Consider the following 57254-nt stretch of genomic DNA (forward strand, 5'->3'; position numbering starts at 1 on the left):
GAGCGGTATGCGGGGAAACCTGCACGTACCGTTCTCAGGGGGCAGCGGCGCAGTAATGCGCCGCTGCTACCCGACATCCGGGTTTTAGATCCCTGACTCCTTATCCTCAAATTCATGGATCACACGAAGCAACTGCAGCACCGCCCAGGTTTTCACGGCAGCAGTAAGGAAAGAAAGAAGACAGAGCGACAACATCCCACAATAAGAAAGCGAGGGCGCTGGGGGATGGCCGGTGCGTCAGCACCGGCATTTTCCGGCACGCAGTGCTGCCCGCCGTTTAGCGCGCCAGAAGCAGGCAGAGTTGCCCCTGCCTGGCAGAACCTGTTAGCGATTAATCAGAGCTGTCCCCGCTCAGCAAGGGATACCACCTCATTACCCGCCACAATCAGGTGATCGAGAACCCGAACGCTTACACCTTCAAGAACCTTTCTCAGGTGGGACGTGATTGTGATATCCGCCCTGGACGGCTCAATTGAAAATGACGGATGGTTGTGACCGAGTATGACGGCAGCGGCATTGTGCTCAAGGGCACGGCGCACAATCTCACGCGGGTGGATCTCGACGTTTGCGATAGAGCCATAGAAAATCTCTTCGAAAGCCAGCATCTGGTGCTGGTTATTGAGAAACGCGACGGCAAACACCTCGCGCTCGCGCCCGGCAAGCTTTGCCCGGAAAAACGCACTGGATACGTCCGAGGATACAAATGAGGTGCCTGTAGGATAGCGGTAATCGATCGCCAGTTCGGCCTCCGCCAGGATCTGGCTGTCGGTTGCCATGACATAATTACCCTGCGCATCGCATACGTGAAGGCGGCTGAAAAAGCGCACGTTATCGCTCACAGTTTGTAGTGATGATTCTTCAGAATTTGCAGTCGTGTTGCTGGTATTCGGAAGTGACATATGAATTCTCCGGTTTAGTTTTAAATGAGGGTTATGCCTGCCCGGTTCACGGGGAGACCGGAAATTAGTCAATGGCGCGGAAAATCGCGCTCGCTTCCTCATGCGCACCGGCATAAGCCTTCAGCGCCTCAGCACGCTGGTTAAGAAGATCGATAAGAGGATCGCTGCCGTTCTTCGCCCACAAATGCCAGGCGACGTGATTCAGCGTGTAGAGCATGGCAGTGATCCCTGCCGCTTCAGCGCTCATTTCGCCACGGTAGAAGTTAGACGGGATCGCCACCTGCCTTCTGCCCTCCCATGACGGCACAACAAAACACCCGCCGTTATCCGTCGTGAAATACTCAAAGTAATTCCCCTGATGAGCCGGGCAGTAATCTCGAAACCAGTTTGTGAGTATCGCCTTCGCCTCACGAACGTATGCGCCAAAATAAGCGCCGAAAAATGCCGGGCGCTTCATGATGCTCACCTGTGCTGCCCCGACAGGACTTTCTGATGATGATTCTTCAGATTCTGAAGCCGTGAAGTTGATGTTCTGCTGTGACATGTTGTTTCTCCCGTGTGGTTGCATGTGATGTTTCTCCGAGTTCCTCGCCGTGTGGGCAGAACAGGCGCGCGGGCATCAGGCAGAACGCAGGGGGAAACGGCAAAGCCGCAGCCCGGAGGGAACGGGTGCCGCCGGTTAGCTTGCGACCCTTGCGTGAGGCCGCCTGCGTGGCAGGTTTCTGCACGGCGAAGGGGCGCGAGAAAGAAACACAACGGAGATGATGAACAGGGCACAGCCCCGGGCGGCAGTCTTAAGCCGATCCGGTCCTTAGCGGCCGCATCTTTCACGGCCAGTGAACGCGCTGGCGGCGAGCCAGCTGCAGGGGTGGCATTTGCTATCAGACCCCAGCCGGAAGGCCCGGAACGCGTCTTTGCGGTCCGGCGAAGCTTGCCGGCTGGCCGGTTAGCGCAGTAGGGCTGACGATCCGGCTACGCCGGAGAGCCGAAGGTAGGCATCAGGGGTTGTATGTCAGAAAAGCGCCAGTGATGGCAACGGCCTGAACCTGGCTGCCAGATTTTTGAGAGGAGCTGGATAACTCCCCGTCAACATAGATGCACTGTCGCCTCAACGCTCATTCAGGATCGAACTAAAATCATCAGAAGAAGTTTTGATCGTTTGTTGGGGAAGTTTATAAGCATTCAGTTCTTTGCTGATTCTGAATACTTTTATGGCGCAGAAAACCATCCAGCACCAGACAGCCATAGCCGCGATTGATACAGCCAGAACCAGATAAAAACGATGGATATCAGGAGATGAGAAACTGTCCATGACACTGGTAACCAAAACCCCTGCAAGGTAAACAAACATGAGAGGTAATATCCACATCGTCTGTTTACGCAGGTGTATCTCACTTTCATCGAGATCATACAACCCGGGCCAGCGTAACACCGTCTTCAGTGAGGAGAGATACGGGGCAGGCTTACCTGAATAAAAGGCGATGAGTTTAACGGATAAGTTTCTGTCTCTGTGAAGCCCAAAGGACTGAAGACGAAACTGTTGCTCGGCGACTTCAAGGGGGTCTGAGAGCTGATCCCTGGACTGCCTGAGCCATTTTATCGCCTTCACTTGTTCTGCAGGCGCGCGGGAAAAGAAGTCACGACGTTTAAACAACACATATATTTTTGCTAATGCAGGGAGAAGCAGAGTCATGATGCCCGAGATAAGAGGTAGGCTTAGCAGGTCTTTCCACTCTGAGAAGCTCATTTATTCATCCTTGAGAATATGAAAAATATGACGTCATCTTTTATCGAAGCTTATCACAATGCCTCCCGGACCTGCTCCGCGTCTTAGCCCAATCCTTATTTCCGAAGCACGCCCTGTCACGTACTTAAGTTCATCAGTTTAATGACCCAACGCACAATAACCCGGCATTACCCGCTATCCTTTCAGGAGGAGGAAAGATCATGTGCGGACGATTTGTGCAGTACCATAGCCGGGAGTTTTACTTTGACGCGCTTGGGGTAGCCGACAGCGCGTACGTTCACGATCCGGAACACATCGGGCGATACAACATCGCGCCCGGTACTAATGTGCTGCTGCTCAGTCAGCGCGACGACGAGCTCAAACTTGACCCGGTTTACTGGGGCTATGGCCCGGAATGGTGGGACAAGCAGCCGCTTATCAACGCGCGCGGTGAAACCGCCGCATCGAGCCGGATGTTCAAGCCGCTCTGGAACCACGGTCGCGCCGTGGTGTTTGCCGATGGCTGGTTTGAATGGGTGCGACGTGAAGTCGCATAAGTGATTGTTCGGAATATATATTATTACCGAACCTGCCGTCCCATCGGCAGTACCCTACGAGGTAGGGCGGACTGGTAACAGGCCGTCCAAAAGCCCTCGGACAATGTAGCCTTTACCATTTGGTAAGTGCCAGAATCGTGAGAAAACGGCATGCCTGCGAGCATCAACGCGGGTCGGAGCTAGGGTGAGTGGCATGCTTAGCATATGCGAACCTCGTTTACTATCGTCAACCATGAAGGGCCCAAAGATGCTGACAGGGCTCGATTGCGGTCGGAGCGGATGTCCCATTCTCATCCGCCATGGGCAAAGTGACCGCCGGTAGCGTAAGAGGAACCTAAACCATTCTTGTCATTTATGCGGAACATGGTAAGCCCAAATAGCTCCTTATTAAGGAAGCTTCACCGCAAGGTGAAGTGATAGCTATGTGGGTAGAGGATCGGGGAAAAAGCGAATGCCTGTTTGTAATGAACAGGATACGGATTGAAAGATTACCCGGCGCGAAAGCGGGCAGACTTCCCCGTGGTCTTACGTCACGAGATAACCTGATTAACGACGTGCGAGGAAAAGCAGCCAAAGTGCATCTGATCCGTTATGCCGACGACTTTATTATTACCGGTGACAGCCGGGACACGATTAATAAAGTCATACCTCTCGTCGAAGCATTCCTTGCAGAACGTGGGCTGGAGCTTTCTAAAGCAAAGACCCGGGTTACCCATGTCTCTGAAGGTTTCGATTTTCTCGGCCAGAACATAAGACGTTATCCTAACGGAAAACTTCTCATTAAACCGTCCAGAAAAAGCATTAACACATTGATCTCGAAGGTCAAAGCAATTGCTAATCAAATGATAGCTCAACCTGTTGCGTCATTGATCACGAGGCTAAACCCTGTGATTAGGGGATGGGCCAACTACCATCGTCATGTTGTTTCCAAGCGGGTATTCACTTATGTGGATCACCTGATCTTTGAAATTATCTGGAGGTGGGCCAAGGCCAGACATCCCCGTAAAGGACTCAGATGGATTAAAAAGAAATACTTCGCTCAGGTGAAATCCCGAGACTGGGTTTTCAGCGGTCTATATCGGGATACTGTCACGGGACAAATTATGACTTTGAGATTAATTAACGCTCAAAGCATCAAAATTGTCCGTCACAGACTTGTTGCCTCAGCACTTAATCCCTATGACACGAATTGGGCAGATTATGCCCGAGCCAGATCTTCGGGACTGACTGCACCTGCTGCATCATTTCATAGTGGTGTTTGATAAGGCTTGAGCCGTGTGAGCTGGAAACTCTCACGCACGGTTCTTAGAGGGGGTGTCGGAGGTAACTTCGGCACCCTACTCGACGCGCGGGATCGGGAGAAAAAACAGCCCTATTACATCTACCACAAGAACCATGAGCCACTGTTCTTCGCGGCGATCGGCAAAGCGCCCTATGATGACCCGCACGGGCACGAAGGCTTCCTGATTGTCACGGCCCCCAGCAATAAGGGCATGGTAGATATTCACGATCGCAGGCCACTGGTACTCGAAGCCGGTGCTATCAAAGAGTGGCTGAGTGCAGATACTTCAGCAAAACGGGCGGAAGAGATTGCAAATAAGGAAGCTGTGCCAGAAAACGATTTTAAATGGCACCCTGTATCAAGCAAAGTGGGCAGCCCTAAGAACCAGAGTAAAGAACTCTTAGAGAAAATTTAAAGTGCCATTGTCTCAAATGTTGATATGATAACTTTCATATCATTCTTAACTTATTGATCTGACTAATGAAAATTACGATATGAAATTTATTTTTATTTCTTGATAAGTTTGAAACTGAACATTTACAAACCAGCATCCGCCATCAAAAAACAAAAGGGACTTCCAATGAGAAATAGCCATACAACCAGTTTTATAGAGTATTATCTCAATCTAAAATCCGAACCCTATTTCGCCATTATGCTGAAAGGTGCATGGGGAACCGGAAAAACCTGGTTCATTGAAAATGTTATTAAAGACTACTCTGATAAGAACATCAAGTTCAAATATATAAAAGTTAGTCTTTATGGAATGACCAGCATTAAACAGATAGAGGAAGAATTTTTCAGGCAACTGCATCCCGTTCTTTCAAGTAAAGCTTATATTTTAGGCGCAAATATTCTCAAGGGTGCATTAAAAGCAACAGTCAAAGTTGATCTTGACCATAATGGAAGCAATGAAACAACATTTAATGCACAGATACCCGACATAAACATTAAAGATTTCGCCAGGACACCTGAGGATTTTGTACTGATATTTGACGATATTGAAAGGTCATCTATCAGTCTTAAGGATTTATTTGGATATATAAATCATTTTGTTGAGGTTAATGGTTATAAGGCAATTTTAATTGCAAATGAAGAAGAAATCCTAAAGTCCAACAATGTTCCGTCCAAAGAGGATTATATAAGATTTAAAGAAAAACTGATTGGAAAAACTTTTGACATAGAATCAGATTTTGAAAGCGCTTGTAATGAGTTCATGAAAGAAATTACTCATATGACAATCAGGGATACCATAAAAGATGATTTAAAGTCTATATCTAACATCTACTGCGATGCGGGTTACAACAACTTAAGACATGTACGCCAATTTTTCCTTGATTTTGACAGGGCGTGCTTAAACCTGGATACAAAACATATTGAAAATGCTGAATTTCTGAAAACATTCTGCCATCAGTTGATGATATTTTCCATTGAATACCGGGCAGGATCTCTCACTAGAGATGATTTCACTGAAATCGGTAAAGATACTTTCCAATTCTTAACTAACCCAGAAAAGCCAAAATCAGAATACCAGAAAATCAAGAGCAAACATTCCACTCTTTCCTTGTCAGAAACATTACTTACAGGAGAACAGTGGAGAGACATTATTTGCGATGGAAAAATAGGGCGTGAAACATTAGCCGAAGCCTTAAACTCATCAAAGTTCTTCCTGTCACTAAATTCGGCTCCCTGGGAATTCTTATGGAATTGGTACACGCTTGACGAGGATACTCTTTTTGAAAAGCACGCTGAGACAAAAAAATACCTTGCTGAAACAAAATTTAGTCATCTCGGTGAAATCCTTATGATTTCCAGCATACTTTTCAATCTTATCGATAAAAATATTACAAATGATGACATTGATGAAATTGAAAAAATCAGTTATGCTAAAATTATTGAATATTATAATGGCATGTCTTCATACGAAGTAATTAAGACCAAAAATGACATAATATATAATGACTTTAGCAGTTACAGGGGTCTTGGCTATCTAAATACTGAGGGCAAGAATTTCAAGAATCTTATTTCGACTGTTAAAAGCATTCAGCAATCTCGTGCCGCTGAAGCTTTGCCAGACCTTGCAAATGAATTTATTAACCAGATTAGAAAAGGCGACACATCTCTGCTTTCTGAACTCAGCGCTACAAACAGTAATGAATTGAACATTTATCAAAAGGAGTTCTTAAGCTATATCAAACCTGAAACATTCATGGAATGCTACATTAACATGAATCCTAATATGAGGTTGAAGATTAATTCAAGGATGAAAGCTCGCTATGGAAACGAACTTTTTCGGAGTTCATTAACGTCTGAAAAGGAATGGCTGGAAAGTCTGAACACACTTGCTGAGAACTTTATTACTAATTCTGAAAGTAAATTCGATAAGTATCACATTGATATTTTCAGACAATATATCGTTGGTTATTCACTTGAACTATTCACTAGTGATGACACCCCATCAGACCCTAGCCATTAGGCCCGAAACGCCTCCCCTGGCGGTTCGGCGGAACTTACCGGCCTGCCGGTTAGTGAAGAGGGGCTGACGAACCGGCAAAGCCGGGGAGCCTAAGGGGGACATCCTGATTTAAAAATCTATGGGAGCTTTTCCTTTAATTCATCAAGTATACGAAGCAGCTGCAGCACAACATTGCCATCTACAGCAGCATTAAGGGAAGAGAGAAGACAGAGTAGCAGCACTTTGGAATGAGACAGTGTGGGCGTTAGGGGATGGCCGGTGCGTCAGCACCGGCATTCTCCGGCACGCAGTGCCGCCCGCCGTTAAGCGCGCCCAGAAGCACTCTGGCCGTACAAGAAATGCCCGACCGTTTATCAGTTAACCGGAAGCCGGTTCGGCACCACCAGTTTGTCAGCACTCAGCTCCTCAGGTGTCGCCCCTTTTGCCGTGACGCTGATATCCATAAACAGAAGCCAGAGCGGATCGTTCCAGTACCAGGACGGCTCCAGACTTTTGCACGATTCAAACTGCGGCAGCCACTTCAGAACCATGCGAAGCAAATCGCTCTCATAAAAGTCATGATCCCGCTGCTGTGCATACCACTCCGCTACCGTCAGCGGCGTGTGGAACTGCAAACAAATACGTGCCTGTGCCAGTCGTTGCTGGTAGCGACGTTGCTTTGCCTCCCATACCCGATTTCCTGGTTTTTTCTGCCGGTCTATACGGCAGGTAATGCGCTTATCAATACGTTCACTCTGTCTGATGGCTGTCCGCGGAAACAGACGAAACCCCGTGTCCTGCGAGAGCGGCGACAGACAGCGCTCGCCGCGAGAGGTAAGCGGATCTATAAAACCCGGGACATGGTCCGGGCTGATATTTTTGATTATATCGAAGTGTTCTACAACAGGACCCGACGCCACAGCCACCTGGGAGGGTCAGTTCAGAGGTCTTCGAAAAGGCCTCATCGTGAGGACAGCGAATGTCTACGGGAGCGGGGTCACTCCATAAATGACTCTGAGGTGTCTGATAACCCGTGGCGATTCAACATGACACTTGACCTACCTTCTGGTAGGCAATTAAAATGCAATCAATAATAACTGATACAAACATAATGCCCTTCATATATTGTATTGAGAGTACAATGATTGAACTTTCCCAGAAAGCTAATGAAATTTCTGCACTTACCAGACGTCTACTCACCACAGGCGGGTATAAAAGTTTTAGCTATGCTGATATCGCCGATGTCATACAGATTCGCAAGGCCAGCATTCATCACCATTTTCCCAGTAAGGCCGATCTTATCCGCACTGTTGTCATTCAATATCGTGAAGAGGCACTTGCAGGAATGTCAGCCCTTGACCAGCAGCTTAATGATCCAGTGGCTGAGATTAAAGCATATGTCGATTACTGGTCCCGGTGCATTAAAGATGGTTCATCTCCTTTCTGTATCTGCATGATGCTTGCAGTTGAGTTGCCCAGCTTACCAGATGAAGTGGCTACTGAAGTTAAAGGGCATTTTCAGGATCTCTCTGATTGGCTGACATCTCTACTACAGAAGGGACAAAATAAAGGTATTTTCCGATTAACAGATACGCCGTCTGTGGAAGCAAAATCTTTTATGGCAACGGTACACGGCGCTATGCTGGCTGCACGAGCTTTTAATAATGCAGCTCTATTTCAACAGATCACGCAACCTGTTTTAAGTCGTCTACTTGCTACAGATTTACGATAAAAAAATTGAGGTTGGGGGGCTATTATCCTGCCACTATTACATTCCCATTAATTATTCAGCTGAACCAAGAGGTAACATAATGAAAAAAATTGGAATTCTGGGAGGCATGTCTGCGGCCTCAACACTGATTTATTATCGAAAGATGTGTGAGCTGATGCGTGATCGTCTGGGCGGTTTGCACTCCCCTGAACTGTTGATTCGTTCTCTAAATTTCGCAAATATCGAACATTTACAGGCCAGTGGGAAATGGGACGACGCCGGGGCCATTCTGAATACGGAAGCGAGAGCGCTGGAGCTTGCAGGTGCCGATTTTATAGTTCTGGCAACAAACACTATGCACAAGCTTGCAGACCAAATGATGAGCGGTGTAACCATCCCGTTACTGCACATTGCTGATGCGACAGCTGCTCAAATTGTAAAAGCGGGTCTTAAGGCACCTGGTTTGATGGCGACCGCTTTCACGATGGAACAATCCTTTTACCTTGATCGTCTCAGGGCAGCATCCCTCCAGCCTGTCATCCCTGGGGCTGTAGATCGGGCAGAAGTTCATCGCATAATTTATGATGAACTGTGCGCAGATAAAGTAACTCCTGTCAGTCGCTCTGTTTATGAAGACATAGCACAGCGTTTAACAGAAGCAGGGGCAGATTGCGTGATTTTAGGTTGTACTGAAGTTGGGATGTTGCTTAGCCAGGATAACGTCCATGTGCCGGTTTTTGATACCACACTGATCCACTGTGAAGCTGCAATCGATATGGCGTTGCGTGCTTAACGGCGCTTGCCGCAGGTTCATTTATTAATAATGAGCAGTAGTGCTTTGAATCTATCTGTGTTAAATATCCTTCCGTTTTATACTGGTTAAGTCAGTTAAAAGCGCCAAAGCAGCATCGGTAAAAAAGCTTGAGGAATGGTTAAAAACCCGCTGACCCGCCAGTTTTATTCCTTAAGGGCGCAGTGGAGATGGGCTGTCAAGCAACAGTATCCGTTTGTCGCCCGCTCGCAGCATATCAGGCGGATAAGCGGTAGCAATCGAGCGTCATAAACTTTGCTATAGCGGGCTGACCGATGCTGACTTCTTTAGCTGCAGTTCATAAAGATTCGAACGCGATACACAGAGTACTTGCGCTATTCGAATCAGGGAGAAACTTCCGGTGGCAGCAATGGCATGCGTAATATCAATATTTTTACCTGGGCTGTCTCAAGCGTGTCCCAAAGAATTTCGGCTCCCATCGTTTTACGTCCCAGCATTTGTTCAAGCTTTTTGAATTTTTCTCCAGCGCTTTGACCTGGTAAATGTTGATAATATTGCCGCCTGCGGCATGAACCCTGAACATGGAAAAAGCCAGGAAAATACCCCATAATAACGGGTGGAAATTTAAAACACTAATTGAATAATAATCCCACTAACATTTGAGGGGTACATTCCCTATGGTACATTAACTTTTATAGTTTTGACTTGAATAATACTATGGGAAGCATCCACGAGTTCAATTCTTATCAAATGCTCACCTCTTTTCAATGGGCCAAAGTAGATAGGAGAGTAATCTGCATGAATCCAACTCCAGCCACTGCCATCAACCATTACATGCAGGTGACCGATAGTGGGTTTTAATTTTGTCGCATCCTCGCCGTTGATTTCAGTATACAAAGGGAGGATTTGTAGATTTTCAACATCGAATTGAATATAAACATAGCCATCTTTAAGAAAATCTGCACGAGGTGCATAGAGATTTAGTTTGGGTTTTGGGCTAGCGGCAGCTAAAGTTTTAGTTGCAACATCAGCCCCATCAGAATTAGCAAAAGAAATGCCAGTTGAAAACACGCTAAGTAATCCGAAGAAAAACGAAACTACAAATTTATTAGAATTCATTTATTACCTCAATAGATTTTGTCAATTACTTTTCTGATGTTGTGTCGCGAGCAAGTCTTAATCCACTAAACATCCATCTTGACGACGGAGAAAAAAAATTCCGATATGTTGCTCTGGTGTGATCATTAGGCGTTGCGAAGGAACCACCACGAAGGACCATTTGACCAACCATAAACTTGCCATTATATTCACCCACAGCTCCTTCAGGAGTTCGAAAACCCGGATACGCACTGTATGCACTTCTGGTCCATTGCCAGGCCTCATGATAAAGACCTTGTAATCTACTCTCGTGAGTTGCGGCGTGTTCCCATTCCGCCTCACTTGGGAGCCGTGCTCCAGCCGATTCAGCATAAGCTGCTGCTTCAAAGTAGCTGATATGAACTACCGGAGAGTGGGGATCCAATGGAATACGTCCATATAAGCTAAAAGTTGACCATTTATTATGACTTTCTTTTCTCCAGTACAATGGAGCTGTCCACTTTTCTCCTTTGACTTTAGACCATCCATCAGATAACCAAAACGACGGGTTTTGATAGCCTCCATCTTCAATGAATTTTTGCCATTCAATATTGGTAATAAGTCGGTCGGCTATTTCAAAGGGTTGCAGATATACAGTGTGCTCAGGTTTTTCATTATCAAAACAGAAACTATTTTCATCATATCCAATTCGGGAAATACCTTCTTCAAAAAATAACCAATTGATATCTTCTTGTGGGGCGTAGCAACCCCTTGGCTGACTAAAGTATACTGGTTCCATAATTGAATGAGAAAATAGATTCAGTATGTCCATCAAAATCAGTTCTTGATGTTGCTCTTCATGAGCTAATCCTAATTGAAGAACAGGTAGCATGTCTGCCCTGAAGTTATCCAGGAGAGAATTCATTGCTTCATCTACATGCGCTCGGTAGCGCATCACATCAGGTAATGAGGGGCGCGTCATCAGCCCACGGTGAAGCTTATTCTGACGTGGTCCTAACGCTTCATAGTAAGAATTAAATAAATAATTATATTCTGCTGAATACTCACTATATGTGGGTAAATATGGTTTTAAAAGGAAATTCTCATAAAACCACGTAGTATGAGCAAGGTGCCACTTAGCCGGGCTTGCGTCTGGCATTGATTGTACGACCAGATCTTCAGCACTTAGCGATTCCACCAGAGAAATACTCTTTCCTCGGTTATTCTGATATAGCAACTTAAGGTCAGGCTCATCAATGTTTTTGACGGTGCCATTAAAGAAATGAATCATAGAATCACCTAAACTATTGAGCGAAGCGCCTCAGGAATGTATAAACTCTAAAATCAAGATAATAAACTAATGCATCATTACATTTGATGTATTTCTTTTGTTTTTTATAGTTAAAGAAATGGCAGAAATCAGAAAGTAAAATACACCAAAAGCAGCATAGGGCACGACGGTTGTCACATCTAAGGACATACCGCTGCTTGCCTGCTTGAACATGAACACACCTGCTAGAGCTGATTGTGCTCCACTTAAAATCATGGACCATTGTCCATTAGAGGTTTTCCACCGACGTACCGAGGCTGAAAGTTGAAGGATGCCTGAAAATATTGCCCAGATTCCAAAAACTTTAATTGTCATACTCATGCCTACTGACAGAGACCATATTATAGCGGCCGTCACTATAATGCTGACAATTAAATTAAATTTTTGTGGAGGGTTCTCACCTAATCCTCCAGATCTTTGAGCATCTATATAATTTGCGAGCGCATCCCATGCCGGATATAAAACAAGCAAAAGAGCACCAACGACAGGAATATTTCTGCCTATAAGAACTGCCAATGCAATCCATAACATCGAACCCGCCGCACGTATATAATAGTATTTGTTAAGCCATTTATTTTCGTTATGACTTTTAACCTGCATGTCGCTGCCCATTATGCATCTCCTACACTTTTAGTTTAACCATATGATTTAAATTTTAAATAACTTAAGGATATAGCTGTAACTCAAGGGTAGACAACCTACCTATTGATAGGCAATCAAAACCATTACTTTGTATTTTCGTCAATGCATTCTCAGAATTGATTAACATCAATAAATTTGAAAACCATCTTATTGAATTAATAAGTTAACAGGTCTCTTTCAAGTCTTGCTTTTTTAATGAGGTGACCTTTCTCTTTTTTGACCCCTGAGAAACTGAGAAGGGCACCTTATAGCTGATGTACTCAAACGCAATCCACAATAAATAGTAAATAACTGGAACTGGCATTGCACATACAGGAGGCTGAGAAAATTCCTTCAGATTACCCTTGCACTCTACGTTATTCTGCGAATCTATTTTTTTAGAGCAAACACTTTGTATTAGTTCTACCTGCATGTCATTACAAAAAATTGAATCAATTGATTCATACACTTTACATGCCGATTCATTAAAACTCACTGAATTTACATATTTTTTTATAGATCTAATGCTTCTGTCACCTACATTAGAATGGATTTTTTGGCTAACCAATAATTGCGCCAGAATTACGTCAGTATCAATCCTTTTTTCTAAAGAGTTAACTTTGAGCGATTTTGAGCCATTTACACTTGCATTAGAATTAATGAACGCTTCATTTTTTAAATTTAATACTTCATCAAAACCTATCTGATGTGAAGTCGATGATTTCTTAAGATCCACCCAGGAGTTTGTGGCAAATGTGATTGAAAACTGATGTACATTATGTATGCCAGTCATTCTCATCTCCCATTAAGTTAATTAACTTTAAGGGTGTTAAACCTTAAAAATCCCAGGGTAAGTTAATGAAGTGTTTAGATAATCCTTCTCACTAACTTTTACGTCCAAATACTTCACCAGACCACTGCAAGTCAATCTACCAGTAGGTAGGTTGACTGTCAAACTCTTATCTTAACCAAATGAGCTCTGTTTAGCTGCAAGTACACAACTGTTGCAGGTGAAGATGCTTATAACATTTGTGTTAGTAAACCACGCAAAAGGACGGTGACAGTAACGAGCAACCGGGCAGTTCCGCATGACGATTACTCAGGGTGACCGTAATTTTTTGCTCAAGGTTATTCCTCAGCCAGCTAATGAGGAGGGCACGATACGAACTACAGCTGATTTGCAGAGCAAATCCGGCCAGTCTCTCACTGGCACCGTTGAGGATCTTTAAGTTCCTGCTCCACTCCCGCAGGTAAGCCAGCGTCAGCTCTTTTTTGTTTCCAGAACGTCCTGCAGCATGGCCTAACCGAGGCTCAGATTGTCAACCAGCTTATTCAGGCGAAGGTTTACCTCTCCAAGCTGCCGCATATGTTTCAGTTCTGGTGGAAAAATCCCGCAGTACTTTTTGCACCAGATGTGGAACGTGACATCGGAAACGCCCGGCCTGCAGCAGACTTCCGTTACGGGCATACTCAGTTCTGCTCGCTTCAGAGCAAAGACAATCTGTTCTTATGTGAATCGTGACGTTTTCATCGGCACAACCTTCGTTCATGGGAGTGAATATCATGCCGGAATTCTGTTTCTGAATGGATCAGAGTTCCGGGGCATGGTCTAAACTACCTTTTCGCCACAACCCGTATTTCTACCAGCGCATTTTCTGGAATGAATTCTACTACGCCTATGGCGCTCCATGCCGGATAGGGGGCTTTCACATACTCATCCTTTACTCTGGAAAATACCTCTATGTGCTTTTTTAAATCAATATGAAAACTGGTCATCTCGAGTATATTTTCATAGTCTAAACCCGCAGCATTTAAATAAATGCCCAGCTTATAGAATACATCATGAAATTGTTCTTCAGGATGTTTACTGATTGGTTTGTCCTTACGCGCTGCGGTCACACCTGAAAGATACAATGTGCCATCGGCTTCAATGACGGGAGAAAAGTGCCAGTCAGTGTAATAATGTTGAAATTCTGCAGGGGCTATCGCCTGTTTCATCGTTTTTTCTCAGGTTGATAAATGATTCAATGCCAGCGTACTTAAAATTTTTATAGCTGAAAATAACTTAAGTTCATACAGAGTATTACTCACTTTGTATATGACAAGTGACAGCTAAAGGATGCAATTTCTATCTCACCGAGTATCCGAACCTGTTGCCCGCCTCAATCAGAACTATGCCGGGAGGTTTTATGGCCAAGCCGCATGCTGAGCACGGCGCCGGTGGCAAGGCACGCCGCCATCGCCAGTAGCGAGACAATAAAAGCATGAGAGATATCCGCTCCGCTGTGACAGTCATCCAGCATGCTGTAAAAAATGCCGCCAATAATGGCAGCGCTTAGCGCTGTGCTGAGCTGTAATGTCGAGCTGGTTACGCCGGCGATCATCCCAGAATAGGCTGGCGCAACCTGGCCGGTCACCATTCTCACCAGTGTGGGCATGGCCAGCCCCTGACCAAGCCCGGTAATAAACAGGAGTATGGCGAGCGGTAGCATCCCTGGAGCGTTGCCAGCCAGCGTATTGGCTATCAGCCATGCCATACCCGCTAAGCCCAACACCTCGCATCCCATTCCGATCGCGCTCAGGTAATTTCCGACGAAACCTCTCAGGTAAGGCGTTAATAATGGCCCAATCAGGTAGCCGAGACCAAACGGCAGGAAAAGCCTTCCTGCTGTAAGAGCCGTCAGGTTCAATGCGCTTTGAAGATAAACAGAAAACAACAAAAAGAATGCGGCGATCGAATAAAACAGCAAAACAATGGCCAGCGCCTGTCCTAATCCAGGCGTACTCAACACGGAAGGTTCAAGCAGGGGCGAACCGCCCTTCTGACTCAGGCGGCGCTCATAACGCCATAACAGTGTGCCCAGCAACGGGACAGCCAGGAATAACAATACTGTCCACAAGGGCCATCCCGCCTCACGGCCTTCAATCAGCGGCACAATGAGCGCGCTTAGCGTGAGCGTTGCCAGTAGCATGCCGATGGGATCCAGACGCTGTGTGGATTGCGCCCGCGTCTCCTTAAGTAATCGCAGGCCAAAAAGAATAATCAGCAGCGCTACCGGCAGGTTTACGAGAAAAATTGTTCTCCATCCCAGGTGAAACAGGTCTGCTGAAATCAGTACGCCCCCCAGTACCTGTCCGATAACCGAGGCCAACCCAAACACAGCACCATAGATGCTAAGCGCTAATGGTTTTTCCGCTTCGGGAAAAATGGCCTGTATTGAAGCCAGCGCCTGAGGTGCCATAATCGCGGCCGTGGCGCCTTGTAATATGCGTCCGGTAATCAGAACCCACGGTGACCAGGCTAAACCACACAGCAGCGATGCGGCGGCAAATCCCATAAGGCCGATGAAAAACATCTTTCCCCGGCCATAAATATCACCCAGCCGGCCACCGGTAATTAATGTGACCGCATACACAGCGGCATAGGATGAAATTACCATCTGTTCAGCAGAAGATGAGGTACCCAGCTCGCCCTGTATTGCAGGCAGCGCCACATTGACAATAAAAAAATCGAGCGGCGGCAAAAATGCCCCAACCAGTAAAATGATAAACATCGCCCAGCGACGCGGCTCGCCTTGCATGATGCTATGGCTCGACATAGAACACTCCATAGAAACCCTACCGTCCCCAAAAGGACTTTTGTCATCGCTTAATTACAGGTAACCCGTCAGCGGGTGTATCAGCGCATGCCGCCGGAAGCCAAAATTACCTCACCGGTGACCCACCCTGCGTCGTCTGATGCAAGAAATGAGACAATTGGTGCCACATCTTGCGCCTGTCCGATGCGGCCAAGTGGCGTCTGCTCTTCATTCCATGTCTGGAACGCCGAGTTCATCGCCCCTGCGCTATGGCTACCTTCCGTTTCGATCAGGCCAGGGTTGACCGCGTTAACGCGAATGCCTCGGGGACCGAGCTCTTGTGACAATACGCCCGTGATGGCGTCAACAGCGCCCTTGGCGCCACTGTAAATGGCACTTTCAGCGATAAACACGCGGGTGACGAAAGAACTGATATTGATGATGCTGCTGCCTTTAGCCAGGTACGGCGTGGCAGCGGCCGTCACCAAAAGCGTGCCTAAAACATTAATGTCGAATTGCCGGCGGTAGAGTGCTTCGGTGCTCTCTTCAATTCTGGCGAACTGATAAACGCCCGCGTTATTGACGACAATATCCAGCTGTCCAAAACGTTCGATAGCCGCGTTAATCAGTGCCTCAACGTCGGCTTGTTGAGTAACATCCGCTGCTACTGCTAACGCCTGTCCCCCGGTAACGGTAATGTCAGCCACTACTTTTTCGGCATCGTTTTTTCCTGAAGCGTAATTAACAATCACCCGCGCACCGTCCGCCGCCAGCTGGCGGGCAATCGCGGCGCCAATACCCTTCGATCCGCCGGTAACGATGGCAACTTTATCTTTTAATTTGTTCATAATTTCAGCTTCCTGTTATAACCGTCTGACGCGATTTGAATGAGGAAGCTATGGTGATGCTTACATTGTTGTTTGGGAACTGACATTTTTGTATATTCGATGTTCATTTTTGTACGGTGAGGTGCGAGCATGGAATGGAGTGACGTTCGGATATTTTTGGCGGTAAAGCGTAAAGGCTCTTTCGGGGAAGCGGCCCGCAGCCTTGGCGTGAGTCATCCGACGGTAGGTCGCCGTATAAAAGCGCTGGAGGATGAAGCACAGCAAGCGCTCTTTCGCCGGACCCGTGAAGGGCTGGTGCTAACGGACGCTGGCGATCGCGTGATGACACTGGCCGAAGCGATGGAGGACTCTGCGCTGGCAATGGAACGCCGCCTGGCGGGCAATCATGAACGGCTTGAAGGAATACTGCGAATATCTTCCGCGGAATGGTTTGCAAATTATGTACTGGCGCCGGTGCTGAGCGAACTGACGCGCCGCCACCCGGCGATTATGCCGGAAGTCATTGCCAGTTACCGCTTGATCAATTTGTCGCGCCGTGACGCCGACATCGCGTTTCGCATTGTGCCTTTTACCGAGCCGGATATTGTTCAGCGTCGCCTGATGAGTATGCCCTACGCACTCTATGGCACGCCGGAAAACGCCCAGTTAATGCTAAACGATCCGCGCTCGGTGGGGCTGATTTTGATGAATACCGAGCAATCCCATTTTCCTGACGTATCCTGGTTGCTTGAGCGTTTTCCGCAGTCGAGATGTGCTTTTAAAAGCACGAGCCGGGCGATTCAGGCGCAAATGAGTGCTCGCGGGATGGGCATCGCCGTACTACCTCAACCGTTGGGTGATGCCACTCCAGGGTTGCAGCGCCTCGCAACGCCTGATTTGCCTCCTTCACGAGATATCTGGGTAGGTTACCATCAGGATCTTCGGCACATGGATCGCTTACGTGCCATGTTGGATATCGCAGATGCAATGGTTGGATCACTTGAAATAGTTGCTGATGTGCGGTGACATCGGCAAACAAGGCGCGGGCTTATGGCCTCTTAGTACTGTGAGTTCAACCGATGGATGCAACACACTTATTAAACCGCTCTGTGCCAGGATCGGACATTGCTAACATTATTCTTGCGGACATTCTCTGGACAGCAGCCATTCATCATTTTCAATCAACATTAAGCACTAAAGCGACATCGGTCAGCACAAATCCTCCAGGCTGTACTGCAGGAACATATTGTCCAGTGGCAATCACATGTGTGTTCTCAGATTGCGAGGAGAAATGTTGAAGGTTCTGACAAAAGCTTTCCTCATATGCGCGAGACTTTGAAAGCCACTTTCTTTTGCGATAGAGGATAACGGAAGGTTGGTATTTTCTATTTTACTTCGTGCAAATTCGACTCGTATACTTTCAACGGCACGAGCCGGTGAAAGACCGGTATAGGTAATAAATTCGCGAGATAACTGTCTGGCACTCAGAAATGCCCGTTCAGCCAGAGCTGATACGCTTAGATCTTCTTGTAAATTCAGGCTAATAAACTCAAGAATTTTTTGAAGGCGTGGCGGTGGCGGAGTTATAGCCTGCATCTTCACATACTGTAGCTGACCACGTGTACGCCGATGTGGGATAAGCAGAATGCGGGACACAAGGTGCGTAAGCGTTTTCCCATGTTCAGACTCAACCAGTGCTAACGCAATATCCATACCTGCCGTCGCGCCAGCGGAAGACCATACGTCCCCATCTTCGACCACTATCTCATCAGGCTGAAGCATTATATCCGTGTGTAATCGCTTAAGCTCAGCTGCCCGTGCCCAGTGCGTGGTCGCTTTTTTTTGTGACAGTTTTCCGGAAGCAGCGAGAAGAAATGCCCCCGTACATACCGATACGTAACGTGATGCGATGTCGCGCTTAAAAAGCGCCAGTATTTCTGGGTCTAAGCTGGCAGTATCAACACCACGCCCGCCAGGAACAATCAATACATCAAATACTTTTCCTTCAGCAGAACCGGCATGCAGGGTTGCACCGATTGAGCTTTCTATTACTCCTTCTTTTACACTAATTATTTCAAGCACATATTGGTTTTCCAGCTCAAGATAATTATTTGCAGTCTCGAAAACACTCAGCGGCCCGCTCAAATCGAGAAGGTTAAAGTCAGGAAAAATTAAAAAACCGATGTTACGCAACATGTCCTAAAAGAGCCTTTATATGTCATTTGAGACAGGCATACAGTAAATCATAATCTGATTCGAGACACTAAATAAGGAATTATGATGAGCTATGTACTTGATCCACAACTTGCCGAACAACTGGCAATTTTGCAGCCCGCTTTAGCAGCGCTGCCAGCGGTCATTCCCGGCGATGCTTTCAGCCTCAGAAGCCGGCTGGCAGGATTTTATGAGATTGTAAATCAAGGACTGGCGATACCTCAGGGTCTGACGTTCACTGATGTTGAAATACCGTATGACGGTTTGCAATTAAGCGCGCGCCGTTACTCTCCAGAACGGTCGTTATCGAAAGGAATAGTTTTGTATGTCCATGGTGGTGCTGGTGTGGGAGGGACTGGTGAGTTATACGATAAAATCGTCAGTAACTATGCGTCAGAAAGCGGCATTGATTTCATTTCTCTCGAATATGGCCTGTCACCTGAAACAAATGGGTTAACACAAACGAAGCAGGTTATTGCTGCGTGGAATTGGTTAAAGGATAGCTCAACAGATCTGGATATCGACCCGAAAAAAATCGTGTTAATGGGAGACAGTGGAGGAGGCGGTATCGTTGCTTCCACGGCAATATATGCGCGTGACCATCAAATCTCGCTGGCCGGGTTAGTTTTGATTTACCCTATGATTGATCACAAGACTGCGGCTGTAAGTCCGGCATTAACGCCTTTTTTATCGGTGTCTGTCGATGACGTAACGACTGGCTGGGCTGCGCGGCTGGGTAATGAAGTTGAAAATGATTTACTTCCTTACATCAGTGCCTCTACGGTATCAGATATGACTGGGCTTCCGCCGACATACCTTGATGTTGGCGAACTGGATCTGTTCTGCAATGAAAATATTGAATGGGCCAGCCGTTCAGTTTCAGCAGCGGTTCAGACAGAATTTCATTTATATCCAGGTGTTAATCATGGTTTTGATCTTCTTGCTCCGGCATCGGAGGTTTCCCAGACAGCCATGAGTTTACGGTGTAATGCTATCCGCAGAATGTTAGCGTAGCGGCCAGTCTGTTACATGGGACAGGGCAAAAGCTGAATCTTTGTCCTGTCCCACCATCAGTTGAAGCATGACACCTCTATATTCTGAGCTGAGCCTGTGGAGATGTAAGACTAATTCAGAGACATCATCTCTGAATTGTTCCGTACGACATTGGCGTTTTGGAGTAACAGCGGCGGTGTCAGAAGGGAAGTTATGTTTAATGTGATAAAAATATTCATCTGCCATCAGATAATGTCTGCTTCACGCCCTGAGACATTCGACAAGCTTTTATGGCTTCAGTAAGGTCGAGTGTCGCGATTTGAGAGCCAGCAAATACTTCGCTTCATCGTACTGGGTTCTGGTTTTCCAGCAGCAATAAATCAGTAAGACAAATTTGAACGGCAGCGCCCTTCATCCGGCTATTCATGCCTTCCGCCCAAAAACCAAAGGCCGCTTTGAGCGGCCCTTAATCATCTATTAGAGACCAACTTATTTGGTCAATTCAGCAGAGATATAGGCACCATTGTTGAAACGGGCGCTGGTAATTTTGTAGGAAGCACCTGCCTGATGCGCCTGAGCAGCAATCTGCGCTTCTGCGGCATCCAGAGTAGAGGCTGACGCGGTGACGCTCTGAGCAAAGCTACCGAATGAAACAGCTGAAAGTGCGATAACTGCAACGAAAGTTTTGATGTTTTTCATGGTCTGTTCCTCAATGATTTATTTAGTTTGTAAGGCTATCTGCCTCAATAGATTAATCATGCGCTTACAAACCTGGGTTTAAAAGCAAAGAGATTGATCGAAAACATTCAAAAAATATGAATGATATTTAGAGGCGTTTTTGCCGTATTAATCCATAAAAAAAACCCACCATTTAGGCGGGTGAGAGTGAACCACAATTTTACTCATGCAGACGCGTAGTGACGGGATTGACCACACCCGTTAGGCATTAGCGCGTCTGAACCTGGACGACGCTCCCCTGGTGACTGTCGTCGCTTTTGGCAATCACAAGGTAGCGACGTTCATCCGCGTGTCGGGCATCTACGATCTGCCGTATCGGGCCAACCGCGTTAACAATGGCCGCACCAGCAGGGTTAGTCATAAAGCGCGTCAAGGGTTCCAGTTCACCGCTGCCGTCGGCTCGCGATGACAATGCCAGCAGGTAAGGTTGTTTGGGTTCTAAACCCGTCGCCGACGCCTGCAGAACCTGGGTTATCCCTTGTTCAAACAGTGAAACCGTTGTCATCGCCTGCGCATTTTCGGCAGCACCCACGCTTTTCAACTGGAGATGCACTGCCTGCCCGGCGATACCCAGAGGCTGCAAGCCCTGCATGCCATCACCTTGCGGCACAGCACCAGGCACATAAGCAACCGCTTGCGGCGCCTGCCCAATAGGGATCGTAGCTACCACCTTATAAGTCGCCGTATCAATCGCTGCGAGCGCATCGGCATTCTCCAGACCAACGTAAATACGTTTCCCGTCACCAGATGGCCACAGCCCGTGCGGGAGATTTCCGACCGGGATAGAGGCCACCTGTGAGAAGTCATCAGTGCGGTAGACGTTGACTCGGTTCAGACCACCGACCGTGACCCATGCAAAACTGCCTTTCGCGTTTTCGACGATGTTGACGTGATTGGTGATGGGGCCAGTATCCAGCATTTTGATAATGTTGAAAGGCGGCCTTGCGTTAAAGACCTGGACTTTCCCCGTGTCCTTAAGGGTAAACCACACCTGTTTGCCATCTGGCGTTGCCGCGATGTTCGGGCAGAACGGGCTGGCCTGTTTCACCGAGCCGACAATTTTGTGCGTCCTGACGTCAACCACCACGGTCTCCGGGTTAAACGAAGAGCAGACGTAACCGTACTGCCCGTCAGGGGAAAAGATCTGCATGCCTGGACCGCCAGGCACTTTAATGCGCGTCTTCTCTTCACCGCTGCTGGCATCAAGTATCGAAACGTAGTCCTCGCCACGGACCGTCACCCACACTTCTTTTCCATCTGGCGTAAAGAACGCCTCGTGCGGAGAACGTCCCACGTAGGTGATATGCCTGACGGTGTTCGTCGCAGTATCGATAAAGCTCACTGAGTTTGAGCCAATTGAGACCACAACCAGCGTTTTACGATCCGGTGAAAATCCCATGCCGTGTACCAACACCTGGCCTTTGTACAGGGGACTCAGGTTTGCCGGCTGAGGATCGCCCAATCGGATAACGCCGAGCAATTTATTACTGGCTGGATCGGTGACGGAGACGGTATTCGAGAACTGCTCCGCGGCATACACACGGTCATGGTGGCTTAGGGGAATCTCGGCGGCTGCAGCACCAAAGGGAGCCTGGCCTGCCATCGCGGGCAAAGCAGAGAGCGCGACAGCGACAGCAAGTCCGGTCCTTAATAACGTTTTCATTGCATCATCCTGTTCAGTGGGGTCTGTCAAAAGGAAAATCGGTGTGATTTATCAGGGCGTCATACCCTTTACTGGCGCAATCTGGTCGGGAGCCGCCTGCGCGGGCGGCAGCGGTTTATTCAGTGCCTGATACATGGCAGTGATCTCCTGCTGCTGAGTGACAATAATTTCCTGCGCGAGACGGCGAAGCTGCGGATTGGAGCCGTAGCGAAGTTCGGCGATGGCCATGTCTATCGCCCCCTGATGGTGCGGGGCCATCATCGCCACGAAATCATCATCAATGTTGCCAGATGGCTTGACCTCCATGGCTGTTATCATCCTGTCCATCGCTGTTTGATTGTCCTGGATGAATGCGGATTCAGCAGTGCCAGACTGATGTGCGTGATCCTGTGCTTCAACATCCGCCATAAATAACAGCACCAACAGGAAAGGAATTAATTGATATAACTTCATACGCATGCGTGCCTTTATTCCAAAAAATGAAAAGGAAAATGCGGCGTGAGGGTAAAAACAAATTAAATAGCGCGACCACCTCATAATTAAATGAGGTGGCTGGCTCGGATGACCTAAGACTGAATAAATTCCAGCAGATCCTGATTAAGCTGATCCTGATGGGTTGCCGCCAGACCGTGAGACGCACCGGGATAAATTTTCAGCTCGGCATGCGGGATAATCTCAGCAGATAACAGCCCAGAGTGACCGATCGGGACAATCTGATCATCATCGCCATGAATGACCAGTGCTGGCACGGTGATTTTTCTCAGGTCTTCAGTGTAATCCACTTCCGAGAACTCTCTGATACAGGCGTACTGACCGACAATTGAACCGGCCATGCCCTGATTCCAGAAGCTCAGGCGCAGGCCTTCGTTGATCTCTACCCCCTCGCGATTCATCCCGTAGAAAGGGATAGCGAGGTTGAGATAAAAGTCCGAACGGTTATCAAAGACACCTTTACGGATGCCATCGAACACCGCCATATCGGTGCCTTCAGGCCACTCAGCCGATGAAATCATGATGGGCGGAACCGCGCCAACCAGCACCACTTTTGCTACTCGAGTTTCGCCATGGCGCCCGATGTAATGCGCCACTTCACCGCCACCGGTCGAGTGCCCAACCAGCACCGCATTTTTTACATCCAGCTCATTCAGCAGCACGGCGAGGTCGTCGGCGTAGGTGTCCATGTCATTGCCGTAAGATGGCTGGTCCGAGCGACCATGACCGCGACGGTCAAGCGCTATCACACGATACCCTTGCTGCAACAGGAAAAGCATCTGCCCATCCCAGGCATCTGAACTCAATGGCCAGCCGTGAGAGAAAATAACTGGCTGTGCATTTTTGTCGCCCCAATCTTTATAAAAAAGACGAGTGTTATCAGGTGTGGTAATAAAGCTCATTTTTTGTTTCTCCGTTGATGATGTGCAGGTTATTCCTGGCCTGACGTCATTACCGAATGAATAAATATCGTCTTTTACAACGACATTTATTCATCGTTCTGATATGCATGGCGCAAGGCTATCCACCGACAAAATAAATAATCATGTCGCCGTTTTTATAAATAATTAAGAGGGTCTGTCTGGTAATGAATTAGATCTGCGCTAAGCCACCGTCTACATATATTTCCGCAGCGTTAATAAAGCTCGCATCATCAGACGCCAGGAATGCCACGGTTTTACCGATCTCTTCCGGTTCACCCAAACGACCTAGAGGTACGCCGGCGGCGAGTGCATCAAACAAACCCTGGCGGTGCTCTTCCGGCACAAGACCTCCCAGACCTGGGGTACGGACAGGACCCGGGCTGACCACATTGACGCGGATGCCACGTTCCTTCAGGTCAAGCGCCCAGGAGCGTGCCAGATTACGCACGGCGGCTTTGCTGGCGCTGTAGACGCTGAAGCTGGCGGTACCTTTCGCCGCAGCAGTCGAACCGGTAAGAATGACGGAGGCACCGTTGGTCAGCAGCGGAAGGGCCTTCTGTACGGTGAACAGCAGGCCACGTACGTTGGTGCCGAAAATACGGTCAAAATGCTCTTCAGTGATGGCGCCGAGCGGCATCATGTCACCGCCACCGGCATTCGCGAACAGCACATCAAGCTTACCTGATTCACCCGCAATGGTGGAAAACACCGTATCGAGATCGGCCAGAACAGAGGCATCCGCGCGGATCCCTGTCGCTGACGGCCCGATGAGGGCGACTGCCGCATCAAGCTCTTCCTGACGGCGGCCGGTGATGTAGATTTTCGCCCCCTGCTCCGCCAGCTCCTGTGCTGAGGCCAGACCAATACCTGAGCTGCCGCCCGTGACTAACGCGATTTTGCCTGAAAGTTTTTTACTCATTGTGAAACTCCTTAATCAAGTTATGAATTAGCTCTTGAAGTCATCGGGTTACAGTGAAGGTCAGACTGCTGAGTCCGGTGAGCACTGTAACGTCATTAATAAGTGCGAAAAAATGCACAAATCCGGAAAACACTTTCCACGTGGGTGGATAATCAAAATCACTCAAGAGCAACGCTACTTATTGAGAAATACCCGAGCGCTCGACAACTTGCCCTCACTGACCGTAAAGACATCTTCTCCCCGCACCAGATACGGATTGTCTTTTGGACCATAACCCCAGGTCACACGGGCAATGCCGTGATTCCACTCGACATCTGCCGGGGTAAAGATAAAGCCCGGATGCTGTGACTGAACTCTGCTGATGGCGGCATTCACGCGGTCCGCCCCTGCGTTCAGTCCGTCATAATCGGCAACGAAAAAATCTGATGAGTAAACAGCCGCAAACGCTTTCTCTCGTTCAACAGCATCGGTGTTATTCCAGATAGCAAAGTGGCGATCGATGAGCTGCTGCAAGCCTGCGGGTGCTATCTGAGCCGTCGTGATGTTCATGGTTGTGTTCTCCGCTAATACGTTATGTGACCCGGCCAGCAATGCCGCCAGCAGCAGGGATTGGGTGAATACCTTTTTCATGTTTCTGTCCTCTGTCAGTTTGCTGCTTTCGCTTTGCCTACCAGCTCAATCTGCGAACTCCATGGCGTCAGGAAATAGAACCACTGAGTGCCGTCGGCGTTGGTTACCGGCTCATTCAGGGTTTTCAGTCCGGCTTTTTGAATCGCCTTAAAACTGGCGGGCACATCATGCGTTCTCAGTGCAATATGCGTTGCCGCGTCATCATCCTGGTGAGGACGTGAATGGCCGATTTGCGCACCGCTGTACTGGAACAGTTCGACCCCGGTGCCATCAGGCAGACGCATCATGACAAAACGCTTGAGGTCACTGGACTGATGCCAGTTAAACGCGGCTTTCCATGCATCCGGGATAGCGCCAGGGGTGATGTCCGATTCAATCCTGGCGCCGAAGGTGGTCTGGAAAAACGCGATGGCCTTAGCCAGGTCAGGAACGTTGATACCGGCGTGGTCAACACCTGAGATGGTGACCAGCGGTGCAGCGTCAGCGCTGAAAACCGGAGCAGAGAGGCTGGCAGCGCCCAGCAGCAGAGAAGAAGCAAACAGCGTTGAAGCGATACGTTGAGTTTTCATGTCTTATATTCCTGTGATAAGTGAATCAGCTCATTGACGACAGCGGTTGTTGTCGCGATGGAATAAGCATATCGACGTGCGGCGACTTTCAAAATAGAATGATTTGAAACTCATCATTGCAGATTTGAAATGAACAGATTCCCCGATTTCGAAGGACTCGCGATGTTTGCGAAAGTGGCAGAGGAAGGTTCTTTTGCGGCAGCAGCCAGAGTGATGGGCGTTTCCGTGCCCACCGTGTCACGTGCAGTTGCTCGTCTGGAAGAGCGGCTGGGCGGCCGGCTGTTTAACCGGACGTCTCGCCAGCTGGCGTTAACGGAGTTTGGTCAAAGCATGGCGGCGAAGGCTTCAGAGATGTATCGCCAGGCAGAAGAAGTGGAAAGTGAAGCCCATGAAATGTCGGTGCAGCCTCGTGGTCAGGTGCGCTTAGCGGTGCCTATGTCGTTTGGCTTACGCTGGGTAGCCCCGCTGATGCCAGAACTTATCCGCCAGTTCCCGGAGCTGAGTGTCGATCTGCATCTGTCCGATGCCTCGGTCGATCTGATTGCTGAAGGCTTTGATGCTGCGTTACGTATTGCCGCATTACCGGACTCTTCGCTGGTGGCGCGCAGGCTGTGTGCCGTGACGCAATATCTGGTGGCCTCACCGGCGTATCTCGCTGAGCAGGGTGTACCGCAGCATCCGCGTGAACTCACTTCCCGGCAGTGCTTCAGTTATGCCTATCGTGCCAGAAGCCAGGTATGGCGCTTCACACATGATTCCGGCGCGCAGGAAGACATTGTCCCAAGCGGGCCGTTGCGCGTGACCAACTCTGACGCCCTGCTGCCGCCTCTGCTGGCGGGCTTAGGGATTGCGGAACTGCCGGAATTTATGGCCGCGGAGTATCTGAAAGATGGCCGCCTGATACATCTGCTGGATGAGTGGTCAATGACACAAGGCGGGCTCTATTTTGTCACCCCCACTTCGCGCAGTCGGCCGTTAAAGGTCAAGGTACTATCAGACTTCTTTGCCAGACATCTCAGTGAACCTGAATGGCGCTGGCCTAAGTGATCCCCTTAATCATTTCATTTATGAAATGATGACTTTCATTCTTTGCTGTTTTGATTGCTCCTGAGTTTTATTATTGTTGCTTCACGCCGCCGGCAGTCGTCCGGCACTGAAAACAGGAGCACTCGTATCATGAAAACTGCCGTTCAATTACTCCAGAACTACCTGGACAGTATCCAGGATCCTAAAGCCGCCGCGGCTCTTTTTGCCGCAGATGGCGTGCTGGAACTGCCCTATCTGCAAACGCTCGGCCTGCCGCACAGAGTGCAGGGGCCGGCTGAAATCGAACGCTTTATCGCCGGATTACTGGTTAAAATTCCGGATTTCCGCTTCCGCAATATCCAGTTCTTTATCGATACCCCAACCCAGGCCTTTGGCGAATACAGCGTGGAAGCCGAACTGGCGGGCACTGATCGGATGTACAAGCAGACTTATGCCGGAAGGTTGGTGGCTGAAGAGGGAAAAATCAAACTGCTGCGGGAATCGCTGGATACCCTCGCCGCATGGCGTGCATTCAGTGGCGAACAGTCCGCCTGAAGCGGTTTTTTCATTCGATAAAAATAACTGGAGATAAAAAATGAGTATCAACACAGCTGACACACGCATTTCTTCTGCGGGTGATCATGACAAAACCCAACCGACTGAAATTATCGTCAGCGCTTACTATCGCGTACACCCTGATGACCGGCAAACCTTCATTGATGCTGTAAAACCGGAAATGCAGGCAGCACAGCAACTGCCTGGCTGTGTGTTTTATGCTTTCTCACAAGACCTGGTGAATCCGGATGCTTTTCATCTGTCAGAGGGCTGGGCAGACATTGAAGCCTATGAGCGACACGAATATTCAGAGACATTCCTGAAAGCGCTAGCGACCGTGGTCAAACATGTCCGCATCCTTAATCGTGAGGGTATTCGTTACGACGTGGCGAAACAGCATATTGATGATCCGCGAGGCAAGGTGTCGGCCTGATCGCCAGGACGGAATTTGCTGGTTAGACGTTGCTCAGAATCAATGGGAACAAGTGCGAATATCTGCAGTTCGCTCTTAGTGGACTTCTCCCAGCCTCAGGTCTACTCCGTGCGGTGTGTGAACCGCGTGAAGGCACGCAGGACACACGTCACATAATTGAAGCTGGAACCAAGTTGCTGAAATTAATATGGCTCTTGAGATGCTAATACGCTAAAGCAGGCATCGTGCTGAGCGAGCTGAGCCTTGGTAAGGCTTGTAGTTGAAAATGTGGTCTATTTGTACAGAGACCGGCATTATCAATGCCGGTGTGCAAAGTAAAAGCGGTTCGCTAAACTAACAGGCGTATTAAATCCCCCGGGTGGTATTCCACCCGGAAATTGAACGATAGCGCACTCACCTTATAGGATTTCTCTTCACGCCTTACTTTTCCTGGTGCTCACCAGACTGGACTCATTTTTCCGATGAAATATCGGATACGCGATACTCGTCACCACAAAACTGATGATCCACGAAATATCGACACCCGGAATTAAATTCGCATAGGGACCGGAAAAGAATGCATTCTCAACAAAAGGCACCTGCACTAAAATTCCGGCGAAGTAGACCAGCAATGCCTGGGTATTGAGCAATCCATAGCGTCCGCCATCAGCACGAAATATCGCTTCAACGTCATACTTCTGCTTATTGACATAATAAAAATCCAGCAGATTAATCACAATCCACGGAATGAGTACCGCAATCAATGCCAGAATCAAGTTAATAAAGAACGAAACAAAGTTCTGTGATGCTGCCAGGGCGACTAACACGCTTCCCACTAATACCAGTGATGAGACCACTAAACGCACTACGGCACCCGGCGTCCAGTGTGGACGGAACGTTTGCACAGCGGTGATCAGTGATAATACCGCGCCATACAGATTCATTGAGTTGTGGCAGATAATATTGACCAGGAACAGCACCATCAGAATAGGGCCGAGCCAGCCAGTGGCGTGGCGCACTGACATCATCGCATCGCTTGTCGGTGCGATATTGACCGCCATCATGCCGAAGATAAAGGCCAGAATGGTACCGCCGCAGGCGCCTAAGTAAGTGGCTATAAACGGGCGTGCAATACCGACATTGGCGGGCAGATAGCGCGAGTAGTCAGAGGTATAGGGAGAGAAACTGATTTGCCATACCGCACCTATGCAGAAAGTGCCAAACCACCCTGCTGCACTCATGCTGCCGCGAGACCAAAAGTCTGCGGGTAAGGGCTGTGACACCATCAGCGCCAGGCCCAAAATCAGTGCCGCACCCATGATCCATGCACCGACTTTATTGATGCGATGGATAAAATGATAACCGACGATACCAATGGCGGTGGCAAGAATAGCGCCAATGACCGTGGCACTGCTTACCGGCATCGACGGAAAGACGTTGTTGATGACTTTACCGGATAGCGAAATATTCGAGATAAAGAACCCGAGGTAAATCACCGTCGTAAAGCTAATCACCAGCAGCGAACCGTAGCGACCAAATTGCGCGCGGCTCTGCACCATTTGTGGAATGCCGACTTTGGGCCCTTGCGCAGAGGTTAACGCAAGGAAGATCCCGCCAAACAGATGACCGGCAATAATCGCGGTTAATGCGGAAATAACATTCAGATGAAACGTTTCGGTGGCAATCGCGCCGCTGACTACCGCCAACGGTGCAATGTTGGTACAGAACCACAAGGTAAATAAACTGTGCGATTTACCGTGGCGTTCCGATTCCGGGACATAATCCACTGACTTATTTTCTATAATTTGACTCTGACGTGGTTGTGTATTCACCATACCCTCCAATTCTCAAAATGGGATTGTTTTTTAATGTGGGTAAAACCTTCCTCGCGAAAAAAAGCCACAGCCATCCCGACGAATGGTTTTTCGTCTTCTTATTAAAGAATTGGCGGTAAGACTCCCGGTGCTATTTAATGCTTAACAACTGTACATGTGACGGTCGTCATAAATAACGACGCTGAAAATTCCAACGTTATTTCTGGTAGAGTGCGCATTAATAAGTGCAAACCAGATTCCCGTAGGTGCGCATGTAAGCGCACCTTAACCCATCAGCGCATAATAAAGGGATCGCTAATCGGCTCATCACTGGTACGCAGCCACACGGTTTTCGTCGTGGTGTATTCCAACGCCGCGTCAATGCCGCCTTCGCGACCAAAGCCAGACTTACCGTAGCCGCCAAATGGCGCCAGCGGTGAAACCACGCGATAAGTATTCAGCCAGACCACGCCGCTGCGCAACTTACGCGTGACGCGATGGGCGCGAGTCAAGTTCTGGGTAAATACGCCTGCCGCCAGACCATACTCTGTGCCGTTGGCTAAACGAATCGCGTCGGCTTCATCCTTAAACGTCAGCACCGACAACACCGGACCAAATAGCTCCTGCACCACGCTTTCTGCATTCGGTACGGCGCTGCAATCCAGAATGGTAGGCGGATAATAGAAACCGGGACGATCGATAGGCTGATTGCCGATCACCAGACGCGCGCCCTGCTCGATGCTGCGATTAACGACCAGCTCTATATTGCTTTTTTGCTTGTCCGTACACAGCGGGCCAAACTGGGTTTCCTGCTGCTGCGGGCAGCCAATCACAATCCCGCGTACCTTGCTGACCAGCTTTTCCAGAAATACGTCTTTGATTTGTTCATCTACCAACAGACGCGATCCTGCCACGCAACTCTGTCCTGATGCAGAGAAGATGGCCGCCACCTGCGCATTGGCTGCACTGTCTAAATCAGCATCAGCAAACACAATAAACGGTGATTTACCGCCTAACTCCAGTGAGGTACTCGCCAGGTTTTCCGCGCTGTTGCGAATGATGTGACGTGCCGTATCTGCGCCACCAGTAAAGGCAATGTGATCAACCAGCGGGTGCTGTGTCAGCACCGTACCGCATCCTTCAGCAAATCCAGTGATCACGTTGATGACGCCAGCCGGGAAACCGGCCTCGTGCACCAACTCTGCGAAGGCCAGAAGTGGCGTCGGGGCAACTTCTGCCGCTTTCACCACCACCGTACAGCCGGCCGCGATGGCTGGCCCGATTTTCACCGCGGAGAGAAACAGCTGACTGTTCCAGGGAATAATCGCCGCGACAACCCCCAACGGTTCGCGTTTTATCCAGGTCTCCATATCGGCTTTATCGATGCTGAGCGTGGCGCCGTCCATCTTGTCCGCCAGCCCGGCATAGAAGCGGTAGTATTCAGCCACGTAGGCAATCTGCGCCTGAGTTTCACGGATGATTTTGCCGGTATCGAGCGTTTCCAGACGTGCCAGTTTTGGCGCGTCACGTTCGATTAAATCCGCCAGCTTCAACAGCAATTTGCCGCGCGCACCGGCGGTTAACCCGCGCCACGCGTCAGATTCAAAAGCACGCGCCGCCGCCTGGACCGCGCGGTCGGTTTGCTCGCTGCGCGCTTCGGCTATATTGGCCCACGGCTCAGCGGTGGCCGGGTTCAGCGAGGTAAAAGTCGCTGCACCCGCGTCAAATTGGCCGTCGATGTAGAGTTTGAAGGATTCCATGACGTCTCCGCTTAGTGAAATGCAGGTGCAACGTGTTGAATAAAGCGTTCCAGCGAGGCTTTTTTGCGCTCGAAGGTCATACCGCTGTCCAGCCACAAGGCGTACTCATCGTAGCCCATCGCCTCATAGTTTTTCAGGCGCGCGATCACCTGATCAGGATTACCGATGGCGAGATTTTTGCGCATGCCTTCCACGCTGTAATAGGTGTTCGCCGCGATCTCTTCTTCTGTCAGCGGCTTAATCAAGCCTTGTTCAACCGGACGCTCGTTCTTGAACCATGCGCCGAAGTAGTTATAAAAACGATTGAGTTCAACAGCGGCTTGCTGCGCATCTGCCTCATCCTCGGCAACGAATCCATGCTGCAGTAGCATGATCTTCAGCGGCTGATCGGGTGCGTATTCACGGCACGCCTCTTTAAACGTGGTGATCAGACGCGTGATCTCCTCTTCCCCCTGATGCAACGGCGTACACTGCACGTTGCAACCGTTCTTCACCGCAAACTCATGACTGTTCGGATCGCGGGCGGCGACCCAGATTGGCGGATGCGGCTGCTGCTTGGGCTGTGGCGATGAAGTCGTAGACGGGAAATTCCAGAACTCACCCTTGTGTTCGTAATCGCCTTTCCACAACGCTTTTACCGCCGGAACCAGCTCTCGCATACGCTGGCCCGCTTCCCAGGCATCCATTCCCGGCATCAGACGCTCGTATTCATAGGAGTACGCACCGCGTGCAATCCCGAGATCCAGACGCCCTTTGGTGATCAAGTCCGTCATTGCCGCTTCGCCCGCCAGGCGGATCGGATGGGTAAACGGCGCAATAATGGTGCCGGTGCCGAGTCGCACGTTTTGCGTGCGGCTGGCGATATCCACCAGGTTGATAAACGGATTCGGCGCGATGGTGAAATTCATGCCGTGGTGCTCGCCGGTCCAGATAGCGTGCAAACCGCCTTTATCCGCGATTTCACACAGTTCCATCATTTCATCGTACAGCTGGTCCTGTGCGTCATCCGCTGACACGCGTTCCATGTGCAGGAACAGGGAAAGTTTCATACCACCTCCTGATGAGACGGAGTAAAGAAGTGGCGCACTGAGCCTTCAACTTCATCGCCGTAATAAAGGCCGTAATTACCGACGGCATTTTCGCGGATAAACCGATCGACCAGCGATTTCAACGCGCTGTCCGGTACCGGCAGTTGCGCCAGCGCGTGGACATCCACCCATTCGCCCTGCTGTACCGCTGGCAAGGTGCTGCCGGTCGGTTGCGCGCAGAGGAACACGATATGCTGCTGTTTCTTCTGGCGGTCTTCCCAGATGGAGTAGACAAAACCCGGGCTGGCTTCGATGTTGAGTCCATCGAACACCAGTTTCAGGGTTTCACTGACGCTGCGGTTATTCACCGTTTGCGACGGCAGGCCGTAACCATTCTCTTTTTTCACCACCAGCGCCTGGCCCGCCGATTCAATCAACGCACTGACCACCACGTTAGGACCGGCAATCAGAGACTCGGCATTCTGATAAGGGGTGAAGTAGGCGCCGCGATAGTAGCCCAGCCCCGGCGTGCCACAGGAATCGAACTGCTCAACTTTGCCGATCAGGATCGCGTGGTCACCGGCATCCACCACCTGATGCATCGCGCATTCAAACCAGGCGGAGCTGTCATCCAGCAGCGGTGTGTTGAACTCTCCTTTACGCCACTTCACCAATGAGAAGCGATCGGCAATCTTCTGCGCGAAGATGTTCGACGTCTCTTTCTGCTGCTCCGCCAGGATGTTAATAGCGAAGTGCGGGCACTGAGTGAAGTTGTCGAAATTGGCGGAGCGCTTATCGATGCTCACCAGCAGCAGCGCGGGATCGAGCGATACCGAAGAAAACGAATTGGCGGTAAAACCAATCGGCTGTCCCTGTGCATCGTTGGTGGTGACCACGGTGACGCCGGTCATGAAGGCGCCAAAGGCGTCGCGTAACTGTCTGCGTTTATCTGCGTCCATAAGTTACTCCTTTACAGGCTCTTTTTGCGTGACGGCGGCAGCAACCGGATTGAGGAACGATAAAATCTCTTCGTTCACGCGGTCGGCATCCGTCAGGTTCAACATGTGTTTAGCGTTAGCGACCACCACCGCCTGCCCCTGGCGCGCGGCCTGGGCCATCTGGCGCGTCATGTCTGGATTGGAATTGGCATCCAGTTCACCGGTCATCACCAACACCGGACATTGCATTTCGTTCCAGCGTTCTGAATAAAAGCGATCTCCGGCCGCAAACGCCTGATAGGCGCGGGCATAGCCGTCGAGATTCACCTGCTGCAACCACGCGCCCACTTTTTTACGCAGGGGCTGTTCGTGGTGATCATCACTGAACCAGCGATCCAGCGGGGCATCGAGCCGCACATTACCGCTGGCCAGCTCTTGTGCCCGCTGCAACACGGCGTTGCGTGCCGTGTCGTTACGTTTAAACACGCCGCTCATCACAATCGCGTGATTCACCAACTGGGGATAATCGATGGCAATCCCGGCAGTAATCAGCGCCCCCATTGAGTGTCCGGCCACGGCAAAACTGGATTCCGATTGTGTCTTCAGGAACAGGGCCAGCCACTGCACGTAATCTTTCAGGGTGGCGGGATGGCGAAAACCGCTGCTTTCGCCATGTCCCGGCATATCCACCGCGATCACGCGGAAATAGCGACTCAGCACGTCCATTTGCGGGAACCAGGCGTCAGCGTTCATGCCGACGCCGTGGATCAACACCAGCGGCGTGCCTTGTCCAGCCTCCAGGTAACTCACCTGGAGACCTAACTCAGTTAGCTGCTGGGTTTTTCTGGTCATGGCCTAACTCTTTCAGGTCAAGATAACGGTTGCCGATACGATGATGCGGACGGCCGCCCAGTGCCGCGCCCAACGCGATAACAATCTCATCGCTGAATGGCGCATCATTGATGTTGAACTGCATGGTGAGGTAGTGCTCGCGCGTGCCTTCATCATCGGTGCCCATCATCGGCACCAGAATGGGCGTATTGGCTGGACCGCGGGTGTTGTTAAAGGCCAGATAGGTTTTACCCTTCACCGCTGAGCGATAATGGTTGCCGAAATGCAGGGTATGAATCAGCGCTGACGCGTGTTCCAGTTCGCCATTGAGACCGACGACGGCGCTTTTGCCATAAGCCACAACCTTGTCGCCGCCGCCCGCTTCTTTCACGATTAACCCGGTCAGTAACTCGCCCAAAACGGGTGCCATTTCTCGAATCTTAGGGGCGAGATCTTCCACGAAACCCTCGCCTGCCCACGGATTTTTCACCACGGCAGCCGCCGCAATCATCACCAGCGGTGTCGTCGCCGCTTTGCCGCCGTCGGAGTAAATGGTCTCGGTGGTAACGAACGTCTTGCGTATATCTGGATGCATGGTCAGAACCTCATTCAAGTTAACGGTTTGTTAATCTGGTGTGTCGGGAAGTGATATAACACTGAGATTTCTGGCATGTCAAAAGTTGGTATACCATCATACGATATTAAATTTTCCCGGCGTTTTTGCTATGCTTAAGCGACGCAAAACCCCGCCATGACTGGGGGGATGGGGATCAAAAAGGCAATGTGTCACCGGCGGTTTGAGAAGCGAGATGAGTGTGATTGAGGTCATAAAAATCACACGAATTATCAGGGCAGTCGTTTCATAACGGCATGAATTCACGAGATTTTGATTATTCCTCAAGGATATTTTTATTTCGTGCTCAGACCGCATGATGAAACTGTGAGCTAACGCTGATTTCAACGGGCGGGTCGGTGAGAAGTCGATAGGCGGTGGTAGCAACGAGAGTAAAGGCGGCGTTGCTTTCAGAACGGAAACAGTGCTAATAGTTAAAACGCTTGCAGGACATGACATTGACTTCAGGCTGAATTTTTAAATTTCAACGAAGAGACGATTATGGATGCGAGTCATTCCCTAAAAATTGAAAATACGCCGGTGACGTTACGTGAACTGGCACTGGCCAAAGTTCGTCAGGCCATTATCTCGGGATACTTTAAAGCCGGCGACCGTTTGGTTGAACGCTCACTGTGTGATGAATTAGGTGTAAGCCGTACCGTGGTGCGCGAAGTGATTCGCTATCTGGAAGCGGAGGGTTTAATTGAAAACCTGCCGAAAAAAGGCCCGATTGTGGCGATATTAACCTGGGAAGTGGCCGAGCAGATTTACGATATTCGTATCCTGCTGGAATCCGAAGCGGCGAAGGACTGCGCAAAATTAGCCACCAGCAGTGATAAAAAGAATCTGCACAAGAAACTCCTGCGCATCGCTAAAGCTTCGCATGATCATGATGATATTGAACGCGTTGAAGCGTCTCAGGCCTTTTATGAAGCACTCTTTTCCATTGCAAAACATCATATTGCGTGGGAAATCGTCCAGCGTCTGAACAGTCGTATAAGTCGACTGCGCGCACTGACCCTGCGCAGTCCGGAGCGTCAGGTGGCGGGTTTTGAACGTATGTCGCGAATTTATGAAGCGATTGAAGAAAATAATGCCGAACAAGCGAAAGAGGCCGTCAAACAGCATCTTTCAGAAGCGGCCACGCTGGCTAAATCTATTCTGACTGCCGAGGAAAAATAATGTCTGCTTATTGGATCGCCCACGTCAATATTGAGGATGCACAGCAGTACCAGAATTATATTGAGCTGGCACCGCTTGCGTTTAAAAAATATCAGGCGAAGTTTATTGCCCGCGGGGAAAATGCCACCTCACTTGAGGGCGAAGCATTTAAGAAGCATGTCATCATTGAATTCCCCGATTATCAAACGGCACTGGACTGCTATCATTCTGACGAGTATCAGTTAGCCAAAAAGCAGCGTGAGAACGTGGCAACAGCCATGATTACCATTGTGGATGGGCTGGCGTAAGTTTTTACCCCATTTCATTGGTTTGATTTGACACGCTGTTCCTCAGTCCACAAGCGGGCTGAAACTAACCAAACAGGCCGCTTGCACGCGATTTAACCCCGCATATCCTTAGGTGCAAAGCCATATTTTTTGCGGAAAGCGACGGAGAAATGGGCGGGCGAATAGCCGACCTGATAGGCCACTGAAGAGACACTGGCTTCCCCTGTCGACAACATACGCCAGGCGGTTTCAAGTCGCAGCGTTTGCAAATAGCCGTAGATGCTCTGATTAAACAGGCATCGGAACCCGGTGGTGAGTTTACGCGTGTTCAGGCCAACTTTAGCGCTAAGATCACGAATGGAGGGAGGTGAGTCGATGTGCTCAGCGAGCAAGTTTTTCACATCATGCAGCCGGGCAATATCGCAGGAGCTCAGGCGTAACGTTGATTGCTGCAACGTTTTGTCTTCACTGACCAGACTATCCAGCGTGTGAGCGACGATCTCCAGCGCTTTGCCCGTCATATACAACTGTCGTGCAACACCTTGCAGCGGGTTGGTAAACAGTTGGGCTTTCAGACCGTTCAGGCATTTTGGCGTTGCCTGAATACGCATGCCAGGATTTGCGGATAAATCGAGCTGCATGCCTGCAGTCAGTGTGTTGATGGAGTCGGCGCAAAGATGCTGGCTCAACGAGTGCGTAGAGATATTCACGGCGGTGTAATTCAAATCAGCACCAGGCAGTAAGCACTGACTTGCGTGCGCTAAGTCCTGATTCCAGACAGCACAAAGTGCCGGGCCTTTGATATGCCGCTCAGCCTGCTGAGGGAAACGGCACAGCAATTCACCACTTTCAATGATGATGATTTTCAGCCCCACAAACAGCTGCTCATCCTGCCAGATCGCCCGCTGCGGGTTAACGCTGCCGCTGGTGAGTGAAATATCACCTCGCAACAACATCTGTACTCCGCCATCACCTCCCTGGCTAAGTTTGCTCTTTCTGGCGGAAAGCTTCTGAGAATCCATCGTTAACCCTACCGTGATATGAGTGATATTGATTATCATTCTCAATGTAAGCGTTTTGTAAATGCCTGTCCATGGGTATATCGAAACGCAAACCGTCTACTGGCAGCAGAATCAGCACCGACCCTAAATTGACTTCCCGGTCGCACCGGGAAGTTTCATTTTGCATGTTTTTCTAAAGAAAGAGTTCGGCAAGCGAAAGTGTTGCTGATTGTCTGTCCACATTCTCACTGACACACTTTTAGCCGACAAAAAAGTCACTTCTATTGTGGAGAATACCTTGGAAAACAATAATAAAAATTGGGCGCGCTTGACCACGCCCCTTACCTGTCTGGCGTTGTTAATCCATGTTCATTGCGCGCTGGCAGAAGATACCTTGCAAGTCACGGCAGACAGCAAAACGGCACCAGAAAAAGGCTACGTTGCACAGACCAGCACAACGGGGAGCCGCACCAATGAATCCATTCTCGCCACGCCCCAGTCAGTATCGGTGATCACCCGCAGCGAAATGGACGATCGTAACGTGCAGAGCACCACCCAGGCCCTGCAATACACTCCGGGAGTGTATGCCTCAACCTCTGCGATCTCGTCCCGCTTTGACTACTTCAACATCCGTGGTTTTGATTCAACACTGAACGGGACCTTGCTGGATGGATTGCGATCCACCACTCAGCAGTCCTACGTACGCTACGAACCTTATGGATTGGAACAACTGGACGTGCTGCGTGGCCCCAATGGTTTCCTCTACGGCGCGGGATCGCCAGGCGGTATCATCAACGCCATCAGCAAGCGTCCCACGTTAAATGCACAACATGAAGTGGCCATTCAGACCGGCAGTCATGGCCGCATGCAGGGCCAGTTTGACACCTCCGGGCCGCTTAACGATGATAAAACACTGCTCTATCGCGTGGTGGGTGTGGGGCGTGACAGCAATACCCAGTTCAACAACGTCCCGGATGACACCCTGTACCTGGCGCCTTCCTTGACCTGGCGCCCCGATGCAGACACCTCATTGACCGTATTGGCCTCGGTTAGCCGCAATAAATTTGGCCCACCACGCCCTTACCTGCCGCTGTATGGCACCTTACTCAGAAACCCTAACGGGCAGGTCAACCGCAACAGTTATCTTGATGGGACCAATCTCGATAACCATATGACCCAGAGCAATCTGGGTTACGAACTGGACCACCATTTTGGCGATCGCTGGACCTTCCATTCTGCCAGCCGCTACACCGAAACCGACCTGATGACGCAAACGCTTTCAGGCGCATCGCTGGCGGCGGACATGCGCACGCTGAATCGCGTGGCCTATGAGTTCGGTATTAAAGGGAAAGTCTTCGCCACTGATAACAACCTCAAGACCGAGTGGGATGCAGGGCCCGTGCACGGTTCCAGTGTTGCGGGCGTGTCGTTCCGCCACACCGGGGAGGATTACTATCTGAACTATGGCCGGGCCAGCAGCATTGATATTTACCAGCCGACGGGTAATGGTCGCTTCCCGACAACCTCGCCGTATACCAGCACGCAGCAGAATGCTAACGAAACCGGCGTTTACCTCTCTAACAGCCTCGCGTTGTTCCAGCATCTGAACCTCGACCTCTCTGCGCGTCAGGACTGGGCTTCGGTGAACACCAAAAACCGTCTCAACGACACTTACACTTCGCAGGACGATCAGCGCTTTACGTGGCGGGCAGGCTTAAGCTGGATAACGGATATCGGGGTGGCACCTTATGTCAGTTATGCCACCTCATTTGCGCCAGTGCTGGGCACCAATTTCTATGGTGACGCCTACAAACCCACCACAGGCAAACAGTGGGAAGTCGGTGTGAAGTATCAGCCAGAACAGTTTGATGCACTGTTCACGCTGGCATGGTTCGACCTGACGCAGGACAACGTGCAGACCACCGATCCCGACAATTCGTTGAACAAAATTCAGACCGGACAGGTCACCTCGAAAGGGATCGAAGCCTCAGCCACCGCCAACCTCACCGATGACTGGAAACTGATTGCCAGTTACAGCTGGAACAATCTTGAGACCAGCAAGACCACGGTGGCCGGTGCACAGGGCAAAACGCCCACCGCCATGCCTGAACACATGGCCTCTCTGTGGAGCAATTACACCGTTGCGAGTGGCCCGCTGGCTTCACTGGGCTTAGGCGCAGGTGTTCGCTATGTCGGCTCGACCTGGGCTGACACCAACAACACCATCAAAGTACCGGACTACACCCTGGTTGATGCCGCCATTCACTACGATTTGGGACAGATCAATGCCCATCTCCATGGACTGAATGTGGCGCTCAACGCCAATAACCTGCTTAACAAACATTATTGGGTCAGTTGCTCAACCACCACCTGCACCACGGGTTATGACCGCTCGTTAAGCGCCACCCTGTCCTATCGCTGGTAAGTTAAGGAAAACATCATGATGAGAAAATCCAACCTGATAATGTGGCTGTGCGCACTCTGCCTGATGTGCAGTGTTTCTTCAGCGTGGGCAGCGATTACGGTCACCGATAGGCTGCAGCGTCAAGTGACTCTGCCTGAACCAGCAAAACGCGTGGTGTTGGGAGAGAGTCGCCACATCATTACGCTGGCGCTGCTGGAGAAAGATCCTTTCCATAATCTGGTGGGCTGGGGAGACGATCTCCAGCGCTACTCACCGGCCACCTGGGAGGCGATAAAAAAACAGTATCCCGCGGCCAGCCACTTACCGGTGCTGGGCACCATGAACAGCGGCACCTTTTCAATGGAAGCGACGATCGCGGCTAAACCCGATCTGGTGATCTTCACCCTGTATGGACCGATTCCACCGGGACTCAATGCTCTGGATGCGGCCCACATCCCCTATGTGTTTGTTGATTTCTTCCGCAAACCGCTGGTGAACACCGTGCCAAGCCTGAAGATGCTCGGTCAGTTACTCGGTCAGGAGGCGCAGGCCGATCAGGTGATCGCGTTCTGGCAACAGCATATGGATGAGGTTGCAAAGCGCCTGGCAAATGTCAGCGATCGTCCCTCGGTATTTTTCCATCTCAATCCGGGTAAGGGCGATTGCTGCTTTACCTCGGGCCCCAGCAATATGAGCGATTTCATTGCTGCGGCAGGTGGACATAACATTGGCGCCGACATGCTGAGCGCGCCGATCGGCAAACTGAACCCGGAATACATCCTGTCACGTAACCCTGATTTTTATCTGATGGGCGGTGGCTCCGCCGTGAGCCGCGACGGATTACAAATCGGCACCGGAGCCGATGCAAAGCAGGTCGCCCAGAGCAGTCAGCACCTCCTGACCGCGCCAGAAATCGCCCATTTACCGGCGGTGAAAGCCGGGCATACGGGTGGCGTCTGGTTATTCTTCTTCGACAGCCCGCTCTATTTCGTCGGGATCGAGGCCATGGCGAAAATGTTTCATCCCGCGCTGTTTGCTGATGTGCACCCTGAGGCGACGCTAAACACCGTAACCAGCCAGTGGTTGTCGGTGCCGCTAAAGGGCACATTCTGGACGGCACTGCCTGCGCAATAAGCACTGCAGGGCAGCGCTGTTTGGCGCTGCCCTCGGGGAAACCACGATGAAATCACCCTCGAAGCTTCTGACGGCGCAGATCCTTCCTGCGCTAACACTCAACCTGCTGTCAGGCGTCTTGATTACCTTAAGCTACCTGCTACAGGCACTGCTGTTTACGCAATCGATCATGGCGCTGAATGCATCTACATCGACTACGATCATGATGCTGCTTGTGATGCTGGCGGGAAATGCACTGCTCAGGGCCGTGTTGATGGGTTTCAGGGCCATGCAAACCGAGCAGTTAGCTGCAAATGTGCGCACCCGTTTGCGTCTGCAGCTGTTTCGCCCTCTGCTGACACCTGGCTTTGATATCATGCAACACCATTCAGCGGCAAAATTACAGGCCACGCTGGTTGAGGGCGTGGAAGTGATGGAAGGATTTTACAGCCGCTATCTGCCCGCACTGCTACTGGCTTTACTCAGCGGTGCCGTCACGGTGATCACCCTGGCCAGTTTCGACCTGCTCTCAGGGGCCATATTGCTGCTCTTTTTGGTGACCTGCCCGGTGATGGATCATCTGTTTATGCGTCAGCAACGTCGGCATATTGTGGGTGTGTTTGCCGCCATGCAGCAGTTTGCAGAGGATTTGATGGATGCGCTACGCGGCATGCTGACACTGAAAGCCTGTAATGCTGTGCCACGCTTTCGCGCCAAAATAGCAGACCACGCGGCATCACTCCGCCGCGAATCCATGACAACCCTGCGAGTGACGATGATGCGTGGCGGTATCACTCGCTTCGTATCGCTACTCGGTACTTCCGGGCTTCTTATCATCAACGCCTGGCGCACCATGCAGGGTACTGTGGATCCCGCCCTGTTGCTAATGACGCTGTTTATCACCTGGGAGGCGTTTCGCCCTATCCTTCAACTGGAAACGGTATTCCATACCTTGTGGGCCGCGCAGGAGATGCGCCCGGCAATGCAGGAATTGGCCGCCTCCACTGCCACCTTCCACGACCCTGACTTTCCCCACCCGATGCCGGCTGGCAACACACTGCATTTAGAGGCGATCACTTATCGCTGGCCAGGTCAGCATCAGCCGCTTTTCAACAACCTGACGCTGACCATTGCAGAGAATCGCCACACCGCCTTCATTGGACCTTCAGGCTCGGGCAAGAGCACTCTGTTCCAGCTGATCACCCGGTTTATCGCACCGCAATCAGGCGCAATTTATTTTGGGGATGAGCCGATCAGTGAGCTTTCGATTGCCGCATTTCGCCGTCGTATCAGCTGGGTATCGCAGCAGGTTTTCTTAATCGACGGCACCCTGGCTGAAAATTTACGACTGGGCCGCCCTGACGTCACTGAAGCGGCCATCTGGCAGGCATTGCAACATGCGCAACTGGCAGAGTGGGTTCAATCACTGCCTCAGCGCCTTAATACACTGGTGGGTGAAAATGGCGGGCTGTTGTCGGGCGGGCAGCGGCAACGACTCGCTATTGCACGCGCGTTACTCAAACAGTCCCCCATTCTCATTCTGGATGAAATCACCTCGAATCTTGATGTGGTCAACGAGGCAGCCATCCAACGGGTCATCTCATCACTCAGCGGTCATTGCACACTCATTAGCATTGCACATCGGCTGAACACCATTACGCAAGCCGATCACATCGTGGTGCTAAAAGACGGTGACATCATCGAACAGGGTTCACCCGCCCGTCTGAGGTTTGAAAAAGGCTATTACGCTTCGCTGCTTCAATCGCAGGAGACAATCCATTGAACACCAACACGCCTCCCGTTGCCCCATCACTTTGGCGAGCGCTGCTTTCCCCACTCAGAGCACATCAGTCTCGGCTCTTCTCCACACTGGCAGCAGGGATCGTGGCGCAATGCACAACCTTCACCTGCATGATTATCGCGGGCTGGATCTGCACCCTGGTGCTCAGCGGTTCATCGCCCGATACACTGTGGTTCTTCACCGCTATTCTGGCCTTCTGTGTGGTGCTGACCGCCCTGGCCCGCTGGGCACTGGCGTGGTTATCACATGATCTGGCTTTCGCACTGATTGAAACGCTGCAAATGGGCATTTTTGATGGCATCGCACGCGCCACACCCGGACGTTCACATCAACATCGTATGGGGGATGTCGCGGCGACAGCCACCAGCGATGCCGAGCTGATGGAGCGTTTTTATGCGCACATGCTGGTGGACTATCTCACCGCGTTTCTGATGCCTGGGATTGCCCTCGTGATATTGCTGTTCGTGAGCCCCTGGCTGTGCGCGATTTTTTTGCCTTGTGTGTTGATGATTGTCGTGGCGTCGTTGTTCTCTGCGCGATGGGCGAAAAAACAGGGAAAAGCCGTCGCAGAAAGCAAAAGCGTGTTAAACAGCCATATTGCCGAACTCGCACAGGGCTGGAGAGATATTCAGATGTTTGGTGCTGAAGGTCGCTACAGCATGACGTTGCAGCAGGCCAACGCCAGATTAAACAACGCACAACGCAAATACGGGGCGCGTAACGGACTGGAGCAGGGATTGCGGGATGGCCTGATGGCGCTTTCACTGATTGCATTACTTGTGGCCTGTCTTTTCACTTCTCATCACGCGGGCCTGCCGCTCACCTGGCTGCCGTTTATCCTCAGTATCGGCGCCGCGGCAATCGTTCCTCTGCTGGAAGTTTTGCAGGTCGGCGGGCAATGGGGCGCATTGAGAGCCAGTGCCGAGCGCATCTTTTTACTTCAGCAGTTACCTGAACAGGTTCATGACGGCCAGGCGTTAATAACCCCCCAAGGGCATCGACTGCAATTTAACAACGTCAGTTTTTGTTACCCGCAAAGCGATACCCCGGTGTTGAACAACCTGAGCTTCACCATTGAACCGGGAGAAAGAGTCGCCCTCACGGGCATGTCAGGCAGCGGTAAGACCACCCTCGCCTATTTATTGCTGCGCTTCTACGATCCAACATCAGGTACGCTTTCACTCGATGGCACAGACCTGTCGGCATTTAGCCTGAAAACGTTGCGACAGCAGATTGCCTGGGTATCGCAGGAGAGTTGGCTGTTTAACGATACCATTGAGAACAACATTCGCCTGGGCCGCCCCGATGCCACCTTTAGCCAGATTGAACAGGCGGTGAAATCCGCCTGTGCGAATGAATTCATCTGCACATTGCCACAGGGCTATCAAACCATCTGCACTAGAGGAGGCGAAAACTTGTCGGGAGGCCAGCGTCAGCGTATCGCTTTGGCACGAGCTTTAGTCAGTGACGCACCGGTGATAATACTGGATGAAGTTTCTGCCGGTTTAGATGGCGAAAATGAGCGCCTTATCCTTGCCGCCCTTGAGTCTCTTCCCAAAACCTGCACCCTTATTATGATCGCGCATCGTATCCCGATGCTGAAATCCGCCGAACGCATTTTGCTGCTCGCTAACGGTCGAATCGCAGCAGCGGGCAGCTTTGATGCGTTAACCACTGAAGGCACATCTCTTTCAGCATTGCTGGAGAATCCACATACAAAGTAAGCACTCGCCTATCGCGTGCTGTAAGGTTCAGTAGCACGTACACCCTCATGATGACGCTGGTGACGCCTCAAATTCTGGCGTCACCATTCTATTTGAATTTGATCACCCCATAATCTGAACACAGATCACAAAATCGGCACGCATAATTTTGTAATCGATTACTTTAAGTTAATTTGTAATCGATTACTTATGATAAGGAGCTGAATTAAGATGAAAAAATTGATGGTGTTGGCTGGGATATTGTCCATGTTGAGTGCTGTGCCCTCGCAGGCGTCAGCAGCAGGTGTTGAAGATGAAATTGGGCTGCAGATGTACACCTTACGGAACGTCGGCACCCCGGCAGAACAGTTCGCCATGGCCCATAAAGCGGGCTTCGAGCACGTTGAGCTGGTAGGCACGCAGGGTCTGGCAGCCAAAGAGCTGAAATCCTTGCTGGATAAAAATCACCTGACCGTCACCTCATCCCACGTGCAATTAACGGCACTGGAGAGCGACTACACGCAGACCGTGGCGTTCAATAAAGCGGTGGGTAATCACACCATCGTGGTTCCGTGGATCAAACCGGAAGATCGCCCGGACAGCACCAAAGCATGGATAGACTATGCACAACGCCTGGATAAACTCGGCGCGAAACTGCGTAAAGACGGCATGCAGCTCGCTTACCACAATCATAATTTCGAGATGAAAAAGTACGATGGCGTGACCGCACTGGAGATCATCTTCAATCATTCACGGGCAGAAAATCTGAAACTGGAGATGGACGCGGCGTGGGTTTCACGCGGCGGTCAGGATCCGGCGCGCCTTTTGCAAGAGTATCCGGGACGGATCTATGCGATTCACGCCAAGGATAATGCGTCGATTGGTATTCGCGACGATGAGATGAATTTTGCGCCGCTGGGCGAAGGCTTGCTGGACTGGAAAACCATTCTGCCTGCCGCCAAAGCCAGCGGCGTGAAGTGGTTTATCATTGAGCACGACAAGCCGAAGGATGCCTGGAGCATCATCACCACTTCACATCAGAATCTGCGTGCGGCGCTGGAGAAACTGCCGCATTAAGCGATCAAGCACTGGCGCGCACGATCAGGCGCCAGTCCATCATGACGCGCTCAGTTGGCGATTGTGGGTCGTCAATCTTCTGCAGCAGCAGGCTGAACGCAGTACGACCAATATCGCGCGAGGGCTGCGCGATGGTGGTCAAAGGCGGAGAGATCATTTCAGCCAGTTCCGACCCGTCAAAGCCTGCAACGGCGATATCTTGTGGTACCTGATGTCCCGCGGCCTGGATGGCGGCCATCGCCCCGGCCGCCAGCGTGTCCGATACGGCAAATACCGCGTCCGGTTGCGTGTCGGCGTTGAGTAACGCTTCCATCGCACGCTTGCCAGCGTTGTAGCTTAGATCACTGGCGTAGCTCACCGCCTGCCAGGACAGACCGTGCTGTTCCAGTTCCTGCTGATAACCCTGCTGACGCAGTTGGGCATACTTATAGCTCAAATCATGATTAATCAGGGCAATGCGATTGCGTCCGCTGGCCACCAGATGCGCCACCAGCTGGCGCGAAGCATGGACATCATCGATGCCCACACAGGAGATATCGCCGGCATCGGCGTATTCGGCACACTGCACCCAGGGCATGTTGCCGATCAGCTGTGTCAGTTCAGTCAGCGTGGTGAAAGCATCCATGGTGATCACCCCATCCACCATTTTGCCTGCCAGCAGTTGCAGACTCGAACGGGAGCGATTGATGTCCGATCCGGAGTTACACAACAGAATGCGATAACCATTCTGCTCGGCCTGCTCTTCGATACCTTTCACAATTTCAGCGCAAAACGGGTTGGAGATATCAGAAACCAGCACCAGCACCATGGAGCTCCGCGCCGTGCGCAGCTGACGGGCTAACAGATTTGGCTGGTAGTTGCTGGCTTTAATGGCTTCCAGCACCTTATCCCGGTTTTTATCCTTTACGGTGTCACTGTTATTAAGCACGCGTGACACCGTGGCCACGGAAACACCGGCCAGCTTCGCGATTTTCTGAATGGACATGATGACTCAACTTCCTGCGTCAGTTTCTGAATTGCAGGCTACCATAAATCGACGCGTGACAATAAGTTAGGCGGGGTGGCTTATGCGGAAGATCAGGCGCGCCGGAACGCGCCTGTGTATCAAATGCTGACGTCGACCCAGCGTTGATCGCGATGGCTTTTAACGATCGCCTCAACGATGGCCATCACCTGCGCCCCATCGCTGAAGTCGGCAAAATGCCGTTCGTCTTGCGCCGGCATCTCACCCTTCTCCACCGCCTGATAAAACTGCTGCATCATGGCGCGAAATGCATCGGGCCAGCCTTCGATGTGCCCGCCGGGAAAACGGGCACGGGCGGCAACATCGCGGTTCATCAATGTTGCATCGTCCGTCAAGGTTTGGTTGGCCTGATGACGATGACCGACCCACAACTGTTGTGGCACTTCCTGATCCCACGCCAGCGAGGCTTGACTGCCACTCACCTCCAGATAAAGGCGATTTTTTCGCCCCGCCGCCACTTGTGACACGCTCAAACAGCCTTTACTGCCATCATCGAAACGCAGCAGCACAAAGCCCAGATCTTCCGTATTCACCGGACAATCCTGATACTGGGCCTGCTGTGTCTGTGCGCTGAAGGTGGCCTGACCCGCCAGATTGGCTTTGCGGGTGGGCCAGACGATGGCGAGGTCAGCCATCACCGCCACTATCTTGCGGCCTGTAACAAACTGTATGGTGTCGCACCAGTGAGAACCGATATCCGCTACTGCACGCGATGCACCGCCCTTGTCGGCCTCCACACGCCAGTTGTAATCCGTCTCTTCCAGCATCCAGTCTTGTAAGTAGCTGCCCTGAACGGCAAAGGTGCGGCCCGTTTCGCCGCTGCGCACCATGCTCGCGGCTTGCTGGACCATGGCAAACTGTCGGTACACGAAGCTGACCCCGTTGACCACGCCTGCCTGTTCTGCCAGTGCCACTAATTCACGCGCTTCGCCCATCGTCATGCAAAGTGGTTTTTCCGAGAACAGGTGCTTGCCGGCAAGTAAAACCTGCTTATTGATGGCGGCATGAAGGTGATTGGGCGTGCAATTGTGCACAGCATGCAGCTCTGGATGCTGTAAAAAGGTGACAACGTCACCGTAGGCGTGCGGCACGTGCAATTGCGCCGCCTGGGCTTGTGCTTTCTCCAGCGTGGAGTCGCACAGAGCCACGACATTGATGTTGCCGAGGCGACGTAGTGCCTCAATGTGCGCGGGGCCGATAAATCCGCTGCCGATAATCCCGACATTAATCATTTACGACTCCTCATTAAGTCCGAGCTGCGCACGGATACTGCCGCTGTCATCCTGCGCGGCAAAATCATCAAATGCCCGACTGGCGACCGGAATGATGTGACGTTGAATGAATTCAGCCCCTTCCCGTGCACCGGTTTCCGCATCTTTCAGGCAGCATTCCCACTCCAGCACCGCCCAGCCGTTGAAGTCATACTGCGCCAGTTTGCTGAAGATGCTTTTGAAATCAATCTGCCCGTCGCCTGGCGAACGAAAACGCCCGGCGCGATCGATCCAGTTTTGATAGCCGCCATACACCCCGCTGCGACCATTGCGCTGATACTCCGCATCTTTGACGTGGAAGGCTTTGATACGCGAATGATAGATATCGATGAACTGCAGGTAATCAATGTGCTGAAGATGCAGATGGCTGGGATCAAACAGGATATTGCAACGAGGATGGTGGTTCACCTGTTCAAGGAAACGCTCAAAGGTGGCGCCATCGTGCAGGTCCTCGCCTGGGTGTAATTCGTAACACACATCCACGCCATGCTGATCGTAAACATCCAGCACCGGCTGCCAGCGACGGGCGAGTTCCTTAAAGGCCTCATCCAGCAACTGCGGGTTGTGCGGCGGCCACGGGTAAACATAGGGCCAGGCGAGCGAGCCAGAGAAAGTGGCATGGGCAGTCAGTCCAAGTTTACTGGAGGCGACTGCGGCATGTTTAACCTGCTCGATCGCCCAGGCCGTGCGCGCTTCCCGCTTGCCGCGTAGGTGTGACGGTGCAAAATTATCGAAAGCGGCATCATGCGCGGGATGCACGGCAATCAACTGCCCTTCCAGATGCGTCGATAACTCGCTGATGCTGAGGCCATACTGCTTCAGCAATCCCAGCACTTCATCGCAGTAAGTCTGGCTGGTGGCTGCGCGTTGCAGATCAAATATCGCCGGGTGATTGCACGGGATCTGCAATGCCTGAAATCCCAAAGCGGATGCCCATTTCGCCAGTCCGTCCAGTGAATTGAACGGGGCATCAGCGCCGATAAACTGTGAAAGGAAAATGCCCGGACCTTTTAACGTTTTCAAAAAACCACCTCCAGTAACAACAAAAACTCAATCGCGATACTTAAATGTGAACATAAACAACAGGGCAATCACGGCAGCCGCGATCGCCGGGATCCACCAGAATATGCCCCAACTGGCGGCCGATACCTGACCCGCGACCAGATGGTTATACAGCGCACCTGAAATCTGCGATCCCAGCAGCATGCCGATACCGTAGGTGAACATCACAATCATGCTCTGCGCTTGTCCTTTGACTTTGTCTCCCGCAATGCGATCGGTGTAGATGAAGCCGACGACAAAGAAGAAGTCGTAACAGACGCCGTGCAGCAGAATTCCCAGCCAAATCAGCGCGCGTCCCTCCTCGCCCATGCCCATGGCAAACAGCGCATAACGCACAAACCAGGCGCACATGCCGACCAGCAGCATGTATTTCACGCCCAGTCGGCGAAACAGCAGCGGAATCACCAGCATGAAGAAGATTTCAGACATCTGGCCGAAGGACATCAGTGAGCTGACGTTTTCAACACCGGCGTCGGCCAGCCAGGAAGCGGTGTAGGCGTAGTAAGTGCCCAGCGGAATGGAAATCAGCGTGGCGCAGAGCGAAAAAATGAAGAAGTGACGGATTTTCAGCAGGGCAAACGCATCAGCACAGAACAGATCGCGCGGTCTGAATGGCATACCTTTAGCGGGTGCGGGCGTATGCGGCAGCGTGAGGCTATAGAGCGCCAGCACCACGGAACAAATCGCCGCCACCGTGAAGACGCTGACACTGGAGGCGATCCCCGTGAACCCGATGAACAGGCCAGCGACAATCCAGCCAATGGTGCCGAACACGCGCACTACCGGGAAACTCTTCTCGCTGCTGGCGAGACTGTGGAAGGCAATATTATTGGTCAGTGCCAGCGTGGGCATGTAACACAGCGTGTAACCGAACAGTAAGCCGATCAGCAGCGCGCCGTTCTCGGCAATCATCGCCTGAGGCACAAACCACAAAATCACTGCACCGGCCAGATGCATCACCGCCAGGACTTTTTGTGAAGGGAAAAATCGGTCCACCAGCATGCCGAGAACAAACGGCGAAAGAATGGAAGCAATCGGGCCCGCCGAGAAAGCATCGCCAATCAGCAAGGACATGTTGTGCTGCGTCATCACCAATCCCAGCGTGACCGACCAACTGCCCCAGATAAAGAACTGAAGAAACATCATCAGTGACAGCCGTGGAACCAGCATGCGCTGCATTGCCTGGTCTTGCGCGGTGCCTTGTGTTGCAGCAACCATTTCCAACCCCCAAAAAGTAATCGATTACAAAATACGAGAAAATAAAAGTAATCGATTACAAAATGGAAATCATCGTGGTTGATCACAAATTTTTACTTAGGGGGAAGTGAGGATTGATGGCTGGTGAGTGGGGGCGTGTAGACCATATAAGGATTGAGCCGCCTAACGATGAGTCCGTATGAGCGTTAGCAGCCGCCCAACTATCCCAGACAATTTCAACGCTCACAATTTCCCATTCTGTGCACGCTCTCTCAATTTATCCATGTGAGAAGTAACCTCCTCATGGCTGATATACTCCCCATGGTCCGAATCATGTCGCTCAAAAGCTTGGGTGATTTGCCGTTCAAGACATATATCGTGCTCATGACTTTGATAACGGCGATCTCCATCAGCTAATTCCACAACTCTTTGACGCATAAGCTCAGTCAGGCTGAACTTAACCTCTTCAGCAGCCTGCATAGCCAATCTTTTGGTTTCATCATCAATTCGAAAATGTAAGGTGCTGCTCATTCTAATCTCACGCGTAGTGTCGTTTGTGCTGTCATTATGGAGGGGCTATTTGGTGAAAGTCATCCTGTCATTCTATTGCTTAACACAGTGTGAAGACGACATGTTGGCCGGGCTGGATTGAAGGCTTAGCCTATTTTCCCTAAGCACCATGATGGTCGTTTAAGACTTAATGTGGTGGATGTTTAATTCACTATGTCGCGACTTATGCAATTGGGTTGAACTGTAAGTGTTCATTTTAATGGTTCTTTAACCCCCTCTCTTATCCGGTTAAAGTGAACTCATTAGCTTCAAGCAACACTCACTCGACACACTATGACCGTATTCATAAAAGCTCTATAATGAACTCTTATTCATCTTTAATGACATTCAGGGCTTTTAAAATGACTCTTAACCTCTTTACTGAATCTCAATTGATTGCAGGACTGGGGCAACGTCTGAAGGAGCAACGTCTTAGGCGCAATCTTCTCCAGAAAGAGTTGGCTGATAACGCAGGGATTTCAGTGTCAGCGCTAAAAAAACTAGAAAATGACGGTAAGGTGACGTTAGAAAACTTTATAAAGGTCGTGTTTGCGCTCCGTCTTGAAAGAGAAATGATGAATTTGTTTGCACCACCCGCATTGAGCATCGCGCAGGTTGAGGCACTGAATGCTCCGTCCCGACAAAGGGCAACGAAGCGTGGTTTGAAAAAACTAAATTCATCTTCTTAAAAACTTTTGCCTGCAAGCCATTGACTTTGCTTCTTCGCAGCGCCTTGAAGTGAAAAGTTATCAATTCGATCGTTTACTGAACATGTGAGTGCACTTTTAAACGTATAAAGCATAAAGATCTTATCCGCATGATATTAACTACCCTAATTTCACGCGTCATCCCTTATCCCGCAGAATTGAACCACGATCCGTCATGGCTATCTTGCATACCGTTATGACGATTCGCAGTGACGCATCGTGAGGTTATCTGAACGAGGGAACGCTTTAAGCCGGTCATTAATTAAGTAGCCATTAACGTTAGCTTCCTCCGCTCCGTGGGTCGTGACAATCATTGTGACCGGGTAACATAAGTTTTTCTGCGTCGACATACTTAAAAATATTACCAAACGCTAAAATCACTGATGGTTAAAATAGAGTTCAAAGCGCAATTATCGACTTCTCATCGCCTGGTCTACCCCGAAATTTTGAGAAATATCTAAAAATTGACACTTTGCAGGCTTTATTATTGATATCTGATGTGTTGTACTTCTGCAACGAGGGTAACATCTATACTCATCCCTAATTTGTTATCTACTGCACCACTTAATTTATTTCGTTCAGCGACAAAATATTCAGGAGAAGTTCATGAGTGATTCACTTAAAGCGTTAAACAATATCCGTACGCTTCGCGCGCAGGCACGTGAAGTGCAACTTGCAGATCTGGAAGAAATGCTGGAAAAATTCACTGTTGTCGTGTCAGAGCGCCGTGAAGAAAACAACGCCAGCGAAGCCGCCGTGCGCGAAAAAGAAGAGAAACTGGCTAAATATCGTGAACTGCTGCTGCAGGACGGGATTGACCCGAACGAACTGCTGGGCGCATTAACGCCAACGGGTAAGACCCGCGCTAAACGTGCTCCACGTCCGGCTAAATATAAATACACGGAAGATGGCGTTGAGAAGCACTGGACCGGTCAGGGTCGTACACCAGCTGTGATTAAAGCCGCTGTTGATGCCGGCAAATCTCTCGATGATTTTCTTATCTAATCGGGCTTTCCCCGTTTAATTTGAGTTATCGAACATTTTTGGTGGGTGCTCTGCCCACCAAAAATTAAACACTGATTGATATCTTCTCCCTCTCCCCCTTTCGTTGAATCCCAATATTAAGATAATGACGGGGTTTACTATCAACTATTGTCATTGTAATGTTCAAATCGCTGTCTCTGGCTGACTATAACAACGCACAATTGTCGGTGATCATCCATGACTCTTTTTTCTGCCTTACTCAGGTTTAGCTCGCCTTTAAACCAGGTAAAAAGCCTGAGTCCGTTGCAGGCTGATATTATTAAAACCATCGCACTGGTTGCGATGCTGGGTGATCACATCAACACCATATTATTAAGTGGACGAAGTGCATTTTTATATGCATTCGGACATATCGCATTTCCGCTGTTCACGTTGTTCTGGGCGGCTAACTTACCTGCTGATGCAATACGTTTACGCCAGCGGGCAAGAAGATTATGGCTTTGGGCTATCGTGACTCAACCATTATTCTGGCTGGCCTTTATGATGAAGGGCCAATCCTGGCTGGCGCTAAATATTCTCTTCGCTTATGCCGGATGTACTCAGCTAATCAGCTGGGCAGCACGCTGGGGTGTTAACGGCGCAATGGCGGGAGTCGCATTATTACTGCTGATTGCCTGGCCTCTTTCCCCGGCGAGTTACGGCGTATCGGGGCTAGTGTTTTGCCTGCTCTGCATTATCGCCAGATATCATTCAGGAGCAGCAGAGAATGGCATGTTCCTGCTCCTTCTTTTTGCCGCGATGGCATGGCTTAACATGCCGCCTGTTCTCAACGGGTGGTGGGAGGATGCGATCGTTTACGATTTCCTGCCGACTTTGGTGCTGCCACTGCTGGTAATTGGTTTGGTTGCGGCGATGCCAGGCGTTTCCTCGCTACGTATCTGGCCGCGCCGATTTTTCTATCATGCTTACGCCGCGCATTTGGTTTTGCTTGGGTGTCTGGCGGTTATGCCCGTTCGGCCTTGATCAAAATCAGAGCGCTTTCACAGGCCTGTCAGATGCTCAATTTAGGGTTTGGATGCGATGCCCAAAAGCACGAGCACCCAATCATTTAACCTGACCGCTGCACCATAAACACTTGATGTCCTGCAAACGCCAATGCCGTTCCCGGCTGGGGCCAATCACCGACATGATGGAAGCTATTACGCGCAAATGCCTGCAGCCAGGTTTCATGCGAAAGAGATAGCGTATGCGAATCATGTCCTTTTGTTGCCTGCTGCAGCACCGCAGCGGCGGTTATCCACCTCAGCGCCGAATCCTGTGTGGGTTCCACCACAATCAGTACACCTTCAGGTTTTAACGTATGCCAGATGTCCTGAAGAATGCCATCGAGGCGATGAGTCGAATGCAGCACGTGGGTTGCAAGTACGGCATCGAACTGAGCCGATAGACCATATTGCTCATCCCGTAATTGATGCAGGTCACTATGGCCAGTGTTTGCGTTAATTTCCAGCACTTGTTGGGGATCATTACCCTGCACCGCCGTTTGTAGCAGTGAAGCGGCGATTTGGCCGAGGTAATCCACCAGCATGCTCCTTTGATGCATCGCTGGATCAAGGGGACAACCCTCGTGCAGTGATAATCGGCTCTGTGCCAACTGCGGATAGCGCATCACCTCGCACAGCGTGTGCTGGTCAGCGAAAAATGAGTTAAGAAAGTCATCTCCCTCAAGGTGCCAGTCCAGACAACGACGCAGACGAATTTTTCCATCATCAATACGCTGTTCGATGGAGGGCAGACTCGGGGAGCAATCGCCAGCAAACCAACGCTGCTCGCGCTGCTCCACAATCCCTTCGTCCTCCAGAATGCCGTGCCATTTTTCCAGCAAAAACTGAAAGCAGTCGGCAATCCCAGCTCGTTGGCGCGCATCCGCAATCAGCCAACCTTCATCAGAAATAAAAGAGAGTTCATGTACCAGTTGCCAGATCATTAACGGTGCCATTGACTCGCTCTCCGTCTGGAAAGCAGCCAGTGAAGCAATCATTTCAGGCGTCGGTAATCGCTGCGCAGCCTGATGCCCTGCTCGTTGCCAATCATCATGTTGTGATGAGGCAGTAATAGCGGGCGAAAAATGGCTGTCGGACTGCTGGTCCGCTACGCATTGATGCGCGCTTTTATCTCCATTCATAACCACTCCAACTTTTAAATGGGGGGTGAACTCATCACATTCTTTGTAAGGATTTAATTGGCTTTGCTAATGATGAATGCAATTTCAGGCCTGAAACATGTAAATGATAATCATTATTATTCATCATGCAAATGAAATTTCTATCACTTCACCCGATCTGTTCGTTGATAATAGGGTCATGAAGTAACGGAAAAAAGGTGGGTTTGGAGGTAACGAAGCTTTAGATTGATCAAACGTTGGCACACGTTAATCTTTTAGAGAGTGACTATTATTTGCCAGAAATTCACGAATTTGAACCGTAGAGGATAAACTTTATAAGCGCAGCGTTAATTATGATTAAACTCTTTATTTACAATAGCGTATGAGGACAAATTAATATTTAAAAATCAGGAATGCCGGAGATCCAATTATTTAAGGGTATCGGTAGAGGTTCAGATATGACACACTGTATTTTTATACAGAGTGTGGAGTCGCGGTGAAGCATGATGGCCAGATTACACAAGATATATTAGCGTTGTTAGGCTCCACGGTGTCAGCGTTTATCCGGGAAGGCTTAGCTTTTGAGGTGCATGAAATTTCGTTAGCCCTGCAAAAACTCAAAGACAATGAAGCGGATTCAGTTTTAAGAGAAAAATACGAAACGCTTATCCGCTTACTTTCGAAAATGATGCACTGATATGCGCGAGCTAGCAAAGAATCAGGCATTAATCATCCGGTGTTACGCCCACAACGATTTCAAGAGTCTGGCGTAAGAGCTGGGCTTGAGAATCATCGTGAGTTGATTCAAGTGCCCGGATTAAATTGATGATAATGGCTTTATTCGTTATCTGCCCTTCCGATGCCAGCACATTACGGATGATGACGCCTAAAATCTTCGCCTCATCTTTCAAATCCGGACCCGCATTGCGGAAACGTTCAGCCAGTTCCTGATCGGCAAGCGCAGAAAAGATGTCTTCTGATGTATGCATGATTTGTTTCCGAGCTAAATGGTGTCAGGGGTTAATCACTGATAGTAATCGAGTCGATATTCAGTGCTTTCTGTTATTACCTGAATGATGCGAGTCCGTGTATAAGTGCTGGACAGAGTTTATTCCCTCCGCCCTCTGCTGTTTAACTCGTTCTCCTTCGACGATGCTCTTCCTTACTTCAACAATTGTTTGGGCGATCAATTGCCGCCTGTCAGCATCATCTGACTGGTCTTCCATAACCTGAAGTTGTTCGATGAGTGCACGGAAAGAAACAGGCCCCGCTCGCTGGAGCAGAACCAGTGTGGCTTCACCGAGAATTTCATCGACTAACTGCTGGTGTTCACTTCTGTTCATATACTTCTCTGATAACGGCATCTGCATGGCAATTCTGCTGTAAACAGACTGCAAATTGCAATTTCTGTCACGGAGCCAGGATTCATTCTCATACCATGCAAATTCAGAACGGTAATGTTGTACAACTTACGCTTGAATACTGAATCACTCATCGCGGTCGAAAAGCAGTCCAATCAGCTGATGATAGTGATGTTCCTCTTCAGCGTTGGAGGAGATTTCCAGACGGCGAAGCAACTTGGTGCAGAGAGATTTGCGGTTCAGGTTTTTGCCTTCTCTCAGGATTTCGACCACGATCTGGCCTAATGTTTCTTGCTGAGAAGGCAAAGAGGCTTTATTAAAATATTGTGCAATAGCTTCGGAAGAGTTCGGAGTGTATCCATTCTGACGCATGTGTTAACCCTCTCATGTTGGGTCAGGCAAATGACCTGATAAAGTTGTACAGTTATTGCAAAATCTGTACAGGAATATAGTCAATATCAGGCGTCCGTTTTTTTGCAAAAAGTGCTATGTGCTGAGAGGCAGTTAGCCGAAACAGAAAAATCTTAATCATCTGTTCCGACAAGTATTTTGAGCGGGGATCAATATTTGAGTTAAGTGCTCTCGCTACTTTTTAGTATTTTCAACTGATGAAAGTGTGATGCTGTCGGAGCTTTCACTCAAACGCCTTAGCGGCGAACTGCCGCGCTTATCTTCTGACGAGGGTTGCCGATAATCGTTCAACCAGTCAATCGCAGCCAAAACGGCTTGTTTACGGTCCGGCGTTTCAGCCTCATCGACCATGCGATGCAGTTCCTGATTTAATTGTACAACACTGATTCTTTCGCGGCGGGCGAGAATCTGATAAGCAGCTTCGCCTAAAATTTTGTCTGAATTATCCATTCTATTACCTCCTGAGAATCGGGCTTACGCTTAGTCCTCGGGATCTATTGTAGCTGATGACAAATTTGGGTTAAACCAAGCGGCAAAATTGATGCGGCACCCCAGGTTTTTCAGGAACAATATATTCGTGCCATTATCAGGCGTTAATGCCAATGCTGTCAGTGATGCGCGCGTTGACATACCCATGATGACTTTATGTGGATGATCCCTGCAATAACAAGGAAAGCACGATGACAAAAACACAATGGATCCTTAGCCAGCTTACGCGGAAACTGTGGTTCAGAAGTTCCCTTTTTGCTGTTCTGGCGGTGATGACAGCCCTACTCGCCATCGTGATTAAACCCTTTATCCCTTCAGGAATCACAGGGTTAATCGGCACGGATGCCGTAGATAAAATCCTTGGTATTCTGGCTTCCAGCATGCTTGCGGTCACCACCTTCTCACTCAATATTATGGTGTCAGCCTATAACACGGCGAGCAGCAGTGTCACGCCGCGCGCCACGCGTTTACTTGTAGAGGATCGGACCACGCAGAATGTACTGGCAACGTTCATCGGATCTTTTCTTTATAGTCTGGT

The 57254-nt window shown here is 50.1% G+C and carries 59 protein-coding genes and 2 pseudogenes (1 of these 61 running past the window's edge); 24 read left to right on the forward strand and 37 right to left on the reverse strand.

What is annotated here, in order from left to right; all coding sequences use genetic code 11:
* Nucleotides 1-335 precede the first annotated feature (335 nt).
* From QMZ30_RS10610 to QMZ30_RS10620, 3 genes are all read right to left on the reverse strand, one after another.
* A complete protein-coding gene (locus QMZ30_RS10610; RefSeq protein WP_283227328.1) occupies nt 336-899 on the reverse strand; it encodes a JAB domain-containing protein in 564 nt (187 codons plus the stop codon).
* Nucleotides 900-963: 64 nt separating this feature from the next.
* A complete protein-coding gene (locus QMZ30_RS10615; protein ID WP_283227329.1) occupies nt 964-1443 on the reverse strand; it encodes an antirestriction protein in 480 nt (159 codons plus the stop codon).
* A gap of 564 nt (nt 1444-2007) precedes the next feature.
* A complete protein-coding gene (locus tag QMZ30_RS10620) occupies nt 2008-2646 on the reverse strand; it encodes a hypothetical protein (protein WP_283227330.1) in 639 nt (212 codons plus the stop codon).
* A 200-nt stretch (nt 2647-2846) separates the two neighbouring features.
* Between QMZ30_RS10620 and QMZ30_RS10625 the strand changes: the two are divergent.
* The 4 genes and pseudogenes from QMZ30_RS10625 to QMZ30_RS10640 form a co-directional block, all read left to right on the forward strand.
* Nucleotides 2847-3167: pseudogene (locus QMZ30_RS10625) on the forward strand (SOS response-associated peptidase family protein); the annotation flags it as partial.
* 437 nt (nt 3168-3604) lie between these two features.
* Entirely contained in the window at nt 3605-4444 is an 840-nt protein-coding gene (locus QMZ30_RS10630) for a group II intron maturase-specific domain-containing protein (RefSeq protein WP_283227331.1), read from the forward strand.
* Nucleotides 4445-4459: 15 nt separating this feature from the next.
* Nucleotides 4460-4879 (forward strand): SOS response-associated peptidase family protein, encoded by a 420-nt coding sequence (locus QMZ30_RS10635; RefSeq protein WP_349306827.1) that lies wholly within the window; start codon nt 4460-4462, stop codon nt 4877-4879.
* Nucleotides 4880-4987: 108 nt separating this feature from the next.
* A complete protein-coding gene (locus QMZ30_RS10640; protein ID WP_283227332.1) occupies nt 4988-6937 on the forward strand; it encodes a P-loop NTPase fold protein in 1950 nt (649 codons plus the stop codon).
* Nucleotides 6938-7290: 353 nt separating this feature from the next.
* On the opposite strand, the gene QMZ30_RS10645 is transcribed toward QMZ30_RS10640, so the two are convergent.
* Nucleotides 7291-7803: a plasmid SOS inhibition protein A gene (locus QMZ30_RS10645; protein WP_283227568.1), complete on the reverse strand. Its 513-nt coding sequence runs from the start codon at nt 7801-7803 to the stop codon at nt 7291-7293.
* Between QMZ30_RS10645 and QMZ30_RS10650 the strand changes: the two are divergent.
* The 3 genes and pseudogenes from QMZ30_RS10650 to QMZ30_RS10660 form a co-directional block, all read left to right on the forward strand.
* Nucleotides 7753-7886 (forward strand): annotated as a pseudogene (locus QMZ30_RS10650) (IS3 family transposase); the annotation flags it as partial. The gene QMZ30_RS10645 and the pseudogene QMZ30_RS10650 overlap by 51 nt on opposite strands.
* Nucleotides 7887-8057: 171 nt before the next feature.
* Nucleotides 8058-8648, forward strand: a complete 591-nt coding sequence (locus QMZ30_RS10655; RefSeq protein WP_283227333.1) for a TetR/AcrR family transcriptional regulator — start codon at nt 8058-8060, stop codon at nt 8646-8648.
* Between the two features lie 79 nt (nt 8649-8727).
* On the forward strand, nt 8728-9420 hold the full coding sequence (locus QMZ30_RS10660) for an aspartate/glutamate racemase family protein (protein ID WP_283227334.1): 693 nt from the start codon (nt 8728-8730) through the stop codon (nt 9418-9420).
* A gap of 654 nt (nt 9421-10074) precedes the next feature.
* Here QMZ30_RS10660 and QMZ30_RS10665 read toward each other — a convergent pair.
* From QMZ30_RS10665 to QMZ30_RS10695, 8 genes are all read right to left on the reverse strand, one after another.
* Entirely contained in the window at nt 10075-10518 is a 444-nt protein-coding gene (locus tag QMZ30_RS10665) for a DUF6130 family protein (RefSeq protein ID WP_283227335.1), read from the reverse strand.
* 25 nt (nt 10519-10543) lie between these two features.
* Nucleotides 10544-11767, reverse strand: coding sequence for an ergothioneine biosynthesis protein EgtB (egtB, locus tag QMZ30_RS10670; protein WP_283227336.1), 1224 nt, complete (start codon nt 11765-11767; stop codon nt 10544-10546).
* A 66-nt stretch (nt 11768-11833) separates the two neighbouring features.
* Nucleotides 11834-12418 carry a DUF308 domain-containing protein gene (locus QMZ30_RS10675; RefSeq protein WP_283227337.1) on the reverse strand — a complete coding sequence of 195 codons (585 nt, stop codon included), beginning with the start codon at nt 12416-12418 and terminating at the stop codon, nt 11834-11836.
* 193 nt (nt 12419-12611) lie between these two features.
* A complete protein-coding gene (locus QMZ30_RS10680) occupies nt 12612-13220 on the reverse strand; it encodes a hypothetical protein (protein WP_283227338.1) in 609 nt (202 codons plus the stop codon).
* A 507-nt stretch (nt 13221-13727) separates the two neighbouring features.
* Nucleotides 13728-13928 carry a hypothetical protein gene (locus QMZ30_RS25885; RefSeq protein WP_502921475.1) on the reverse strand — a complete coding sequence of 67 codons (201 nt, stop codon included), beginning with the start codon at nt 13926-13928 and terminating at the stop codon, nt 13728-13730.
* 113 nt (nt 13929-14041) lie between these two features.
* Nucleotides 14042-14425 (reverse strand): Rid family hydrolase, encoded by a 384-nt coding sequence (locus QMZ30_RS10685; protein ID WP_283227339.1) that lies wholly within the window; start codon nt 14423-14425, stop codon nt 14042-14044.
* A gap of 164 nt (nt 14426-14589) precedes the next feature.
* Nucleotides 14590-16026, reverse strand: coding sequence for an MFS transporter (locus QMZ30_RS10690; RefSeq protein ID WP_282996844.1), 1437 nt, complete (start codon nt 16024-16026; stop codon nt 14590-14592).
* A gap of 80 nt (nt 16027-16106) precedes the next feature.
* A complete protein-coding gene (locus tag QMZ30_RS10695; protein WP_282996845.1) occupies nt 16107-16853 on the reverse strand; it encodes an SDR family NAD(P)-dependent oxidoreductase in 747 nt (248 codons plus the stop codon).
* A gap of 129 nt (nt 16854-16982) precedes the next feature.
* Between QMZ30_RS10695 and QMZ30_RS10700 the strand changes: the two genes are divergently transcribed.
* A complete protein-coding gene (locus QMZ30_RS10700; protein WP_282996846.1) occupies nt 16983-17858 on the forward strand; it encodes a LysR family transcriptional regulator in 876 nt (291 codons plus the stop codon).
* Nucleotides 17859-18092: 234 nt separating this feature from the next.
* On the opposite strand, the gene QMZ30_RS10705 is transcribed toward QMZ30_RS10700, so the two are convergent.
* On the reverse strand, nt 18093-19028 hold the full coding sequence (locus QMZ30_RS10705; protein WP_282996847.1) for a GlxA family transcriptional regulator: 936 nt from the start codon (nt 19026-19028) through the stop codon (nt 18093-18095).
* A gap of 84 nt (nt 19029-19112) precedes the next feature.
* Here QMZ30_RS10705 and QMZ30_RS10710 point away from each other — a divergent pair, with 84 nt between their 5' ends.
* Complete coding sequence (locus QMZ30_RS10710; RefSeq protein ID WP_283227340.1) at nt 19113-20060, forward strand: alpha/beta hydrolase; 948 nt, start codon at nt 19113-19115, stop codon at nt 20058-20060.
* A gap of 468 nt (nt 20061-20528) precedes the next feature.
* Here the strand turns inward: QMZ30_RS10710 and QMZ30_RS10715 are convergent, their stop codons facing one another.
* The 7 genes from QMZ30_RS10715 to QMZ30_RS10745 all read right to left on the reverse strand — a co-directional run bounded on the left by QMZ30_RS10715 (nt 20529) and on the right by QMZ30_RS10745 (nt 25973).
* Nucleotides 20529-20738 (reverse strand): YdgH/BhsA/McbA-like domain containing protein, encoded by a 210-nt coding sequence (locus tag QMZ30_RS10715; protein WP_282996849.1) that lies wholly within the window; start codon nt 20736-20738, stop codon nt 20529-20531.
* Between the two features lie 247 nt (nt 20739-20985).
* The gene (locus QMZ30_RS10720) at nt 20986-22440 is read right to left on the reverse strand and encodes a YncE family protein (RefSeq protein ID WP_283227341.1); all 1455 of its coding nucleotides are present in this window, start codon (nt 22438-22440) and stop codon (nt 20986-20988) included.
* Between the two features lie 51 nt (nt 22441-22491).
* Nucleotides 22492-22899, reverse strand: coding sequence for a DUF305 domain-containing protein (locus QMZ30_RS10725; RefSeq protein ID WP_283227342.1), 408 nt, complete (start codon nt 22897-22899; stop codon nt 22492-22494).
* A 107-nt stretch (nt 22900-23006) separates the two neighbouring features.
* Nucleotides 23007-23834 (reverse strand): alpha/beta fold hydrolase, encoded by an 828-nt coding sequence (locus QMZ30_RS10730; protein WP_283227343.1) that lies wholly within the window; start codon nt 23832-23834, stop codon nt 23007-23009.
* A gap of 190 nt (nt 23835-24024) precedes the next feature.
* Nucleotides 24025-24774, reverse strand: a complete 750-nt coding sequence (locus QMZ30_RS10735) for an SDR family NAD(P)-dependent oxidoreductase (RefSeq protein WP_283227344.1) — start codon at nt 24772-24774, stop codon at nt 24025-24027.
* 174 nt (nt 24775-24948) lie between these two features.
* Complete coding sequence (locus QMZ30_RS10740) at nt 24949-25404, reverse strand: nuclear transport factor 2-like protein (protein WP_283227345.1); 456 nt, start codon at nt 25402-25404, stop codon at nt 24949-24951.
* Nucleotides 25405-25418: 14 nt separating this feature from the next.
* Complete coding sequence (locus tag QMZ30_RS10745) at nt 25419-25973, reverse strand: VOC family protein (protein WP_283227346.1); 555 nt, start codon at nt 25971-25973, stop codon at nt 25419-25421.
* Nucleotides 25974-26135: 162 nt separating this feature from the next.
* Here QMZ30_RS10745 and QMZ30_RS10750 point away from each other — a divergent pair, with 162 nt between their 5' ends.
* From QMZ30_RS10750 to QMZ30_RS10760, 3 genes are all read left to right on the forward strand, one after another.
* Entirely contained in the window at nt 26136-27020 is an 885-nt protein-coding gene (locus QMZ30_RS10750; RefSeq protein ID WP_283227347.1) for a LysR family transcriptional regulator, read from the forward strand.
* Between the two features lie 129 nt (nt 27021-27149).
* A complete protein-coding gene (locus QMZ30_RS10755; protein ID WP_283227348.1) occupies nt 27150-27554 on the forward strand; it encodes a nuclear transport factor 2 family protein in 405 nt (134 codons plus the stop codon).
* A gap of 40 nt (nt 27555-27594) precedes the next feature.
* Nucleotides 27595-27987 carry a putative quinol monooxygenase gene (locus QMZ30_RS10760; protein ID WP_283227349.1) on the forward strand — a complete coding sequence of 131 codons (393 nt, stop codon included), beginning with the start codon at nt 27595-27597 and terminating at the stop codon, nt 27985-27987.
* 413 nt (nt 27988-28400) lie between these two features.
* On the opposite strand, the gene QMZ30_RS10765 is transcribed toward QMZ30_RS10760, so the two are convergent.
* From QMZ30_RS10765 to QMZ30_RS10790, 6 genes are all read right to left on the reverse strand, one after another.
* Complete coding sequence (locus QMZ30_RS10765; RefSeq protein WP_283227350.1) at nt 28401-29801, reverse strand: purine-cytosine permease family protein; 1401 nt, start codon at nt 29799-29801, stop codon at nt 28401-28403.
* A 272-nt stretch (nt 29802-30073) separates the two neighbouring features.
* Nucleotides 30074-31540 (reverse strand): aldehyde dehydrogenase, encoded by a 1467-nt coding sequence (locus QMZ30_RS10770; protein WP_283227351.1) that lies wholly within the window; start codon nt 31538-31540, stop codon nt 30074-30076.
* 11 nt (nt 31541-31551) lie between these two features.
* On the reverse strand, nt 31552-32589 hold the full coding sequence (locus QMZ30_RS10775; protein ID WP_283227352.1) for an LLM class flavin-dependent oxidoreductase: 1038 nt from the start codon (nt 32587-32589) through the stop codon (nt 31552-31554).
* Entirely contained in the window at nt 32586-33527 is a 942-nt protein-coding gene (locus tag QMZ30_RS10780) for a flavin reductase family protein (RefSeq protein WP_283227353.1), read from the reverse strand. The genes QMZ30_RS10775 and QMZ30_RS10780 overlap by 4 nt, the downstream gene beginning before the upstream one ends.
* A gap of 3 nt (nt 33528-33530) precedes the next feature.
* Entirely contained in the window at nt 33531-34358 is an 828-nt protein-coding gene (locus tag QMZ30_RS10785) for an alpha/beta fold hydrolase (protein ID WP_283227354.1), read from the reverse strand.
* Nucleotides 34330-34932: an amino acid synthesis family protein gene (locus QMZ30_RS10790; protein ID WP_283227355.1), complete on the reverse strand. Its 603-nt coding sequence runs from the start codon at nt 34930-34932 to the stop codon at nt 34330-34332. The genes QMZ30_RS10785 and QMZ30_RS10790 overlap by 29 nt, the downstream gene beginning before the upstream one ends.
* Before the next feature lie 519 nt (nt 34933-35451).
* On the opposite strand from QMZ30_RS10790, the gene QMZ30_RS10795 reads away from it, so the two are divergent.
* Nucleotides 35452-36132, forward strand: a complete 681-nt coding sequence (locus QMZ30_RS10795; protein WP_283227356.1) for a GntR family transcriptional regulator — start codon at nt 35452-35454, stop codon at nt 36130-36132.
* Nucleotides 36132-36419, forward strand: a complete 288-nt coding sequence (locus tag QMZ30_RS10800; protein ID WP_283227357.1) for a DUF1330 domain-containing protein — start codon at nt 36132-36134, stop codon at nt 36417-36419. Before QMZ30_RS10795 ends, QMZ30_RS10800 begins: the two co-directional genes overlap by 1 nt.
* Nucleotides 36420-36511: 92 nt before the next feature.
* Here QMZ30_RS10800 and QMZ30_RS10805 read toward each other — a convergent pair whose 3' ends face one another.
* A complete protein-coding gene (locus tag QMZ30_RS10805; RefSeq protein ID WP_283227358.1) occupies nt 36512-37354 on the reverse strand; it encodes a helix-turn-helix domain-containing protein in 843 nt (280 codons plus the stop codon).
* A gap of 343 nt (nt 37355-37697) precedes the next feature.
* Between QMZ30_RS10805 and QMZ30_RS10810 the strand changes: the two genes are divergently transcribed.
* The 5 genes from QMZ30_RS10810 (at nt 37698) to QMZ30_RS10830 (ending at nt 45497) form a co-directional block, all read left to right on the forward strand.
* A complete protein-coding gene (locus QMZ30_RS10810) occupies nt 37698-39824 on the forward strand; it encodes a TonB-dependent siderophore receptor (RefSeq protein ID WP_283227359.1) in 2127 nt (708 codons plus the stop codon).
* A 15-nt stretch (nt 39825-39839) separates the two neighbouring features.
* Nucleotides 39840-40937: an ABC transporter substrate-binding protein gene (locus QMZ30_RS10815; RefSeq protein ID WP_283227360.1), complete on the forward strand. Its 1098-nt coding sequence runs from the start codon at nt 39840-39842 to the stop codon at nt 40935-40937.
* A 46-nt stretch (nt 40938-40983) separates the two neighbouring features.
* Nucleotides 40984-42699 carry an ABC transporter ATP-binding protein/permease gene (locus QMZ30_RS10820; RefSeq protein WP_283227361.1) on the forward strand — a complete coding sequence of 572 codons (1716 nt, stop codon included), beginning with the start codon at nt 40984-40986 and terminating at the stop codon, nt 42697-42699.
* A gap of 101 nt (nt 42700-42800) precedes the next feature.
* Nucleotides 42801-44441 (forward strand): ABC transporter ATP-binding protein, encoded by a 1641-nt coding sequence (locus QMZ30_RS10825; RefSeq protein WP_283227362.1) that lies wholly within the window; start codon nt 42801-42803, stop codon nt 44439-44441.
* Nucleotides 44442-44651: 210 nt separating this feature from the next.
* Nucleotides 44652-45497: a sugar phosphate isomerase/epimerase family protein gene (locus QMZ30_RS10830; protein WP_283227363.1), complete on the forward strand. Its 846-nt coding sequence runs from the start codon at nt 44652-44654 to the stop codon at nt 45495-45497.
* A 4-nt stretch (nt 45498-45501) separates the two neighbouring features.
* Here the strand turns inward: QMZ30_RS10830 and QMZ30_RS10835 are convergent, their stop codons facing one another.
* From QMZ30_RS10835 to QMZ30_RS10855, 5 genes are all read right to left on the reverse strand, one after another.
* Nucleotides 45502-46482: a LacI family DNA-binding transcriptional regulator gene (locus QMZ30_RS10835; RefSeq protein WP_283227364.1), complete on the reverse strand. Its 981-nt coding sequence runs from the start codon at nt 46480-46482 to the stop codon at nt 45502-45504.
* A gap of 119 nt (nt 46483-46601) precedes the next feature.
* Complete coding sequence (locus QMZ30_RS10840; protein ID WP_283227365.1) at nt 46602-47753, reverse strand: Gfo/Idh/MocA family protein; 1152 nt, start codon at nt 47751-47753, stop codon at nt 46602-46604.
* Complete coding sequence (locus tag QMZ30_RS10845) at nt 47754-48815, reverse strand: sugar phosphate isomerase/epimerase family protein (protein WP_283227366.1); 1062 nt, start codon at nt 48813-48815, stop codon at nt 47754-47756.
* A 27-nt stretch (nt 48816-48842) separates the two neighbouring features.
* Nucleotides 48843-50072, reverse strand: a complete 1230-nt coding sequence (locus QMZ30_RS10850; RefSeq protein WP_283227367.1) for an MFS transporter — start codon at nt 50070-50072, stop codon at nt 48843-48845.
* Between the two features lie 222 nt (nt 50073-50294).
* Nucleotides 50295-50582, reverse strand: a complete 288-nt coding sequence (locus QMZ30_RS10855; protein ID WP_283227368.1) for a damage-inducible protein J — start codon at nt 50580-50582, stop codon at nt 50295-50297.
* Between the two features lie 380 nt (nt 50583-50962).
* Here QMZ30_RS10855 and QMZ30_RS10860 point away from each other — a divergent pair, with 380 nt between their 5' ends.
* From QMZ30_RS10860 to QMZ30_RS10870, 3 genes are all read left to right on the forward strand, one after another.
* On the forward strand, nt 50963-51289 hold the full coding sequence (locus QMZ30_RS10860) for a helix-turn-helix domain-containing protein (RefSeq protein WP_211729741.1): 327 nt from the start codon (nt 50963-50965) through the stop codon (nt 51287-51289).
* A gap of 624 nt (nt 51290-51913) precedes the next feature.
* Nucleotides 51914-52312, forward strand: coding sequence for an H-NS family histone-like protein (locus QMZ30_RS10865; protein WP_224934561.1), 399 nt, complete (start codon nt 51914-51916; stop codon nt 52310-52312).
* A gap of 216 nt (nt 52313-52528) precedes the next feature.
* The gene (locus tag QMZ30_RS10870) at nt 52529-53314 is read left to right on the forward strand and encodes a TraX family protein (RefSeq protein WP_283227369.1); all 786 of its coding nucleotides are present in this window, start codon (nt 52529-52531) and stop codon (nt 53312-53314) included.
* 85 nt (nt 53315-53399) lie between these two features.
* Here QMZ30_RS10870 and QMZ30_RS10875 read toward each other — a convergent pair whose 3' ends face one another.
* Nucleotides 53400-54476 (reverse strand): methyltransferase domain-containing protein, encoded by a 1077-nt coding sequence (locus tag QMZ30_RS10875; protein WP_283227370.1) that lies wholly within the window; start codon nt 54474-54476, stop codon nt 53400-53402.
* A gap of 475 nt (nt 54477-54951) precedes the next feature.
* Here QMZ30_RS10875 and QMZ30_RS10880 point away from each other — a divergent pair, with 475 nt between their 5' ends.
* Entirely contained in the window at nt 54952-55152 is a 201-nt protein-coding gene (locus QMZ30_RS10880; RefSeq protein WP_058962459.1) for a hypothetical protein, read from the forward strand.
* Between the two features lie 28 nt (nt 55153-55180).
* Here QMZ30_RS10880 and QMZ30_RS10885 read toward each other — a convergent pair whose 3' ends face one another.
* The 4 genes from QMZ30_RS10885 to QMZ30_RS10900 all read right to left on the reverse strand — a co-directional run bounded on the left by QMZ30_RS10885 (nt 55181) and on the right by QMZ30_RS10900 (nt 56677).
* Complete coding sequence (locus tag QMZ30_RS10885) at nt 55181-55444, reverse strand: biofilm development regulator YmgB/AriR family protein (RefSeq protein WP_283227371.1); 264 nt, start codon at nt 55442-55444, stop codon at nt 55181-55183.
* 60 nt (nt 55445-55504) lie between these two features.
* Entirely contained in the window at nt 55505-55825 is a 321-nt protein-coding gene (locus tag QMZ30_RS10890) for a hypothetical protein (RefSeq protein WP_283227372.1), read from the reverse strand.
* Between the two features lie 117 nt (nt 55826-55942).
* On the reverse strand, nt 55943-56188 hold the full coding sequence (ycgZ, locus tag QMZ30_RS10895) for a regulatory protein YcgZ (RefSeq protein ID WP_058962457.1): 246 nt from the start codon (nt 56186-56188) through the stop codon (nt 55943-55945).
* Nucleotides 56189-56401: 213 nt separating this feature from the next.
* Nucleotides 56402-56677, reverse strand: coding sequence for a hypothetical protein (locus tag QMZ30_RS10900; RefSeq protein WP_283227373.1), 276 nt, complete (start codon nt 56675-56677; stop codon nt 56402-56404).
* 230 nt (nt 56678-56907) lie between these two features.
* Here QMZ30_RS10900 and QMZ30_RS10905 point away from each other — a divergent pair, with 230 nt between their 5' ends.
* Nucleotides 56908-57254: the start of a DUF2254 domain-containing protein gene (locus QMZ30_RS10905; protein ID WP_283227374.1), read on the forward strand. The gene runs 898 nt beyond the window's last position; 347 of the gene's 1245 nt are visible here — the first part of the coding sequence; the start codon lies at nt 56908-56910; its stop codon lies off the right edge, out of view.

The sequence above is a fragment of the Pantoea sp. EA-12 genome (assembly GCF_030053355.1).
GTDB lineage: Bacteria > Pseudomonadota > Gammaproteobacteria > Enterobacterales > Enterobacteriaceae > Pantoea > Pantoea vagans_C.

Bases quoted from the DNA above. Each gene is read 5' to 3' on its own strand.
- QMZ30_RS10610 (WP_283227328.1), bottom strand. From the start codon at position 899: ATGTCACTTCCGAATACCAGCAACACGACTGCAAATTCTGAAGAATCA.
- QMZ30_RS10615 (WP_283227329.1), bottom strand. From the start codon at position 1,443: ATGTCACAGCAGAACATCAACTTCACGGCTTCAGAATCTGAAGAATCA.
- QMZ30_RS10620 (WP_283227330.1), bottom strand. From the start codon at position 2,646: ATGAGCTTCTCAGAGTGGAAAGACCTGCTAAGCCTACCTCTTATCTCG.
- QMZ30_RS10630 (WP_283227331.1), top strand. From the start codon at position 3,605: ATGTGGGTAGAGGATCGGGGAAAAAGCGAATGCCTGTTTGTAATGAAC.
- QMZ30_RS10655 (WP_283227333.1), top strand. From the start codon at position 8,058: ATGATTGAACTTTCCCAGAAAGCTAATGAAATTTCTGCACTTACCAGA.
- QMZ30_RS10660 (WP_283227334.1), top strand. From the start codon at position 8,728: ATGAAAAAAATTGGAATTCTGGGAGGCATGTCTGCGGCCTCAACACTG.
- QMZ30_RS10665 (WP_283227335.1), bottom strand. From the start codon at position 10,518: ATGAATTCTAATAAATTTGTAGTTTCGTTTTTCTTCGGATTACTTAGC.
- egtB (WP_283227336.1), bottom strand. From the start codon at position 11,767: ATGATTCATTTCTTTAATGGCACCGTCAAAAACATTGATGAGCCTGAC.
- QMZ30_RS10675 (WP_283227337.1), bottom strand. From the start codon at position 12,418: ATGGGCAGCGACATGCAGGTTAAAAGTCATAACGAAAATAAATGGCTT.
- QMZ30_RS10680 (WP_283227338.1), bottom strand. From the start codon at position 13,220: ATGACTGGCATACATAATGTACATCAGTTTTCAATCACATTTGCCACA.
- QMZ30_RS10685 (WP_283227339.1), bottom strand. From the start codon at position 14,425: ATGAAACAGGCGATAGCCCCTGCAGAATTTCAACATTATTACACTGAC.
- QMZ30_RS10690 (WP_282996844.1), bottom strand. From the start codon at position 16,026: ATGTCGAGCCATAGCATCATGCAAGGCGAGCCGCGTCGCTGGGCGATG.
- QMZ30_RS10695 (WP_282996845.1), bottom strand. From the start codon at position 16,853: ATGAACAAATTAAAAGATAAAGTTGCCATCGTTACCGGCGGATCGAAG.
- QMZ30_RS10700 (WP_282996846.1), top strand. From the start codon at position 16,983: ATGGAATGGAGTGACGTTCGGATATTTTTGGCGGTAAAGCGTAAAGGC.
- QMZ30_RS10705 (WP_282996847.1), bottom strand. From the start codon at position 19,028: ATGTTGCGTAACATCGGTTTTTTAATTTTTCCTGACTTTAACCTTCTC.
- QMZ30_RS10710 (WP_283227340.1), top strand. From the start codon at position 19,113: ATGAGCTATGTACTTGATCCACAACTTGCCGAACAACTGGCAATTTTG.
- QMZ30_RS10715 (WP_282996849.1), bottom strand. From the start codon at position 20,738: ATGAAAAACATCAAAACTTTCGTTGCAGTTATCGCACTTTCAGCTGTT.
- QMZ30_RS10720 (WP_283227341.1), bottom strand. From the start codon at position 22,440: ATGAAAACGTTATTAAGGACCGGACTTGCTGTCGCTGTCGCGCTCTCT.
- QMZ30_RS10725 (WP_283227342.1), bottom strand. From the start codon at position 22,899: ATGCGTATGAAGTTATATCAATTAATTCCTTTCCTGTTGGTGCTGTTA.
- QMZ30_RS10730 (WP_283227343.1), bottom strand. From the start codon at position 23,834: ATGAGCTTTATTACCACACCTGATAACACTCGTCTTTTTTATAAAGAT.
- QMZ30_RS10735 (WP_283227344.1), bottom strand. From the start codon at position 24,774: ATGAGTAAAAAACTTTCAGGCAAAATCGCGTTAGTCACGGGCGGCAGC.
- QMZ30_RS10740 (WP_283227345.1), bottom strand. From the start codon at position 25,404: ATGAAAAAGGTATTCACCCAATCCCTGCTGCTGGCGGCATTGCTGGCC.
- QMZ30_RS10745 (WP_283227346.1), bottom strand. From the start codon at position 25,973: ATGAAAACTCAACGTATCGCTTCAACGCTGTTTGCTTCTTCTCTGCTG.
- QMZ30_RS10750 (WP_283227347.1), top strand. From the start codon at position 26,136: ATGTTTGCGAAAGTGGCAGAGGAAGGTTCTTTTGCGGCAGCAGCCAGA.
- QMZ30_RS10755 (WP_283227348.1), top strand. From the start codon at position 27,150: ATGAAAACTGCCGTTCAATTACTCCAGAACTACCTGGACAGTATCCAG.
- QMZ30_RS10760 (WP_283227349.1), top strand. From the start codon at position 27,595: ATGAGTATCAACACAGCTGACACACGCATTTCTTCTGCGGGTGATCAT.
- QMZ30_RS10765 (WP_283227350.1), bottom strand. From the start codon at position 29,801: ATGGTGAATACACAACCACGTCAGAGTCAAATTATAGAAAATAAGTCA.
- QMZ30_RS10770 (WP_283227351.1), bottom strand. From the start codon at position 31,540: ATGGAATCCTTCAAACTCTACATCGACGGCCAATTTGACGCGGGTGCA.
- QMZ30_RS10775 (WP_283227352.1), bottom strand. From the start codon at position 32,589: ATGAAACTTTCCCTGTTCCTGCACATGGAACGCGTGTCAGCGGATGAC.
- QMZ30_RS10780 (WP_283227353.1), bottom strand. From the start codon at position 33,527: ATGGACGCAGATAAACGCAGACAGTTACGCGACGCCTTTGGCGCCTTC.
- QMZ30_RS10785 (WP_283227354.1), bottom strand. From the start codon at position 34,358: ATGACCAGAAAAACCCAGCAGCTAACTGAGTTAGGTCTCCAGGTGAGT.
- QMZ30_RS10790 (WP_283227355.1), bottom strand. From the start codon at position 34,932: ATGCATCCAGATATACGCAAGACGTTCGTTACCACCGAGACCATTTAC.
- QMZ30_RS10795 (WP_283227356.1), top strand. From the start codon at position 35,452: ATGGATGCGAGTCATTCCCTAAAAATTGAAAATACGCCGGTGACGTTA.
- QMZ30_RS10800 (WP_283227357.1), top strand. From the start codon at position 36,132: ATGTCTGCTTATTGGATCGCCCACGTCAATATTGAGGATGCACAGCAG.
- QMZ30_RS10805 (WP_283227358.1), bottom strand. From the start codon at position 37,354: ATGTTGTTGCGAGGTGATATTTCACTCACCAGCGGCAGCGTTAACCCG.
- QMZ30_RS10815 (WP_283227360.1), top strand. From the start codon at position 39,840: ATGATGAGAAAATCCAACCTGATAATGTGGCTGTGCGCACTCTGCCTG.
- QMZ30_RS10820 (WP_283227361.1), top strand. From the start codon at position 40,984: ATGAAATCACCCTCGAAGCTTCTGACGGCGCAGATCCTTCCTGCGCTA.
- QMZ30_RS10830 (WP_283227363.1), top strand. From the start codon at position 44,652: ATGAAAAAATTGATGGTGTTGGCTGGGATATTGTCCATGTTGAGTGCT.
- QMZ30_RS10835 (WP_283227364.1), bottom strand. From the start codon at position 46,482: ATGTCCATTCAGAAAATCGCGAAGCTGGCCGGTGTTTCCGTGGCCACG.
- QMZ30_RS10840 (WP_283227365.1), bottom strand. From the start codon at position 47,753: ATGATTAATGTCGGGATTATCGGCAGCGGATTTATCGGCCCCGCGCAC.
- QMZ30_RS10850 (WP_283227367.1), bottom strand. From the start codon at position 50,072: ATGGTTGCTGCAACACAAGGCACCGCGCAAGACCAGGCAATGCAGCGC.
- QMZ30_RS10855 (WP_283227368.1), bottom strand. From the start codon at position 50,582: ATGAGCAGCACCTTACATTTTCGAATTGATGATGAAACCAAAAGATTG.
- QMZ30_RS10860 (WP_211729741.1), top strand. From the start codon at position 50,963: ATGACTCTTAACCTCTTTACTGAATCTCAATTGATTGCAGGACTGGGG.
- QMZ30_RS10865 (WP_224934561.1), top strand. From the start codon at position 51,914: ATGAGTGATTCACTTAAAGCGTTAAACAATATCCGTACGCTTCGCGCG.
- QMZ30_RS10870 (WP_283227369.1), top strand. From the start codon at position 52,529: ATGACTCTTTTTTCTGCCTTACTCAGGTTTAGCTCGCCTTTAAACCAG.
- QMZ30_RS10875 (WP_283227370.1), bottom strand. From the start codon at position 54,476: ATGAATGGAGATAAAAGCGCGCATCAATGCGTAGCGGACCAGCAGTCC.
- QMZ30_RS10885 (WP_283227371.1), bottom strand. From the start codon at position 55,444: ATGCATACATCAGAAGACATCTTTTCTGCGCTTGCCGATCAGGAACTG.
- QMZ30_RS10890 (WP_283227372.1), bottom strand. From the start codon at position 55,825: ATGCAGATGCCGTTATCAGAGAAGTATATGAACAGAAGTGAACACCAG.
- ycgZ (WP_058962457.1), bottom strand. From the start codon at position 56,188: ATGCGTCAGAATGGATACACTCCGAACTCTTCCGAAGCTATTGCACAA.
- QMZ30_RS10900 (WP_283227373.1), bottom strand. From the start codon at position 56,677: ATGGATAATTCAGACAAAATTTTAGGCGAAGCTGCTTATCAGATTCTC.